Origin of the sequence: Actinoplanes sp. NBRC 101535, from assembly GCF_030269225.1 — a bacterium.
Lineage (GTDB): Bacteria > Actinomycetota > Actinomycetes > Mycobacteriales > Micromonosporaceae > Actinoplanes > Actinoplanes rectilineatus.
Genome location: NZ_BSSY01000002.1, coordinates 743,480 through 800,698, shown reverse-complemented (window position 1 = coordinate 800,698; position 57,219 = coordinate 743,480). Strand labels below are relative to the sequence as shown.

Here is a 57,219-nt window from a genome sequence, read left to right as displayed (position 1 = left end):
GGGGTACGCCGGTGTAGAGCAGACCGTCGGCGACGTTGGCGACGGCGTCCCGCCCGGGTGCCAGGTGGAACTGCTGGAACACGAATCCGATCCGGCCGGCCCGCAGCGCGGACAGTCGCCGGTCGGAGAGGGCGGCGACGTCGTGGCCGTCGATGTGGACGGTGCCCGCCGACGGCCGGTCCAGGGTGCCGATCAGGTGCAGCATGGTCGACTTGCCGGAGCCGGACGGCCCGACGATGGCGATCAGCTCGCCGTGCTCGACGGTCAGGTCGACGTCACGGACCGCGGTCACCCCGCCCGGGTAGGACTTGGTGACGCCGGCCAGGGCGATCACCGGCCCGGTCACGACGGCACCCCGACCTTGGTGCCCTCGCTGAGGCCGTCGCCGCGGATCTCCACCCGGCCGCCGGCGAACAGTCCGGTCTCCACCGCCACGGTCCGGGTGCCGGTGGCGTCGGTGACCTGCACGCCGTACCCGCCCTCGGCGAGCGCGAGCAGCGCGGTGACCGGCACGGTCAGCACGTCCTCCCGCTGGGAGGCGGTGAACGAGACCGTCACCGAGCTCTCGTCCGGCCCGGTGGGCTTTCCGTCGATCGTGATGGTCAGGTCGAGGACGGTGGTGTCGTCCTCGTTCGGGTCGTCCGCGGTCTCGACGCTGGTCGCCACGTCGGTGATCCGCCCGGTCGTCGCGGTCGAGCCGGCCGGGGTCAGGCCGACCTTCGCGCCTTTGCGGGCCAGGCGCTGGTCGTCCATCTCGAGGGTGACCACGGCCAGCCGGCGGACTCCGGTCAGCTGCAGGATCTCGGCGCCGTCCGGCACCCGGGCACCGGGGGTCGCGGTGGCGGAGGCGACCCGGACCGCCCCGGTGCGGTAGACGACCCGGCCCAGCTCGACCGTGCCGGTCTCGGCCAGCCCCCGATCGTCCTGCCAGTCCTCGACGGCCTCGGCGGTCGCCCAGGTGTACTCGTCGTCGACGGTGAACCCGCGGTAGCCCAGCGCCCACAGGTTCTTCTCGAACTGCTTCACGTCGGCGCCCTCGACTCCCGGCCGCAACGCCCGGTACGCGGGCAGCGCCCCGTAGAACAGCAGCACCGGGTCGTCGTCGATCCGGTACAGCGGTCTGCCCCGGGTGATCGTGGACCCGTTGGCCGGCAGCCAGGTGACCGTGCCGGCCAGGTCGGTGGCGAGCGCGACCGGGTCGCCGTACCCGAGGGAGCCGTCGTGATCCTCGGTGTCGACCAGGGTCTCCCGGCGGACGTCCGCCGTGGCCGCCGGGGTGGTTCCGGCCGCCTGGGCGCCGGTGTCCTCCTCGGGCAGGCCGGCCGCGAACACCGCTGCCGCCGCGGCCGATGCCGTCACCACGGCGGTCGCCGCCACGGTGGCCTTCCGGCGGCTCATCCCTGCTCCTGGTTCTGCCGGCCGCCCTGGGGGAGGAATGCCGAACAGGCCTTCTCGGCTTTGTCGAAGATCGGATCGCCGGGGCCGGTGCCGAGTTCGCCGCCGTCGAGTTCCAGGCTGCCGTCGGCGTTCGGGTCGGGGAAGTTCGGCACCCCGTTCTCCCGCATGCACGCGGCCATCTGCCGGACCTTCTCCAGGTCCTCGGCGTTCGGCTTCCGGACGCCGTCCCGGGTGGGTGCGTACTGGCGGCACGCCTCCTCGGCGGCCTGCATGTCCTGGCGGCTGACCCCGTTCGGCACGGTGAGCATCGTCCCGCCGTCCGGGTTCGGGTCGGGGAACCAGGTCATCCCGTTCTCCCGCATGCACCTGGCGTAGGCGAGCGGCGCGTCCGGGTCCGTGCTCGTCGTCGCGGACGGTGTCACCGTGCCGCCCGGTCCGGTGCTCTGCGCGGTGGCCACGTCCGGGCTCTCCGCGGCGCCCTGGGCGCAGCCACCGGTCAGGGCAGCGAGCAGCAGCCCCGCCACCAGCGCCTGTCTGGTCCTCATCGTCGTCTCCTTCACGTCGCTGCGGTCCCCAGCAGTGAAGGCGGGACGGCGTCTCCCGGGCGTCACGGAGAACGGTGACGCCGTGGTGACATCGGAACCCGCCACTATGGAGGCATGCGGATCCTGGTGGTGGAGGACGAGCCGCTGCTCGCGGACGCGGTGGCGCAGGGTCTCCGGAAGGAGGCCCACGCCGTCGACGTGGTCTACGACGGCGGCTCCGCCCTGGAACGGATCGACGTCGTCGACTACGACGTGGTGGTCCTGGACCGGGACGTGCCGGTGGTGCACGGCGACAGGGTGTGCCGGGTGCTCGCCGAACGCAGGGCGGACGTCCGGGTGCTGATGCTGACCGCGGCCGCCGGGATCGACGACCGGGTGTCCGGGCTGGCCCTGGGCGCCGACGACTACCTGCCCAAGCCGTTCGCGTTCCGGGAGTTGTCGGCCCGGGTGTCGGCGCTGGGGCGGCGGGCCCGGCCGGCCGCCCCGCCGGTGCTGCGGCGGGGCGGGATCAGCCTCGATCCGTACCGGCGGGAGGTGCACCGCGACGGACGGTACGTCCCGCTGTCCCGCAAGGAGTTCGCGGTGCTGGCCGAACTGCTGCGGGCCGACGGCGTCGCGGTGTCCGCCGAGACGCTGCTGGAGAAGGCGTGGGACGAGAACGCCGACCCGTTCACCCACACCGTGCGGATGGCGATCCTCAAGTTGCGCCGCAAGCTCGGCGAACCGGCGGTGGTGCTGACCGAACCGGGCGTGGGGTACCGGATCCGATGAGACTCTCCGTCCGCGCCCGCCTCACCCTGGTCTACGGCGGCCTGTTCGTGGTCGCCGGGATGGTGCTGCTGGGTGTGCTCTACGCCCTGCTCAGCAATCAGAAGCCCGGTTCCGCCGCCACCATGGTCCAGGGGTCCGACCCGGCGCCGCCCGGTGGGGACGTGCTGTTCCGGACCATCGTCGAGGACACCCAGGCGACCACCTTGAGCACCCTGCTGCAACAGGGTGGCGTCGCGCTGCTGGTGGTCAGCGCGACGACGATCGCGCTGGGCTGGCTGATCGCCGGCCGGCTGGTGCAGCCGCTGCACCAGATCACCGCGACCGCCCGGCGGATCGCCGAGGCACCGGCCGCCGACCGCGGGCTGCACGAGCGGATCGCCCTGACCGGACCGAACGACGAGGTCAAACAGCTCGCCGACACGTTCGACCTGATGCTGGCCCGGCTGGACCAGTCGTTCGACGGGCAGCGCCGGTTCATCGCCAGCGCGTCGCACGAGTTGCGGACGCCGCTGACCCTGAACCGGACCCTGCTGGAGGTGGCGCTCGCCGAGGAGGGTGCCTCCCCGGAGGTCCGTCAGCTCGGCTCGACGTTGCTGGCCATCAACGACCGGCACGGGCGGCTGATCGACGGCCTGCTCCTGCTGGCCCGCTCCGACCGGGAGGTGACCGACCGGTCGTACGTGGATCTCGCCGACATCGTCGACCACGTCGCGGTGTCGGACACCGTGAAGGTGCTCGCCGACCCCGGCGAGGCGGCCGTCCTGGGCGATCCGGTGCTGCTGGAACGCCTCGTGCAGAACCTGGTGGAGAACGGCGTACGCCACAACGTCGCCGACCGGGGCTGGGTGCGGGTCACCACGCGGACCCGTCCGGACGGCTGGGTGGAGTTGGCGGTCGCGAACTCCGGGCCGGTCGTCCCCCGGTACGAGGTCCCCGGCCTGTTCGAGCCGTTCCACCGGTACGGCCGGGAGCGCCTGGTCTCCCCCGGCGCCGGTCTGGGTCTGTCCATCGTCCGGGCGGTGGCTCGCGCGCACGGCGGTGACGTCCGTGCCGACGCCCGGGACGAGGGTGGCCTGATCGTCACGGTGTTGTTACCGCGCGCCCCCTGATGCACAGGCCCGACTCTATGTAGAGTTCCGACATGGCCCGTCCTCGCATGACGACACCCGTCCTCAAGGTGGCCGCCGCGATGCTCGCCGACATCGACAGCGAGCACTACGGCGTCCAGTTGATGCGCGACACCGGCCTGCCCAGCGGCACCCTCTATCCGGTCCTCGTGCGCCTCGAGCGGGCCGGCTGGGTGCAGTCCCGCTGGGAGCAGATCGACCCGGTCCTCGAGGGGCGGCCGGCCCGGCGCTACTACGTCCTCACCGCCGAGGGCGCGGCGGAGGCCCGGCTGGAGGTCGCCGCGTTCCAGCAGCAGATGACCCGGGCGGCCGGGCAGCCGTTTCCGCAGGCCGGCACCGCATGACCGGCCCGTCACCCGTCGAGCGCACCGCATGACCGGCCCGTCGCCTGTCGAGCGCACCGCATGACCGGCCCGTCGCCCGTCGAGCGCCTGGCGGCCGGCCTGCTCGCCCGGGCGGCACGGCGCTGGCCCGACGATCTCGCCGAGGTGATGCTCGAGTCCTGGATCGCCGAGCTGGCCACCATGCGCGGCACGCCGGGGCGGATGCTCCGTTTCGCCGGCAGCATCCTGGTCGCCCCGCCGGTCGAGGAGGAGGGCGCCGACCCGGTCACCTGGGGTTCCCGCGCCTCGTCCGCCGCCCGCACCGGCACCGCCGCCCTGCTGACCGTGCTGGTCGCCGCGACCCTGTTCAACGGCGTGCACCTGGCGTTGCACCACGGTGGCCCGCTGCTGTCCGCGGCCGGTGAGACCGTGCTCGTGATCGCGCTCCTCACCGTCTCCGCGCTGCTCATGGCGGGTGCGGCGGCCCGCTGGGCACCGCGTCGCCGGGTCCGGGCGACCCTGGCGACCGGCGTCGCGGCGTATGCGTTCCTGCTGGCCGGCAACGAGGTGGCCGTGATGCCGTTCATGGGGTGGCCGGACATCGCCCCGGCCGTCGTCACCTGGACCGCGATCGCCGCCCTGACCACGGTCGCCGCCGGCCGGCTGGCCCGCACCGGACGGCACCGCCTGGCGGGCGCCGTCGCGGTTCTCGGCGGCCTGCTGTCGGTGGTCGCCGGGACCGCCGCGGGCGCCCTGCACGCCGCCGCGGTGCTGGGCATCCCGGCTGTGACCGCTCCGGCCTGGCTTCCCCTGGCCCTGCTTCCCGGCGCCGCCGCCCGGCCCGGCTTCGACGTGCTGCCGGCCAACGCCGCCGCGATGGCCGGCCCGCTGCTGCTCTGCACCGTCTTCCTGACCACGGCCACCGTCCGCGCCGTGCGGTCCGCCGGCTCCGCACGCCCGGTCGCCTCCCGCCGCGCCGGCGCCACGGCACGCGTCCCGCACCGGATCGACCCGGTGATCCGCCGTGCGGACCCGGCGATCATGGCCGGTGCGATCACCGCCGGTGTCGTGCTCCTGCTGGCGGATCTGCTGCCCCGTCTCAGTCCCGCCGCCGAGCACACCGCGTCGCGCCTCGCCGACAACTCCGCCGTCTTCGGCTTCGGGTTCCTCGCCAGCCCGGCCGCCCGGATCGCTCTGGCCTTCGCGCTCGCCCTGCTGGCCGCCCACCACGCCACCCGGCCGTCCCCGGCCTCCTGACACCGTTCGGCCGTCCTTCCCCGGCCCCGTCATGGACCCCTATGTAGAGAGGCAATAATGAGAGCGACGACCCGCTGGGCGCCCGCGCTGACCGTCGCCGTCGTGGCCGGTGCCGTCGCCCTCAGCCGCCCCGAGGCCGGCCGCCTCACCGACCTGCAGGTCTACGCCGGCGCCGTGGACACCCTGCGCCACGGCGGGGACCTCTACGACTACACCCGCAACGGGAACGCGCCCTTCACCTACCCGCCGTTCGCCGCGCTGCTCCTGCTGCCGCTGGCCTGGCTGCCCGCGTTCCCCCTGCACCTGGCCTGGACGGTGGGCGTGGCCGCGGCCGCCATCGCCCTGGCGCTGCTGGTCGACCGTCGCCGCGCCCCGCTGATCGCCACCGCCCTGCTGCTCTCCGCCCCGGTCTCGTCCACCTTCAAGTACGGGCAGATCAGCCTCCTGCTCGCCCTGCTGGTCGCGGCCGACGTCCTGGCCCTGCGCCGCAGCCGCCGGCAGGGCGTCCTGATCGGCCTGGCCGCGGCGGTCAAACTGACCCCGCTGATCTTCATCCCGATGCTCTGGCTGACCGGGCGCCGCCGGGCCGCCGGCATCGCCACCGCCACCTTCCTCACCTGCGCCGCCCTGGCCGCCGCCGTGCTCCCCCAGGAGTCCCTGCGGTACTGGCTCACCGAGATGCACAACGTGCCCCGTCTCGGCGCCATCACCTCGGTGGGCAACCAGTCCCTCGACGGCGCCCTGATGCGCCTGGACGTCCCCCACCACGCGACCGTGGCCCTGCTGCTGGCCGGCGCGGTGGCCGCGGTGGCCCTGCGGCGGACGGCCGGGCCCCGCACCGACGAGCACACCGATCTCCTCCGGTGCCTGATCGTCACCGGAGCGGCCGCCGTCGTCCTCTCCCCGGTGTCCTGGACCCATCACCAGGTCTGGCTGGTCCTGGCCGCCGCCCTGCCCCTGGCGCCCGGGATCCGGATCGGCGTTCTCGCGATCATGCTGCTGCCGGTGACCGCGATCGACTGGCTTCCGCTGCGTGAGTCGCGCCTGCTGCTGGCCGTCGCCCTGGCACTGTTCCTGCCCTGGGCCACGAGGTGGGCGCCGCCCGGGAATACCGGTCGCCAACAGCCGGGCGGACTGCCAGGATCGCGGACATGGTGGCAGCGAGTGGCGTACGCATCGGGTGGGACGCCCTGCCCGGCGACATCCGCGACGGGATCGAGCGGATCATCGGCGGCCCGGTCGTCGAGGCCGTCTCCCAGACCGGCGGGTTCTCCCCCGGCACCGCCGACCGGGTTCGCACCGCGGACGGGCGCCGCGCCTTCGTGAAGGCCGTGGCCGCGTCCCTCAACACCGATTCGGTGCGGATGGCGCGGCGCGAGTTGCGGATCAACGCCGCCATGCCCGCGCACGCGCCGGTGCCCCGTCTGCTCGGCGGCTTCGAGCACGGCGAGTGGGTCGTGATCGTGCTGGAGGACATCGCGGGCTCGCATCCGCGTACCCCCTGGGTGGCTGCCGAGATCGATGCGACGGTGACCGCGCTCGGAGAGCTCGCCCGGGCACTCACGCCGGCGCCGCTGTCCGACCTGCCCACCGCGGCCGACCACCTGACCGCCGACTTCGCCTGCTGGGCGGCGCTGGCCGCCGACCCGCCCGCCGACCTGGACGCGTGGGCCGCGCGGAACGCCGGCTCGCTGCACGCGGCGGCACAGCGCGGCCTCGCGGTGCTGCGGACCGGCGACACCCTGGTCAACATGGATGTCCGGGCCGACAACATCCTGATCCGCGAGGACGGCCGGATCTTCTTCGTCGACTGGCCGTGGGGCGCCACCGCGCCGGCCTGGTTCGACAGGCTGGCGCTGGCGATCAACGTGATCGTGCACGGCGGCGACGCCCGGCGGATCACGGCCGGCATCGATCCGGCGGTGGTGCGCGACATCATCACCGGGTTCACCGGATATTTCCACTACCAGTCCCGGCAGCCACCGCCTCCCGGACTGCCGACGGTCCGCGCCTTCCAGCGGTTTCAGGGTGACGCCCTGCTGCCCTGGGTCCAGCGGGCGTTCAGCGAACGCACACCGTGAAGAAACCCCTCTGAACCACACCCGCCGCCCGCCCGTAACAGTTACCGGATTGACCGGTACGTGGGACCTCAAGCACACCGCACCGGGACCAGCACGCCGGGGGATAGTCTTGCAGCCCTGTGAACTGGGCTTCGGCGTGGCGGCCCAGGCGGGCAACCGAAAAACGGAAACGGAAGATGATGATCGACCAGGCCAAGGTGCGAGTCCTTCTTTTGGAGAGCATCCATCCGGATGCGGTGTCCCGGCTCGAGGAGGACGGTTTCCAGGTCGAGTCCGTCCGCAACGCCCTCGACGAGACCGAGCTGATCGAGCGCATCCGCGGGGTGCAGTTGCTCGGAGTCCGGTCCAAGAGCCAGGTGACGGCGAAGGTCCTGGAGGCCGCCGACAGTCTGGTCGCGATCGGCGCCTTCTGCATCGGGACCGACCAGATCGACCTGCCCGCCGCCTCGGCAGGTGGGGTGGCGGTCTTCAACGCCCCGTTCTCCAACACCCGCTCGGTGGTCGAGCTGGCGATCGCCGAGATCATCTCGCTGACCCGTCGCCTGACCGAGAAGAACACGCTGATGCACAGCGGGGTCTGGGACAAGTCGGCGGACGGCGCGCACGAGATCCGCGGTCGCCGTCTCGGCATCGTGGGCTACGGCAACATCGGCACGCAGCTCTCCGTGCTCGCCGAGAACCTCGGCATGTCGGTCTACTTCTACGACACGGCCGACAAGCTGGCGCTGAGCAACGCACACCGGTGCGCCAGCATGGAGGAGTTGCTCGAGTCCAGCGACATCGTCACGCTGCACGTCGACGGCCGGCCCGGCAACCTGGGCTTCTTCGGCGCGGAGCAGTTCGCCAAGATGCGCCCCGGCAGCCTCTTCCTCAACCTGTCCCGCGGCATCGTGGTCGACCACCTGGCGCTGCGTGACGCGCTGGCGAGCGGCCACCTGGCCGGCGCCGCGGTGGACGTCTTCCCGAGCGAGCCGAAGGGCCGGGGTGACGAGTTCGTCTCCGAGCTGCGCGGCCTGCCGAACGTCATCCTCACCCCGCACATCGGCGGGTCGACCGAGGAGGCACAGTCCGACATCGGCGGCTTCGTGGCCAACAAGCTGGCGAAGTTCGTGACCGAGGGCAACACCACGCTGAGCGTGAACCTGCCCGGTGTCACCCTGCCGGAGATGCCGGGCCTGCACCGCATCATCCACATGCACAAGAACACGCCGGGCGTGCTCGCCCAGGTCAACCGGATCCTCGCCGAGCACGGTGTGAACGTCGAGGGCCAGATGCTCAGCACCCGCGGTGAGTACGGCTATCTGATCACCGACATCGCCGCCGGTTACAGCGACAACGTGCTGGAGCAGCTTCGGGCGATGGAGCAGACGGTCCGCCTGCGCCTGCTGAACTGAGTCTCCCCGTATCGGGACACCACCCTCGCGGGTGGTGTCCCGATCAGGAGTTCTCCACCTTGAGCAGCGTGATCGGTGCGACCGCGTCGATGTCGTACCGGTCACCGTTCGCCCAGTTCTTCGGCGTCAGCGTGGAACCGGGTGCCAGATCCCGCAGGGTCCGCGAACCGGCCGTCACGGTGCCGGCGCCGCCATTGACCTTGACCCGCACCGGACTGTTCTCCGGTGCCCGCACGATCAGCTCCTCCATCCCACCGGTGATCGTCACCGGCACGGTCCCGGCCGCCTGAGCGAGAGTGATCTCGGCCCGCCGGGTCCCGCCCACGATCTCGATCCCGGTCATCCGGCCCTCGCTGAGGTCCACGATGCGTTCCGCGGCGTACCCGGAGAACCGCAACGTCCAGCGCACCTTGGCGGCCAGCAGCACCTCCATCTGCCCGCCGGCGCCGTTGCCGTCGCGGGCCAGGTCGACGGCGAGCCGGTCACCCTGGATCGCCGCGCTGGGCCGCATGCCGGTGCCCTCCGGTGTACTGATCCGGTAGAGGTCCTCGCCCAGGTCGGCGATCTTCAGGTTGACCCGGTCGGTGGCGGCGAGCAGTTCGAACGTGGCGATGGTCCGGCCCTCGATCGGGCCGGTGACGGTCTGCTGGGCGGCCTGCGGCTGCTCCCCGCCACTGCCGAGCATGCCGCCCAGGTCGGTGTCCGCGCCGTTGTAGTAGACGAACCCGGTGACCCCGAGGACCGCCAGGGCGATCAGACCGAGAACGGTCATGCCGGCGGTGACCAGCCGTGACTGCCGGGGACGGTCCGGGACCGGGCGCGGCGACTCGAGCACCTCCGGGCCCGGTGCCCCGGCGAAGAACGCCTCGGGACCCGAGGCGAACGCGGCCTCGCTCAGATCGTCCCTGGATGCGGGCGACACCGCCGGGAACGACCCCGATGCCGGTGAGAACGACGCGAACGACGGCGCCGGCGACGACGGCACCGGATCCGTGTCGGGCACCGGCGGCTGCCGGATGATCGGCAGCGTTCCCGAGTCCTCCGGGGAGCGCCGCCGGCTCGACGACGCCGGCCGGGTTCCCCCGATCGGCCCGTCGCTGAAGCCGAACGAGGCCCGTCCCGGACCGGCCGGTGTGGCCGGCCCGAACTCAGGTGCGGCCGGCCCGAACCCGGACGTGGCCGACCCGGACCCGGATGTGGCCGACCCGGGCTCAGGGGCGGGCGGCGTCGCGGCGAAGTCGAGGTCCTCGAAGTTGATCCGTGCGGAGCGCACCGGTGAACCGGTGGCGCCGACCGGCGATCCGGTCGCGGTCACGACCGGCAGATCCCGCGACCCGGCGGTGAGCGACGGTGAAGTGCCGGTGGTGTCCGGCGCCCCCGCACCGAACCAGTTCTCCCCGGTCGGCTCCCCCGACTCCCGGGCCTGTGGACGACGATATGGCAGCCCCCGGTCGGTCATGCGATCGTCCGTCGATCCGGTCCCGGCCGGCTCGGACGACCCGCCGACGTCGGCGGTACGGTCCACGATTTTCCTCCCTGCACACCCTCGGGTATCCCCCCTGAAAGAAGTACGGAAGGAACCGCCGAACGGATGAGTGACCGCAGGGTTTACCGCGGGTCAGGGCGGACGAGCCCGCGCCTGGTCGCGATCGCCACCGCCTCGAGTTGGCTGTGCGCGCCGAGTTTGGCGAGGACGGCCTTCTGATAGCCCCGGCACGTGTGCACGCTGATGCCGAGCCGGCGGGCGACCGCCCGGGCGTCCAGTCCGGAGGCCATGAGCTGCAGAACCTCGTCCTCACGGGCGGTCAGGCCGCCTCCGCGGGGGCCCGCGGCCGGCGTGGTGCTGCGCAGCAGACGGGCCAGGATGTCGGTGGAGACGGTCATACTGCCGCGATGGGCGGTACGCAACGCGTTCAGCACGTCACCCAGAGCACCGTTCTTGGACAGGAATCCGGCGGCACCGGCGGTGGTGGCACGGCGCACCAGCGCCTGCTCCTCGCTGGACGTGAGGATCACCACACGCGAGTCGGGCTGGCGCACCCGGATCAGTTCGGCGATCGCGATGCCGTCCGCATCGGACAGTTCCGGGTCCATCACGATCACGTTCGGCAGCAGTTCGGCGGCGAGGCGCAACGCCTCCGCCCCGGTGCGGGCGTGGCCCACCCACCGCAGATCGGGCTGCCCGGCCAGCGCGTGACCGAGCAGCTCGGCGAAGGTCTGGTGACCGTCGACGACGAGCACGCTGATCGTCGCGTCGTTCCCCATGTGACCCCTTTCCCGCCGGCTACCGGTAAAGACCGATGCGCAGTCTAAGGATTACCCGACACCCACCCTGCCCTACCAACAGGCTGCCGTCGCACCGGCGGGCACGGCCACCGCGGTACGCCCGACGCCGGGTTGCCGCCGAGCGGGTGCCATCACCCGTCTTTCGGCCGAGTGCCCCCCTCGCTTTGGGGCTTGCCGCCGGAACCGCCACGTCGCAGAGTCTCGATCATGTTCGACATCCAGCTCTTCGGCCACCTCGAGGTCCGCACCCGCGGCATCCGCCTGACCGGCGGTGACTTCGGCGGTGACCGCCCCCGTCACCTGCTCGCGTTGCTGGCGCTGCGCGGCGACCGGTCGCTGGTGGAGCTGGGTGACCTGCTCGGGGTGCCGCCGACGACGGTCGAGGACGACCTGCGGGTGCTGCGCGACCGTCTGGAGCCGGGCGTCGAGGGCCGGGATTCGGTGATCAGCCACCGGCAGGACCGGTACGGCCTGGTCGCCGATCAGGTCCGGGTGGACGCCGCCCGGTTCGACGAGCTGCTCGCCGCCGCCGCGAACCGTCCGGCCGCCCGTGCGGGCCGCCCACTGGCCGCGGCCTCCTTCCTGGCCTCCCGCCCACTGCTGGAGGACGAGGACGCCGGCTGGGCGGCCGAGGCACGGGCCGCGTACCGCGCGAAGTTGACCTCAGCCGCTCCCGCCTGACACGGACCACGGATCCCGGACAATCGCCGGGTGTACTCGACTGCTCTGCGCCCCGTACCCCTCGCTCCGGAGATCTCCCTGCACCTGGCCGATCCCTCGGTCGGCCTGTTCGATCTGACCGGTGGCGAGTTCCGCAGTGACGAGCCGCCGCCGTTCTGGGCCTTCGCCTGGGCCGGCGGGCAGGCACTCGCCCGCTATCTGTTGGACCACCCGGACGAGGTGGCCGGCCGCCGGGTGCTCGACGTCGCCACCGGTTCCGGGGTGGCCGCTGTCGCCGCCGCGCGGGCCGGGGCGGCCGCGGTGGCCGTCACCGACATCAACCCGGACGCGGTGGCCGCCGCGCACCGCAACGCCGCCGCCAACGACGTCACCATTTCCGACATTTCTAATATGCCGGATGTGATACTCGCCGGCGACGTCTTCTACAGCCCGGCCGTCGCCCCGGAGATGACCGCGTTCCTCCGGGCCGCCCGCCGCGACCGCAACGCCACCGTCCTGGTCGGCGATCCGGGCCGCGGCTTCTTCCCCGGGCACCTCTTCACCCGGGTCGCCGACTACGAGGTCCCCGTCCCGAAGGCTCTCGAGGACACTCCCACCCTGCTCACCACCATCTGGCGGATGCGCTGAAACCCGGATGCGTTCCCCACGCAACAACTTGTATCGTGCAAGCATCTAACGGACAGGACCATGACGTGGAGCAGGACACCACCCGGCTGGCTGACGAGATCGTGCGGTTCATCCGAATGGGCACGCGATTCCGGGGCATGCTCAAGACAGGAGACCTCGGCGCCGAGTTCTCCGCGTTGATGCTGCTGTTGCCGTTGCGTTCCCTGGGTCCGATGCGGGTCACCGATCTCGCCGAGATCAAGCAGGCCGACCCGTCCACGATCAGCCGTCAGGTCGCCCAGTTGGTGAAAGCGGGCCTGGCACGCCGCGAGGCCGACCCGGAGGACGGCCGCGCCTCACGGCTGGCCGTGACCGCGTCCGGCGAGGACGCCTGCCGACGCCTCGACCAGGCACGGATCGAGCTGCTCGGCCGGGCGCTCGCCGACTGGCCGGCGGATCGGATCGCCGCTTTCACCGTTCTTTTCGAAGAGTTCAACAACTCGGTCGAGGCGCTGGTGCGCACCGACCCAGCCGCAGCCCCACGGGAGATCGTGTGAGCCACTCCAGTCCACCGGCCGCCGAGCCGGTGGAATTCACCCACCGCCAGATTCTGACGATCCTCGGCGGTCTGATGATGGGCATGTTCCTGGCCGCCCTCGATCAGACGATCATGGCGACCGCGACCCGGACCATCGCCGACGACCTGCACGGTTTCGACCTGCAGGCGTGGGCCACCACCGCTTTCCTGATCACGTCGACGATCTCCACGCCGCTCTACGGCAAACTCTCCGACATCTACGGCCGCCGGCCGTTCTTCCTCTTCGCCATCGGCATCTTCGTGATCGGCTCGTTCCTCTGCGGCCTCTCCGAGAACATGTGGCAGCTCGCCGCGTTCCGGGCGATCCAGGGCATCGGCGCCGGCGGTCTGATGTCGCTCGCGCTGGCCATCATCGGCGACATCGTGCCGCCCCGCGAGCGGGCCAAGTACCAGGGCTTCTTCCTCGCCGTCTTCGGCACCGCCAGCGTGCTCGGCCCGATCCTGGGCGGCTTCTTCGCCGGCGCCGACAAGATCCTCTGGGTGGACGGCTGGCGCTGGGTGTTCTACCTGAACGTGCCGATCGGCCTGCTCGCGATGGCCGTGGTCGCCAAGGTCCTGCACCTGCCGCACCACCGGGTCGACCACCGCATCGACTGGCCGGGCGCGCTCACCCTGATCCTCTGCCTGGTGCCGATCCTCACCGTCGCCGAGCAGGGCCGCGACTGGGGCTGGGACTCGACCCGGTCGATCGCCTGCTTCGTGATCGGCGCGATCGGCCTGGTCGGCTTCATCCTGGCCGAACGGGCGTACAAGGACGAGGCCCTGCTCCCGCTGCGCCTCTTCGGCAACCGGACGATCGCGGTCGGCGCCACCTCCAGCACGATCCTGGGCATGGCCATGTTCGGCGGCCTGATGACCGTCCCGCTCTACCTGCAGATCGTGAAGGGCTCGACCGCCACGATGGCCGGCCTGCAGATGATCCCGCTGGTGATGGGCATCATGACCGGCTCGATCGTCTCCGGTCAGCTGATCTCCCGGACCGGCCGCTACCGGATCTTCCCGATCATCGGCAGCAGCCTGATGGTGGTCGCGCTCTTCCTGTTCTCCACGATCGGCGCGGACACCCCGCTCTGGCGGGTCATGCTGATCATGGCGTTGATGGGCCTCGGCCTGGGCGGCAACATGCAGCCGATGATCACCGCCGTGCAGAACGCGGTCTCCCCGCGCGAGATCGGCGTGGCCACCGGCGCGGTCACCTTCTTCCGCTCGATGGGCGGCACGCTCGGCACCGCGGTCTTCCTGTCCGTGCTGTTCAACGTCCTGCCGGGCAACATCGCCGACGCCTACAGGCAGGCCGCCACCGACCCCGCCTTCCAGCAGGCCGCCGCCGACCCCGAGCAGCAGGCGCTGCTCGCCCAGGCCCAGAACAGCGGCGCGCTCAGCGACACCTCGTTCATCACCAAGCTCTCCGACGTGGTCGCCCACCCGTTCAAGGTCGGCTTCTCGGACAGCGTGCACCTGGTCTACCTGATCGCCTTCAGCATCATGCTGCTCGGCCTGATCGTGGTCTTCTTCCTGCCGGAGATCGCGCTCGCCAAGGGTTCGGCCCAGCAGCAGCGCGCCGCCGCCGCGAAACAGGCGGAGAAGGACACCGGCGCCTCCGGGCCCGCGCCTGCCGACCCCGAGGGGGTCAAGGCAGGTTCCGACGGCTGAGCTCCTTCTGGGGGTACGGGAGAAGCACACTCCCGTACCCCGCCGCGCCGGCCCGGGTCCCCGGTCCGGCGCAGTAGCGTGGCGCCATGGCTGTTGTGAAGATCAACGCGATTGAGGTCCCGGAGGGCGCCGGCCCCCAGCTCGAGGAGCGGTTCGCCGCCCGCCGGCGGGCCGTGGAGGGCTCCCCCGGCTTCCTCGGGTTCGAGCTGCTGCGCCCGGTGGCCGGCGAGACCCGCTACTTCGTCTACACCCGCTGGGAGACCGAGGAGGCCTTCCAGGAGTGGTCGAACGGCCGGGCCAAGGCCGCCCACGCCGGCAGTGACCGCAGCCCGGTGGCCACCGGTGCCTCCCTGCTGGAGTTCGAGGTCGTCGAGCACGTCGAGAAGCCGGCCTGACCCGGCACCACCGTGGTGGGTTCAGGCACGCACCGGGCCCGGACTCACCACACCCCTCGACAGGTTCACGCGGAGAATCACCGGCACGTCTCCACACCGCCCCGGGAGCGGGTCGAGGGGGTCAGTCGGTGGCTTTGCGGGCGGCGGCGGCCACCAGGCGCTCGGCGACGATGCGCCGGTCCAGTCCGAGTCGCTGGGAGCTCTCCTGCAGGACGGCGTAGGCCTCCTGCACGCTGCACCCCCGCTGGGCGATGATCACGCCGACGGCGCGGTCCACCTCGGCGCCCTCGGTCAGGGCCTCCCGGCGGCGCAACTCGCCGAGGAGCAGCTCGGCCTGTCCGGCCACTGCCATCGCGGTCACCAGCAGGTCCGGTCCGACGTCGCCGTCCCGGTCCAGGTAGACGCTGAACGCCCCGACCGCGGTCCGCCGCACGTCCAGCGGGATCACCGCGGCCGCCCGAACGCCCTCGGAGCGGGCCGCGCCGGTGAGCTCCGGCCACCGCTCGTCGGCGGCCAGGTCGGTGCTGATCACCAGGGAGCGGGTCCGGGCCGCCTCGAGCCCGGGACCTGCGCTTCCGGCGTACTGCAGAAGATCGAAGCTCTCCCCCGCCCGGCCGGCGCCGGTCTGGGTGAGCGGGCCACCCTCGCCGATCAGCACCACCGAGCAGCGGACCACGCCGGGCAGGGCGCTCGCGCCGAAGGCGGCCAGCCGGTCCAGAGCGTGCGTGAGGGTGTCCGCGCCGAGCAGCCGGACCGTCAACTCGTTCAGCAGGCCGGCCAGCTCGACCGGGTGCGGCCCACCCGCCGTGGACGGGGCTGGGCGGGAGGACTTGCTCCGGCGTGGCAGAGCGGCGAATCGACGGGCCGGACCGAGGAAGGAGGATGCCGCGGCGAGGCGGGCGCGCCGGGCCGGCCGGGCGCCGCGCTGGGCGGCCGGGACGCGACGTTGCGGGGCAGACACCCGACGGATACTGCCACGTCGATCCGGAAAGATGTCGGCGACGTGCCCCGAACGGGCGGTCTTGTCCGTTTAACCCCGTCTCACCGATGGAAGCTTGCCGGAAACCCGACACGAAGCCGGACGAAACCGGGCGTGAAACCCGGACACATCCGGGCGGGTGACCAGACCGACCAGGAGGCCGCGCCGGGCGGGTGACCAGACCGGCCAGGAGGCCGCGCCGGGCGGGTGGGTGGGTGGCCAGACGGAACCGGGCCGCGGTGCCGGGCGGTAGACCGGCAGCGCCGCCCCGGATGATCCGGGGCGGCGCCGAAGGTAGATGCCGGTGTGCAGGTCGCCTCGCGGCGAAAGGCTCAACACGGCTCCAGCCGAACTGGTATTCCGTGCAGGCGAAGGGTGAGGCCCGGGGACACTGGGCACACCGGCATCTGTTCACAACTGTCGGTAGGCCACCGGGATTCCGGCAGTCATCGTGACGTGAATCACATCAGCACCATGGTGATCGTCTCCGGGCCGGACCGAGCGGACGGACACCGGGGACACGCCGGTACGCTCGGGTGCATGAAAGGGCTGTGGACCCCGGCCTGGCTGGCCCGTCACCTGCTCGCGGTGATCCTGACGGTGGGCTGCCTGCTTCTCGGCTGGTGGCAGTTCAGCCGCGCCTCCTCGGGCAATGCGGTCTCCTGGGGCTACATGCTCCAGTGGCCGGCCTTCGGCGGATTCGTGATCTTCATCTGGTGGCGTGAGGTGCAGCTCGCCCGCCACAAGGTCAGCGGCGTGGTCGAGGAGCCGGTGGCGGAGACGCCCACGCCGGCCACCGCCGACCGCACGCCCGGCGCGCCGGTCACGCTGGGACGCCCGGTCCGGGTCGCCGCCCGGACGGCCACTCCCGCGGCCGACGATCCCGAGCTGACCGCGTACAACGACTATCTCGCCTGGTTGGCGGCCCACCCCGGCGCCCGCCCGGCCGACTATCCCGGTCGCATCCCCCAATAGCCGTTTCACCGGCAGATATCGAGAAGGAGCCGTTCGCCGTGCAGGGAGCCCTCACCCGTTACCGGACCATTGCCTGGATCGTCGGCGTCGTCCTGATTCTTCTCGTGGTGATCGGCATGCCGCTGAAGTACATCGGCGGCAACCCGGTCGTCGTCGAGACGGTCGGCCCGTTCCACGGCTTCCTCTACATGGTCTACCTGGTGCTGACCTTCGATCTGGCGCGCCGGGCGAAGTGGGCCTTCCCCCGCATGATCCTGGTGATGCTGGCCGGCACGATTCCGTTCTTCTCGTTCTGGGCCGAGCGCCGGGTCACCAAGAGCTGGATCGTTCACTCGCTGGAACCGGCACTGAGCGAATAGTGTTACCGGCGGGCGGCTTTAACGCTTAGCGGTGATCAAATGACTGCGCGTTATCAGGATTAACCACACAAGTCCGGCTAATGGTAGAAACCCGGCCCCCGGGCCTTGATTTCTTTTCCCGCCTCGATAAGTTAATGCGGTTGGTCCGGTCCGCAGCCACAAACCCTCGGTGGCACCGGCCAGCGCCGCCGAATCACGTGCGGCTCCCGGCGCCCTCCCCGTGGGCGCCGTTTGCCGTGAAAAGCGAGCCGGGGAACCACTACGTGGGGTGAATCCGCGCAAGCGGTAGGGCTACTTCTTCCAGCCCGAATCCGTCAGCTAACCCGGTAGGCGGCCAAGCGGAAGAAAGGCCCCTTACCAGTGCCACACCCCCGAACCGGGCTCCGGGCGCTCGTGGTCGCGTTGACCGCGTTCGCCGTCGCCGCGTCCGGCGCCACGGCCGCACAGGCGGCTCCCTCCGCGTCTGAGCTCAAGAAGAAGATCAAGACGGCCGAGGAGAAGCTCGAGGACGTCACCGAGTCGTACAACGCGATGCGGATCGACCTCAAGGACACCAAGGCGGAGGCGAAGAAGCTCAAGGAGTCGCTGAAGCCCACGGAGGTCGCGCTGGCCTCGGCGACCGCCAAGGTTCAGACGATCGCCTCCACGTCCTACATCCAGGGCCGGGTCGGCGCGGTCAACGTGCTGCTCGGCGGCGGCAAGGACGACATGCTCGAGAAGATGGCCTATCTCGAGCAGATCTCCCAGGCGAACCAGGCGGACATCAACGCGTTCACCCAGACCACGCAGACGTACGCCGAGAAGCAGACGGCCCTCAAGGCCACCGAGACCAAGCAGGCCGCTCAGGTCAAGGAACTGGCCGACCGCAAGGAGAAGATCGAGGGCGACCTCGAGGACCTCTACGACATGCGCGAGACGGTCTACGGCTCCCCCACCGAGGGCGGCAGCGGCGGCTACACCGGCACGATCCCGACCATCGCGGGTTCGGCCGGCACCGCGGTCACCTTCGCGTTCAACCAGATCGGCAAGCCGTACGGCTTCGGTGACGCCGGTCCGGACTCGTACGACTGCTCCGGTCTCACCTCGGCCGCGTGGGCCAAGGCCGGCAAGTCGCTGCCGCACAACGCGGCCGCGCAATACAGCGCCACCGCCCGGATCAGCAAGGCCGATCTGAAGCCCGGTGACCTGGTCTTCTACCGGTCCAACGCGCACGTCGCGATCTACGTCGGCGGCGGCATGATCATCGACGCGCCGTCGGCGGGCCGGGACGTGCTGCACCGCACGATCAACATCATGACCCCGAACGGCTACGGCCGGGTCAAGTAACACCCGCGTACGACAGAAGGCCGGTACCCCTCGCGGGGTACCGGCCTTCTTCGTCGTGGTGGCGGTGTCGTCAGGTGGTCTGCCGCTCTCAGTCCGGCCGGCTCACTCCGCCGCCGCGCGGCCGAGCCGGCTCACGGGGAGCCGGCCGGCCGGTCTCAGGCGGCCTGCAGGCCCTCGGCCCGGGCCAGCTCACGCAGCCGGCCGAGCGCCTGGATCTCCAGCTGACGGATCCGCTCGCGGCTCAGCGAGAAGCGCGAGGCGACCTCGGTCAGCGAGTGCTCCCGGCCGTCCTCGAGCCCGTAGCGGGCCCGCATGATGCCGGCGGAGCGGTCGTCCAGGTGGTTGAGAAGGCCCTCGATGCGCTGGCGCTCCAGGGCGCTCAGCACGATCTCCTCGGGCGACGGGGCATCGCTGTCGGCGACCAGGTCGCCGAGGTTGGTGTCGCCGTCGTCGCCGACCGGGGTGTCCAGCGAGACGGTGTCCTGAGCCCAGCGGGTGAGCTCGTTGACGCGCTCGACGGTCACGCCCAGGGCCGCGGCGATCTGCTCGGGCTCCGGGTCGCCGCCGAGCTCACGGACGAGCTGACGGGTGACGTTACGCATCCGGTTGACGTCTTCGACCAGGTGCACGGGGAGGCGGACGGTCCGCTCCTGCTGGGCGATGGCCCGGGAGATCGCCTGGCGGACCCACCAGGTGGCGTACGTCGAGAACTTGTAACCACGCTCGTAGTCGAACTTCTCGACGGCCCGCACCAGGCCGGTGTTGCCCTCCTGGATGAGGTCGAGCATCGGCATGCCGGACCGCACGTAACGCCGGGCGATCGACACGACCAGGCGGAGGTTGGCTCGGATGAACAGGTCTTTCGCGCGCTGGCCCTCGGTCACGAGCCGTTCCAGCTCTTCCCGGCTCACGCCGCGCCGCGTCTCGCCGCTCTCGAGCAGGTGCTCGGCGAAGAGTCCCGCCTCGATGGCCTTGGAGAGTTCGACCTCTCGTGCGGCGTCCAACAGCGGCGTCCGGGAGATCTCGTGCAGGTAGACTCCGACGAGGTCGCGTTCTTCGGCGACCTGGTCGGTACGCATCACGGTGTTCTTCTCCACGTTGCCCACGGTCCCCTCATTGCCGTCACTAACCCTGTTACGGGCATTACCTGCGTCCATCAGCCCTCTCCCGTAACGTCCGCAGCTCGTGCATTGCGGTTGCTGACATCTACGTAACAAATTGCTGCTCGCACTGATTCCGGCTGGTGGATCGAAAGTGTCACGAATGCCTGGGTGTCACCTGAGAACCCCGTGCGCGGTAGCTGAGTGCGATCGTTGGATGTCCATCACGTCGATAGCCGGATACCCCTCGCGCGACTCATAACACCATCGGCCTCCAGTCGTCACAGCGACGGGCATCACCTTGGGCCTCGCGACGTCCGTCACCCCGGAGTACGGGATTAACGCCTCCGGGGTTCATGTGCAGCATCGGCCGAGCCTCGACGAGCTTGAAACAATCAGCCGCCGGAAAGATCTCCCACCGGTGGCGGACCGGACCATCGGCCACAATGCGCCACGCCGCGCCGCAGTTCACTCGCCCACTCGGGTGACATCCCCGAAGCCGGAGACATTCCCAGGTGACGGCCGGTTCGACCCCATCCGTGAGGAAGAGCACACACCCGTACGGGTGACCACGACCGGTCAGAGCACCTCGGCGAGCTGCCAGCTGAGGGCGGCGAAACCGGCGAGCAGCGGGGCCGCGGCCAGCAGCAGGGTCCGGGCGCGGACCAGCGGGAACCGCTGCGGCGGCACCGTCACCGGGACCGGCGCCACCCGGGCGTGGGCGGCCAGCGCGGCCCGGATCGCGGCGTTGACCTGGTCCGGGGTGCCGTTCGCGTCGATCACCACGAAACCACGGTGCTCCGGCAGCGAGCGGTACGCCGCCACCGCCGCCCGCAGATAGGCCATCGTCTCGTGGTCGTACCCCCGGCGCTCGATCCGCTCGTAGGCGACCTCGGGGTCGACGGACAGGTAGAACGTCAGGTCCGGGGCGGGGAACAGCCGGTACGCCAGACGCGCCCGCCGCTCCGCCCGCGGGTGGGCGCCCCGGGCCCGCAGACTCGCGAACTGGCAGGCGGCGTACCGGTCGAGCACCGTGATCCGGCCCGGACTGACCATCCGGACCAGCAGGGTGCGCAGGATGGCGAACCAGCGCAGCACCGACTCGACACCGAGCATCGCCCGCCGGCCGATCAGGTCCTCCGCGTCGGCCCGGCCATGGGCGTCGGCCTTGCCGAGGACCGCGGCGAGACGGCCGACCCAGCGCCGTCCCCCGGCGTTGCGGCGGTACTCGGCGGGCAGCCCGGTGGCGGCGAGCTCGTCGGCGAGACGGTGCGCCTGGGTGGTCTTGCCGGAGCCGTCGATGCCGACGAGGGCGATGGAGCGTACGCCGGCGTGTACCGGGGGTGACTGCGCGAGGAGAGCCATACCAACTGACGGTAGCCCGGGTGTGCACGTTGCGTTCCCCGTCACCGTGCCCCTCCCACGTACCAGAATGGCCCGCGGGGGTTCAAGGTGTCGCCACTCCGGGTAGTCGTTCACAGATCGGTTCGGGACAGGAGGTCGCCATGCCACACCGTGTGGACGAAGGATTGGCCGTCACTTTGAAGCGCGTCGCTTCGACGCTCAAGGGTGCGGACATACCCTTCGCCTTGGGCGGGAGTTTCGCCGTCTACGCCCGCGGCGGGTACTCCAGTGATCACGACGTGGACTTCCTGATCCGGGAGCAGGACAAGGACCGGGCGTTGCAGGAGCTCGCCGCGGTCGGTTTCGAGACCGAGCAGCCGCCGGAGGACTGGCTGGTCAAGGTCTACGACGAGGGCCGGATGGCCGACCTGATCTACCGCCCGGTGGAGTCGCCGGTCACCGACGAGACGCTTCAGGACACCGAGCAGATCTCGGTCGAGGCGATCTACATGCCGGTGCTCTCCGCCACCCGGTTGATGGTGCACAAGCTGCTCAGTTACAGCCAGCACTACTGCGATTTCGCCACCGGGCTTCCGGTCGCCCGTTCCCTGCGTGAGCAGATCGACTGGGAGAGGGTCCGCAGCGAGACCAGCGCGTCGCCGTACGCCGAGGCCTTCTTCGTGCTTCTCGACCGCCTCGACGTCGTGCCCCATCCGGACCAGCCAGCACTGAGGGTAGGGGGTTGAGATGACCAGTCAGATCGATCTGGAGGCCGAGATCCAGCGGCTGCTCACCGAGCACGACCGGATCGCCGAGCAGGGGATCACCGTGCACCGCCGGGAGAACGCGGTGGTGCTGGGCGGCGAGGTGGAGAGCGCGCAGCGCCGCGACGAGATCTGCCGCCAGATCACCGCGCGGTACCCGGAGATCGAGATCACCTGTGACATCGGCATCACCCGGGCACAGGCACCGAGCGAGGTGGAGGAGATTTCATGATCAGGATCGCCGCCGTGGGGGACGTCCACGTCGACAAGGACGTGGTGGGCCGGTACCGGCCGGCCCTGGAGGAGCTCCCGGACCGCGCCGACGCGTTGCTGGTCGCCGGCGACCTGACCCGGCACGGCACGGTCGAGGAGGCCCGCTGCTTCGCCGAGGAGTTCGGCGGCCTGTCGGTGCCGGTGGTCGTGGTGCTCGGCAACCACGATCATCAGAGCGACCTGCAGGACGACGTGACGAGCGTGCTGACCGACACCGGCATCACCGTGCTGGAGTGCTCGGCGACCGTCCTCGAGATCAACGGACACCGGCTCGGCATCGCCGGCGCCAAGGGGTTCGGCGGCGGATTCGCCGGCGCCTGCGCGAGCAACTTCGGCGAACGCGAGATGAAGGACTTCGTCGGTCACACCGAGGAGATCGCCGGCCGGCTCGGCGAGGCGCTGCGCTCGGTCGAGGCGGACGCCCTGGTGGCGCTGACCCACTACGCCCCGATTCCGGAGACCCTGGCCGGCGAGCCGCTGGAGATCTACGCCTTCCTCGGCTGCTATCAGCTCGGACAGGCGATCGACACGGCGCCGACCTCACTCGCCCTGCACGGGCACGCGCACCACGGTTCGGAACGCGGCCGGACGCCCGGCGGGGTGCCGGTCCGCAACGTCGCGCACCCGGTGATCAAACAGGCCTACAACGTGTACCAGTTGCTGTCGGAGAGTGTCGACGCCGATCTGGTGTCCGTATAGGTTTCCGGATTCCGGCGCCCGGGTAATCGATCGACATGGACCTACTGCTCTGGATTCTCGCCGTAATCCTCGTGGTCGCCGGCATCCTCGCGCTGTTCCGGCGGCAGATCCTCTGGGGGGTCGTGCTGATCATCGTCGGCCTGCTCGTCGGTCCCGGCGGCGTCAGCATCTTCACCTGATCGGCGCTTTGCTCGAGCGCCGGCGAACCATCCCGACGACCCGGGGAACCGGGGTCGCCGCCGACCCGTCCGATGCGGACGGGACGACGGTGGCCCCGGTTCTCTTTGGGGTCCACCGCACACCGGGTGCGTTGTCCGGCCGCTGATTTCTGACTCAATCCCCGCGAACGTACGACGAAAATTCGCGAGGTTGACAGTGACCAACGTCCACCACTTCGCCTACGGAGCCTTCAACCCGGTCGCCGCGTACCTGCTGGCGTTCCTCGGGTCGCTCCTCGGGCTGCTCTGCACCGGCCGGGCCCGGGAGGCGCGCAGTCGCGGGCGTCGGAACCGGTGGCTGGTCATCGCCGCGTTCGCCATCGGTGGCGGCGGCATCTGGCTGATGCACTTCTCCGCCATGCTCGGCTTCGAGGTGCCGGACAGCCCGGTGCGCTACGACCTGCCGCTCACCCTGATCAGCCTGGTCCTCTCGGTGCTGACCGTCGGGATAGGGCTGCTGGTGGTCGGGCACGGCGAACGGAGCACCACCAAGACCCTGGCCGCCGGGCTGCTCACCGGCGGCGGCGTCATCGCCATGCACTACACCGGCATGGAGGGGATGCGGCTGCCCGGCACGGTCCACTACTCGCCGGTCCTGGTGGTCGCCTCGGCACTGATCGCGGTGGCGGCCAGCACGGTGGCGCTGTGGTGCGCGACCTCGGTGAGCGGCTGGTTGCGGGTCACCGCCGCGGCCGCGGTGATGGCGGTCGCGGTCTGCGGCATGCACTACACCGGCATGGCCGCCATGTCGATCGAGCTGGACCCGGCGTCGCCCGCGGTCGGCGGGATCCGGCCCTTCACCATGATCGTGCCGATCACCCTGATCACCGCGGCGGTGATCGTCGGCGTGGCGCTGAGCGCCCTGCAGGCGATGACCGACGAGGAGTTCAGCGACGGCGCCGGAACCCTGGCGCTCGGGGCCGGCAGCGCCGCATCCGGCAAGCCGGCCGAACCCTGGACGCTGAAGCAGAACACCATGACCGACATCCGGCTCTCCCCCGCCGCCCGGGCCGTCGCGACCGGGCGCAGCAGCGCGCCCCGGCCGTCCCCGGCACCGCGGGCCACCCCCCGCCCGGCACCCGCCGCGCCACCGGGCGCGTCCGGCACCTGACGCGTCCCCCGGTCCGGCCGGAGATCCGGTATATCTGATGCGCATGGCGCCCCGCATCCTCCTGTCCATGCCCCTGCACGCGATCACCGAGGTGTACGGCGAGGAGGGTCTGCGGAACCGGCTCGCCCTCGAACTGGAGTCCTTCCCCGACGACCACCGCAAACAGTTGGAGGAGGCCCTCGCCCTGGCGAGCGCGCTGCACGCCGACGACCGGCGGGTCCGCGAGCCCTACATGAACCATCTGCTGCGGGTCGCCATCCGGATCATCAAGTACTACGGGATCCGTGACCCCGACGTGCTGGTCGCGGCGTTACTGCACGACGCCGTCGAGGACCACCCCGCCGAACTGGGGGGTGTCGACGCCGGTACGCCGTACCCCCGAGCCAGTGAGACGGCGCTGGCGGAGATCGCCCGGCGTTTCAACCCACGGGTTGCCGATCTGGTCCGGTCGGTGACCAATCCGGAGTACGACCCGGATCGCGACCGCCACGAGCAGTACCGGGAGCACGTCGCCGAGAAGCTGGAACGGGATCCGTGGGCCCGGATCATCAAGATCTCGGACTTCACCGACAACGGGGTGGGTGTGATCCACACGACCCTCGACAAGGCCTACCGGTCGGCCCAGAAGTACCGCCCGCTGGTTCCGAAGCTCCGTGAGCTGGTCGGCCGTCCGGACACTCCGCTCTCCACCCAGGCCAAGGAACACATCCTCGATCAGCTCGACCTCGCCGAGGAGCGCTTCGCGGCCATCCTGGACTGATCGGCCGGAACCGCCGCCTACGCTGGGCTGCATGCCCTCCACTGACGCCTGGTGGCGCGACGCCGTCATCTACCAGATCTACCCCCGCTCCTTCGCCGACGGCGACGGCGACGGCATGGGCGACCTGCCCGGCATCACCGCCCGCCTGCCGCAGCTGCGCCGGCTCGGCGTCGACGCGGTCTGGCTGTCACCGTTCTATCCCAGCCCGCAGCACGACGCCGGGTACGACGTGGCCGACTACCGTGGCGTCGACCCGCGGTTCGGCAGTCTCGGCGACGCCGACAAGATGATCACCACCGCGCACGAGCTGGGCCTGCGGGTGATCGTCGACCTGGTGCCCAACCACACCTCGAGCGAGCACGTCTGGTTCCAGGCGGCACTGAAGGCCGGCGCGGGCAGCCCGGAACGGGATCGCTACATCTTCCGCGAGGGCAAGGGCGACGCCGGTGAGCTGCCGCCCAACTCGTGGCAGAGCGTCTTCGGCGGCCCGGCCTGGGAACGGCTCCCCGACGGCCAGTGGTACCTGCACCTGTTCGACGTCTCCCAGCCCGACCTGAACTGGGACCACCCCGAGGTCCGCGCCGAGTTCCTGGACATCCTGCGGTTCTGGCTGGACCGGGGTGTGGACGGGTTCCGGGTCGACGTCGCGCACGGGCTGATCAAGGACGCCGAGCTGACCGACTGGACCGCCCCCTCGGTGATCCTGGGCGGACTGGCGCCGGCCGGCCCGCCGCCGCCCATGTGGGACCAGGAGGGCGTGCACGAGATCTACCGCGAGTGGCGGGCCGTGCTCGACGGGTACGACGGCGGCCGCATCCTGGTCGCCGAGGCCTGGGTGCAGCCCGAGGAACGCCTCGCCCGGTACGTGCGACCGGACGAGATGCACCAGGCGTTCAACTTCCCCTACCTGGACGCGCCGTGGAAGCCGGCCGAGCTGCGCGAGGTGATCGACTCGTCGCTGGCCGCCAACGCCACGGTCGGCGCCACCACCACGTGGGTGCTCTCCAACCACGACGTGGTGCGGCACGCCTCACGGCTCGGTTTCCCGGCCGGTGAGCCCCGCAAGCCGGGCATCGGCATCGGCGACCCGCAGCCGGACATCGCCCTCGGCCTGCGCCGGGCCCGTGCCGCCACGCTGCTGATGCTGGGCCTGCCCGGATCGGCCTACCTCTACCAGGGCGAGGAGCTGGGGCTTCCGGAGCACACCGAGCTGCCCGACGAGTACCGCGAGGACCCGGCCTGGGAACGGTCCGGGCACGCCGAGCGGGGCCGCGACGGCTGCCGGGTGCCGATCCCGTGGGAGGCCGACGCCCCGTCGTACGGGTTCGGCCCGGCGGACGCCTCGTGGCTGCCACAGCCGGCCGTCTGGGCCGAGTACGCGCTGGACCGCCAGGTGGACGTGCCCGGATCGACGTACGAGCTGTACCGCTCGGCGCTGGAGACCCGCCGCGGGCACGGCCTGGGCACCGGCTCGCTGACCTGGCTGGACGCCGGCGGGCAGACCCTGTCGTTCCGCAACGGCGACGTCGTCGTACTGGCCAACTTCGGCGACGCGCCGGCCGCGCTACCGTCCGGTGCCCGGGTCCTGCTGAGCAGCGAACCCCTCGACGCCGACGGGCGGGTGCCCACCGACGTCACCGTCTGGGCCCTGCTCTGACGTCTGCGACGCTGCCTGCAGCAGGGCGGTGTGCGTGTCGGCCATGTCCGCCGCCACCGTCCTGCTGGCCAGCCAGTACATGATCCCGGTCGGGATGAAGAAGACCTGGAAGGCGGCCAGCCCGACCGCGTAGTTCAGCGGCGGCGGGAACGCCCCGGACAGCCCCCGGAACGCCACGCCGACCAGCACGTTGCCGCCGGCCCGGCCCACCCCGTTGATCAGGTTGCCGAGGCTGTAGACCGTTCCCCGATGCTGCGGCGGGTTCACGTCGGCGATCATCGCGAACCAGTTCGGCGAGTTCGCCGACGTCAGCATCAACGCGAAGACCGCGGTGACCAGGGACAGCCCGACGGTCGGCTCGGTGACCACGTTCACCAGCACGCCCCGGACCACCGCACCGGTGCCGGCCCCGTCCGCCACGGTGATCTCCATCGGCACGAAGAACAGGACCACGTAGAAGGGCACGGCCGCGAGGACACCCACGGCCGCAACCAGGGCACGCCCTCGTGGGGTACGCCGTTGCAGACGGTCCCCGACCATGCCACCGACGATCGACAGCGCCGCCCCCAGCTGGAACAGCGTGGCGAACACGCTGCCGATCAGCACCGCGGTGCCGGCGGAGTAACCCTGGTCCTCGGCGCGGGCCCGGAACAGGATCGGCAGCCACACCAGCGACCCGAAGGCGATCTGCGCGGTGCCGCCCTGCAGGATCAGCCACACGTTCGTCCGGCGCCGCAGGATCACCGGCAGGTCCTGGTGGTGGATCCGCTCGTCGTAGTCCACACCGGCCAGTTCGGGCTGGCTGTCGCCGCGCGGCACGTTGTACGTCAGCAGGTAGGCCACCATCGCCACCAGACCGGCCACCGCGGTGATCAGGAACGGCCGCCGCCAGTCCGCGTGCCCGAGCAGGCCGCCGACGAGCGTCCCGGCGAGCGTGCCGACACCCTGCGACAGCCCCCAGAAGCTCATCACCAGGCCGCGCCGCTTCGGCGAGATGAGGTCGCTGACCACGGCGAAACTGACCGACGCCACCGCGCCGAGCCCGAACGCCGCGACGATCTGGGCGGCGAGGAAGGCGGGGTAGGACCCGGCGAGGCCACTGCCACCGGTGCCGAGAACCCAGATCAGGGTGCCCGCCACGAGGACCGGCTTGCGGTCGGTGCGATCCCCGAGGTACGCGAAACCGATCGCGGCCACCGCGCTGATCAGGAACATGACCGTCGTGGCCAGCGCGATGTGCGCCTCGGTGACCGCCAGCTCGGCGCCGATGCTGCCGTAGAGCGGCGGCACGATCCCGATGGCGACGTTGTCGAGGGCGGCCAGCACGACGAACACGACCACGCTGTACGCGCGGTGCACGGTCCCGCCCCTGTCCATCACGCGCTAGAGGCTATCCGCTTCCCTGGTCAGGGGCGCGGGTAGGAGCCGCGGCGGCGGGAGGGCACGGGTGACCACGTCGCGGGTGCGGACCGGACGGCCGGACAGTGGGCGAGGTCGATGTGAACGGATGACGGCGCCACCCCCGCAAGGGCGACGCCGTCATCGTCGGAAACGGCCGGTCAGCGAACCCGGTCGATCACCGCGTTCTGGGCGGCCGCGTACTGCTCACGGATGAGCGGGACGGGCGCGTCCTCGTACACCTCGGGGGTCTCGGCCGACCACGCGGGCGGCGTGTCCCCACCCAGCGCGACCCAGGCGGCCTGCCGGGCCGCACCGTCGGCGACATACTCGCCGGGCGGCGGGACCAGGACCGGCTTGCCGAAGAGCGCGGGTGCGATGCGGCGGACCGCCTCGCTGCGCGCGCCACCGCCGACCAGCACGATCCGGTTGGCCACCGCCCCCTGGACGACCAATGCGTCCAGGCCGTCGGCGAGGGCGCAGAGCATGCCCTCCACGGCGGCCCGGGCCAGGTGGGCCGGGTCCGAGGTCTTGAGCGTGAGTCCGTGGATCGCACCGGTGGCGTCCGGCCGGTTGGGCGTGCGTTCGCCCTCCAGGTAGGGCACCAGGACCAGGCCGTCGGCGCCCGCCGGAGCGGACAGCGCCAGCGTCGACAGCTCGTCGTGCGAGACGCCGAGCAGCTTGGCCGCCGCGTCGAGCACCCGGGCCGCGTTCAGCGTCACCACGATCGGCAGGAACCGGCCGGTGGTGTCGGCGAACCCGGCCACCGTGCCGCTGCCGTCGACCGGCGCGACCGCCGAGGAGGCGAAGACCGTGCCGGACGTGCCGATCGAGACGATCAGGTCGCCGGGCACCGCTCCGGTGCCGAGCGCCGCCGCCGCGTTGTCACCCGCGCCGGGCCCCAGCGGGGCGCCGTTCGGAAGACGCCCGGCGATGCCGGTCGGTGCCAGCACCTCGGGTACGCGGATGCGCCGCCCGAATCCGAGTTCGAGCAGGTCGAGACGGTACTCGTTGGTCTTGGCCGACCAGTAGAGCGTCCCGCTGGCGTCACTGCGGTCGGTCTTGATGTCCGCGATGTCGGTGGACCCGGAGAGTTTCCAGGTCAGCCAGTCGTGCGGCAGGCAGACCAGGGCGACGCGGGCGGCGTTCTCCGGCTCGTTGCGGGCCAGCCAGCGCAGCTTGGTCAGCGTGAAGCTGGCGACCGGCACGATGCCGACCGCTTCCGCCCACTTGTCGCCGCCGCCGAGCTCCTCGATCAGGTCGGCGGCCGCGCCGGCGCTGCGGGTGTCGTTCCACAGCAGCGCCGGGCGGACCACGTCACCGTTCTCGTCCAGCACGACCATGCCATGCTGCTGGCCGGCGACCGAGGCGGCGACGACGTCGTCCAGACCGCCCGCCTCCTCGATCGCCTGCTGCAGCGCGGCCCACCAGGCGTCCGGATGCACCTCGGTGCCATCCGGGTGGCTCGCCCGTCCCTGCCGGACCAGCTTGCCGGTCTCGGCGTCGCGGATCACGACCTTGCAGGACTGGGTGGAGCTGTCGATCCCGGCAACAAGCGCCATGTTTAGCGAGCTCCGAGCAGGTGGTCGATCGCGAGCTGGTTGAGCTTGACGAAGCCGAAGCCCTTGGCACCGACGGCGTCGGCGTCGTAGTCCTCGAACGCGGTGCGGTCGGCCAGCAGGTCCGAGTAGCTCTCGCCCGGGTTCAGGGTCGGGGTCTTGAGCTCGGCGACCTTGCTGGCGGCGAGCGCCTCCTGCACCTCGGGGTCGGCGCGGAACGCCTTGGCCCGCTCCTTGAGCAGCAGGTACATCCGGATGTTGGCCGCGGCCGACTCCCAGACGCCGTCGAAGTCCTCGGTGCGCGACGGCTTGTAGTCGAAGTGACGCGGGCCGTCGTAGACCGGGCCGCCGTCCGGGCCGTTCTCCAGGAGGTCGACCAGGGAGAACGCGTTGAGCAGGTCACCGTGGCCGAAGACCAGGTCCTGGTCGAACTTCGGGCCGTGCTGGCCGTTCAGGTCGATGTGGAAGAGCTTCTTGTGCCACAGCGCCTGGGCGATGCCCTGGGTGAAGTTGAGGTTCGACATCTGCTCGTGGCCCGTCTCCGGGTTGATGCCGAACAGCTCGGGACGCTCCAGCTCCTGCACGAACGCGATGGCGTGGCCGGCGGTCGGGAGCAGGATGTCGCCGCGGGGCTCGTTCGGCTTGGGCTCGATGGCGAAGCGCAGGCCGTAGCCCTTGTCCTCGGAGTACTGCGCGAGGAGGTTGAGGGCCTCACGGTAGCGGTCGAGGGCGGCGCCGACGTCCTTGGCCGAGTCGTACTCGGCGCCCTCGCGGCCGCCCCACAGCACCAGGGTCTTGGCGCCCAGCTCGGCACCGAGGTCCATCTGGCGCAGCACCTTGCGGATCGCGTAGCGCCGCACGGAACGGTCGTTGCTGGTGAAGCCGCCGTCCTTGAACACCGGGTGGGTGAACAGGTTGGTGGTCACCATCGGGACGATGAGACCGGTCTCGTCGAGGGCCTTCTTGAACCCGGCGATGATGCCGTCGCGGGTCTGCGCGTCGGCGCCGAAGGGCACGAGGTCGTCGTCGTGGAAGGTGATGCCGTACGCGCCGACCTCGGCGAGCTTGTGCACGGCCTCCACCGGGTCGAGGGCGGGACGCGTGGCGTCACCGAACGCGTCACGGGCCTGCCAGCCGACGGTCCAGAGACCGAAGGAGAACTTGTCATCACGTGTGGCCTGCAGCGACACGGTTACCTCCGGGAAACGCAGTGGATTTGTTTATTGGTTGAATTATTTGGCGGGGATGTGGCACTGTCAAGGGCGTGAGGGCCCGCCTGTCCACTCGTTCCAGCGCCCCCGTCCGGCAGTCGAGCGTTCGAGCCCATAATCTCGCGCTGGTCCTGCACACCGTGGCAAACAACGCAGATCGGCCGTCCCGGGCCGCCGTCGCCGCCACCACCGGCCTGACCAGGGCCACCGTCTCGGCGCTGGTCGACGATCTGATCGCGGGCGGGCTGCTGACCGAGGTCGGCCCGGCGCCGCGCACCGGCGCCGGACGCCCCGCGGTGGGCCTCGTCCTCGGCGACACCCCGGCCGCCCTCGGTCTGGAGATCAACGTCGACTACCTGGCCGCCTGCGTGGTCGACCTGACCGGCGCGGTCCGGCAACGCTTCGTCGAACGCGCCGACCAGCGGCCCGCCGACCCCGGCCAGGCGCTCACCGCGCTCGGCGGGCTCGCCGCCCGGGCCCGGGCCGGCGCCGAGGCCGACGGCCTGATCCTGGCCGGCGCCGCGCTCGCCGTGCCCGGCCTGGTCACCGAGGACGGACTGGTCCGGGTCGCCCCCAACCTCGGCTGGCAGGACGTCGACGCCCCGGCGCTGCTGCGCGGCGCCCCGGCACTGGCCGACCTGCCGATCGCGGTGGACAACGAGGCCAACCTGGCAGCCCTCGGCGAGCTGCGGGTGACCGGCGGCGACCCCACCTTCCTGTACGTCTCCGGCGAGGTCGGCATCGGCGCGGGCCTGGTCCTCGGCGGCGAGCTGTACCGCGGGGTACGCGGCTGGAGCGGCGAGATCGGGCACCTCACCGTCTTCCCGGACGGCCGGCTCTGCCGGTGCGGCGCCCGCGGCTGCCTCGAGCAGTACGCGGGACAGGAGGCACTCGCCGACGACGAACAGCTGGCCGCGTCCGCCCTCGGCATCGCCCTGGCCGCGGTGGTCAACCTGCTGGACGTACCGGTGATCGTGCTCGGTGGCGCCTACGCACCGGTCTTCGAGCGTCTCCGCGACGGGATCGGGACCGAACTGCGGCAGCGGGTGCTCACCGCGGGCCTCGCCCCGGCCGAACTGCGCCCGGCGGCCCTCGGAGCGGACGCGGCCATGCGCGGGGCGGCGGACGCCATCATCCGAGGGGTACGCGACGATCCGGCCGACTGGCTCCGCAGAGCGGGATGACGCCTTTTTCGCCGAAGCTGGGCGCGTTCACTCGTACCCCTTAAGAAACGAAAGCAAACCGCCGGGAGTGACCCGGCACAAAAACGGCCGCCGCCCGTGAGGGCGACGGCCGTCAATGCACGGTGTGACCATTCTCTAGTTCGCGCCGGTACGGCTGCCGATCGCCTCGAAGAAGATGTCACCGATCTTGGCGGGGTCCTCGGCGATGAAGACGCCGGAGCCGGGCACCACCTTCTGGATCGTCTCGAGCTCGGCCTTGTTGACCTCGTTGCCGATGCCGATGAGCACCAGGCGGATCGGCTTCTTCGGATCCTGGATCTTCTCGAGCTCGGCGAGGAGCTTCTTCTGCGTGATCCCCGCGTTCGAGTCCTCACCGTCGGTGAAGAGGATGACCGAGTTGGCCTTGCCCGCCTGCCACTGCTGCTTCACGTAGGAGTACGAGGCGAGGATGGTGTCGTAGAGGCCGGTCCCGCCGTCCTTCACCGGGGTCAGCTGGTCGATCGAGGCGTTGAGCTCGGCCCGGCCCGAGGTCAGGGGCTGGATCGGCTCCAGTTCCTTGTACGCCTTCTTGCCGTCCAGCTCGGTGGAGAAGCGCCAGACACCGACCGCCCACTTGTCGCTGAACAGCCCGAGGCCGAACCGTGCCGCGGCCTGCGTGACCTTCGCACGGGTCGCGCCACCGGCGGTCGGCACCGCGGTGGTCATCGAGCCGGAGACGTCGAAGACCGCCAGCACCCGGCCGGGCCGCGTGGTCGCCACCCAACTACCGATCACGCGACTGAGCGCGGCCGCGTCGGTGCCCGCACCGGCCGTGCCGCCCACGTCGCCGCCGGCCGCCGAGGCGGCGACCGCCGGGGAGGCCTGGGGTGCGCCGATCGGGGCCTGGAAGGTCGAGCCGTAGGTGCCGTCCGGCGCCCGCAGGCCCGCCGAGCCCAGCCTCTCCTTGAACACACCGTCGCTGAGCTGCGCCAACAGACCGTCCGCCGCCTCCGACTTCTGCGCCTCGGTGACCTGTGGCATCACCGCGTACGGGTAGTCGAGCGGGGCCGGGCTCGGCTCGAGGTAGGCCGCGGTGAGCCGCACCGGGGGACGCTTGGCGTTGTACGCCACCACGTCCTCCTCGGACAGCGGCGCCGCGTTCAGGCTGGTGGCGAGGTCGTCCGCGGTGTTCGAGTTCGGGAAGCGCTGCAGCAGGTCCTCCCGCAGGGCCGAGCTGTTCTGCGCCAGCGCGGTCAGTGCCTGGGCCTTCTTGCGCAGGCCGGCCTGGTCGGTGCCGGCGACCTGACTGAGCACGAGAAGGCTGGTCAGGCCGGACGCGTCCTTGGCCGGGTCGACGATGCCGACCGACAGGCTCTTGTCCGTGCCGAACTGCGCCAGCAGGGTGTCCCAGGTCATCTTCTTGTCGGGCAGGCCGAACTGCTCGGCGACCGGCTCGGGCAGGGCCAGCACGACCGGGCTCTGCGCAATCGAGGAGATCTTGGGCGGGATGAAGCCGGCGGCCTCCTTCTGCAGGCGGAGCAGCCAGGTCGAGGAGTCCGGGATCCACACGTCCGGGATCTGCACCGCGTCGGGCGCGACCCCGAGACCGGCGAGGGTCACGTTGTGCTCGCGGGAGACCGCCCCGGCGATGCTCGCCGGGTTCTCCTGGGTGACTTCGACCGCGACACAGGTGCCGGAGACCTCGGCGCCACTTCGAACCCATTGCTGCGCCGCCTGCTCGACGGCAGGGGCTATCTCGGGAGCGGCGGCGACGGTCAGCTTCACCGCTCCGGTGCAACCGGTTGCGGCGAACTGCTGATAGCCGAGCCAAGTCCCGGCAATTACGACGACTATCGCCATCGCACCCCCGACGACGCCGGCTCCCTTTGCTTTGAAATTTCTCCGATGGCGGCCAGACACGCGATCCATAGTGCGCATCTCCGAAGCTGAATGCCATATACGTTCGGCCGAAAATTACTCGGATTGGCGTTTTCCTATCCGAATAACACGCTCCGTGATCATCTTGTCTCGGTACGTGTCGGCCGCCGCCGGATTTCGCCCGCAAAGATCACGCACGGGCGCGGAGTCGGATGTCGCCTATGACCTGATCATCGGAGAGTGCCACCGGAGCAGACAGGTCGGACTGGGCTCACCGACCGGTTCGCCCTGCAATCCGGGGATACCGGTCTCCGGATCGACACGAAAGACGGTCACATTGTGTGATCTTTGATTGGCTACGTAGAGGTGATCTCCAAGAAGGGCCATGTGCCGCGGCCAGACGCCCCCGGTGGGCACCTCGGCGATCAGCGTGGCGGCCGCCCCGTCCCAGGCGAAGGCCGAGACGGTGTCCGGACCGCGGTTGGCGACATAGACGAACCGGCCGTCCCGCCCGATCAGGATCTCGGACGGATAGACCTGACCCCGCGAGGTGCTGGCCTCGACCGAACCACGGCGCTCCAGGGTCGGGCCACCGGCCGGGGCGTACCAGCCGACCGTGCCGGACAACTCGCCGGCGAGCAGCAGACCGCCATCCGCGACCCGGGTCAGGTGCCGGGGACCGGTGCCGGGCTCGGCCACCACGGCCTCGACCGGCGAACCCAGCCGTCCGGACACCGGGTCCAGCCGCGACCGCCACACCCGGTCCGAGCCGAGGTCGGAGATCAGCACATCGGCGCTGTTCGGATCCGGGACCACCTGATGGGCGTGCGGGCCGGCCTGCCGCTCGGCGTCCGGCCCGGAACCGCTCAGGGTCAGCAGGTCGCTGCGCTCCCCCGGGACACCGTCGGCGCCCAACGGGAACACCGCGACCGAGCCGGTGGCGTAGTTGGCCACCACCAGGTGCCGGCCGTCGCCGGTGACCGCCAGATGGGCGGGGTCGGAGCCGCCGGTGGACCGGGTGACCAGCGGGACCAGTGAGCAGTCGGGGGCGACCGCGAACGCGGTGATCGTGCCCTGGTCGAGTTCGTTGACGGCGTACAGGACGGGGTGGCCGGGGTGCCGGGCCAGGAACGAGGGGGACGGGGTCCGGGCGGCCAGGCCCAGGCGGGTCAGCTCCCCGGTGGACGGGTCACGGCGGGCCAGCGTGATGCCGTCGCCCTCGCCTCCCTTGTCACCGGTGTAACAGCCGACGAAGACGTACTCATCGTTCGATCCCATGCCCCGATCCTTACCACACCCGCATGGCATGTCTGGCATCTTGACCGGTACAGAGAGCCGTGGTTACTGTACCGGTACAGAAGGGAGTCGGTCATGGAACTGCCCACCGCGTACCTCTCCAGCCTCCGCGACATGAACCGTGAGGTGCTCAGCGCCCGGCCCGACGCGCCGGTCGTCCCGCACGTCGAACGCACCGCCCGCGCCCCGCGCATCCGCCTGTCCCTGTCCCGCGTCCTGCACCGCGCCGCCATCGCCGTCGCACCCTGAACCTTCCTCCACACGGTCGTGCGGCCGTCTCCCCCACCGTCCGGCGGGCGACGGCCGCACGACCCGGAGCTACGGTGAACGAATGCCCCGGGTGACACTGCAGACCATCGCCGATCAGGTCGGCGTCAGCCGGATGACCGTGTCCAACGCCTTCTCCCGGCCCGACCAGCTCTCCCCCGCCCTGCGCGAACGGATCCTCGCCACCGCACAGGACCTCGGCTACGTCGGCCCCGACCCGACCGCCCGCGCCCTCGCCAAAGGCACCACCGGCGCGGTCGGCATCCTGCTCACCGACTCGCTGCGCTACGCCTTCAACGACCTGGTCGCCGGGGTCTTCCTGACCGCCATCGCGGAGGAGCTCACCCCCACCGGCCTGGCCATCACCCTGCTCACCTCCACCGGCTCCGGCGACCTGATCCCGGCCCGGGACGTGGCGATCGACGGCGCGCTGGTCTACTCGTGCGACCCCACCTCCGAAGCGGTCTCCTGGCTGCGGCGGCGCAACCTGCCGATGGTCTTCGTCGACCAGGTGCCCGCCGACGACGTGCCCAGCGTCAACATCGCCGACAGGGAAGGCGCCCGGGCCGCCGCACGGCACCTGCTCGACCTGGGCCACCGGCGCATCGCCATCGTCACCAACGGGCAGAACGGGCCGTACGGGTTCGTCAGCGCCGCCGACCCGCACGCCGAGGGCTACGCCTCCCGCGAGCGACGCCTCGGCTGGCTCGACGAACTCCGGCCGGCCGGCATCGACCCGGTCATCGTCCGGCACCCCCTGGAGGCGACCGAGGACCTCCGGCGGGACGCCCGGACCCTGCTTGGCGGGGCGGACCGGCCGACGGCGGTGCTGTGCTTCTCGGACGTCACCGCGGTCGCGGTCCGGCAGGCCGCGGACGACCTCGGGCTGCGCGTGCCGGACGACCTGTCGCTGGTCGGCTTCGACGACGGGCCGCTGGCCACCCAGCTGCAGCCCGCCCTCACCACCGTGCGGCAGGACGTCGCGGAGAAGGGACGGGTGGCAGCCGCCGCCTTGATCGAGGCGATCCGTCAGGGACGCAACGATCCGGCCCCACAGGTACGCCTGCCGACAACCCTGGTGATCAGGGAAAGCACCGCGCCGCCGCGATGACCTCCGGCACCAGCGATCATGTTTACCTTTCGCTATACTCGGCGGGGTTGCGGCCGATGAATGGAACATCTTCCTCGTCGATGAGGTCCGCGACTGGATCGACGATCTCGACGCTGCTGCACACGAGCGCGTGGTGCAGGTGCTCGACCTGCTGGCCGAGGTCGGGCCGGGACTCGGCAGGCCGCTGGTCGACACGATTCACGGCTCGACGATCGCCAGCCTCAAGGAACTTCGCCCCGGTACCGTACGCATCCTGTTCGCATTCGACCCTTGGCGCTGCAGCATCCTGCTCGTCGCCGGCGACAAGGCTGGACGTTGGAACGAGTGGTACACCGAAGCCATCCCCCTGGCCGAGCAGCGCTATGAGGTCTACTTGAAAGAACGCAGCGAGGAGGACGGCACGCCATGAGCAGCTACACGCGGTGGAGCGACATCCGCGCCGAGCATGTCGAGCGGGCCGGCGGCGAGCAAGCGGTCGAGACCGGCAAGCAGGAGCTGCTCGCCACCGTCGTCGGACACCGGCTCGCCGAGATCCGCCGCTCCCGCAACCTCACCCAGCAGCAGGTCGCGGACCGTATGGGCGTCACCAAGGGCCGCGTGTCCCAGATCGAGCAGGGCAAGATCTCCGGTCAGGACGTGCTCGCTCGTTATGCCGCGGCTCTCGGCGGCCAACTGCACCAGGCGATCTATTTCGATGACGGCAACATCGCCGCCATCGCCTGACTTCACGGATCCGGCATCGACCGCAGGATCTCAGCGATCAGCAGCTCCTCGTCTGCCCGGGAACACCGCCTCGGCCGGCTCATCCTGCGGGTCAGCGGGCTGCCGTGAGGGAGCGTGCGGCCTCGAGGATTGCCGGGTCCAGGAGGAGTGGGACGGGACACTCGATCAGGTCGAGCCACTCCGGTCTACGCGCGGTACCGGCGTTGACCCGCCGCCGGGTGACCTCGCCGCCGCGGATCAAGGGATAGCGGTCCGTCAGGCGCAGAGTTTCCAGTACTCCGGTCAGCGGGCCTTCGACGTCGATGTCCAGCAGCGCGACAGTGGTGCCGGCGAACAACGCGGGGGCCCCGACGTCGAGCATGCGCGCGTTCGTACCCCAGAGGTGGAAGGCTTTCCGGGGTTGGCCGTAGTGCAGGCGCCATCCGTCACCGGCGATCCAGACCGGCCACCTCGTCCGGTAGTGATCGCTGACAGCGTCGGCCCATTCTGCTGCGATTCCGAGGTCGGACAGGCAGGAGACGTGACAGAAGCCGGGAAGAACGTCGTCGCGGGCGACGGCGTAGGGCTCGACAAGCCAGTCGTGGCCGGGGAGTCCGAGCACCACCCGGTCGCAGAGCGAGCAGACACGAGGGAACCGCGCGTGGTGCACGCTCACTCCGGGAACTCTCTCAGGATCTCGGTGACGAACAGGGGCTCCTCGTCCCGCATGGTCCTGATCAGGGGCACGTGGGGACGGACGAGATCCCGGCAGGTCTCGCCGAGGTCGCGCTCCCCGTGATGGCTCTCCCCGGAGACGGCCGAGAGCAGGATGTCGAGCATCGTCCGTCGCGTCACCCCGGTGCTGGACGGCAACGCGGCCAGGATCATCCGCGTCACCGGGACGATCGCCGAGAACAGCAACCCGCCCACCTCGATGTCGTCGAGCAGACCCGCACCCTCCGGGTTCCGGCCCGCCAAGAGACGATCAAAATCTTCGGGTACGTGCCGCGGCCCACGCCCACACACACAGTTCAGGGTCCGCCAGTCGCCGGCCGGCAGCACCCGCGTCTCGTCCACTCCCCACGACGCGATCTCGCCGCCCCCGTCGACGGCCACCAGCCGGGTGCCGGTCTCGTCGAAGCCGAGCGCCCGGATGTGACCGCCGAGCACGGCGTAGTCCGCGACCGGTGACCAGTCGCCGGTGTCCCACAGCCGGACGCTCCGGTCCTGGCCGCCGGTGGCCAGCCGCCGTCCGTCCGGGCTGAACGCGACGGCCAACACCCCGTCCAGGTGCTGCCCGAAGGTGTGGGTCTGCCCGGTCCGCAGTTCGTGGGTGTGGAGGTTCCCGTCGCCGTCCCCGAAAACAAGGTGCTCACCGGAGGGGGAGAACGCCAGCGCACCCACCCAGCGCGGGCATCGGCCGAGATCCGTGATCAGCTCCCCCGACGCGACGTCTCCGATCACCACCCGGCCGTACTGCCCGCCCGCGGCGACGAGACGCGCGTCACTGTCGAGGGCGACGGTCCGGATCGCGTTCCACGGCATGACGTCCCGGCAGTCGATCACGGTCGTCGCGTCAGGGCCGGTGACGTACAGTTTGCCGTCCTTGCCCGCGACCGCAAGGTGCGCTTTTATCGCATTTTTCACCATTTCGATGGCTCGCGCCGATGCGGGAAAGGCCTGAGGCCAGCCGGACACCGTGCCGTAGGCCCACGCCGTCACCACCTCACCGGCGGGTGTGACAACCACCGGCCCGGCGGATGATTCACCCCGGTCCTCGTCGGCGAGCACCGCCCCGGTCGCGACGTCCCGGACCAGACACCGCCGCCCGTTCTCCACCACGGCCACCACGGACCCATGGGCGCCGATGGCCGCGTGGTCCACGAACGGCACTCCGTCCAACGGATCAGCCCGCCAGGAATCGGGTCAGACGTGCCCGATGGTCTCCGATCCAGTCGCCTTCGAGGGCGATCGGGATCCGCACGGTGACCATCGAGAGGGATTCGTCGTCGACTTCGACGTCCGGGCAGTCGCGGGCGCCGTCCAGAAAGACGCGAATCGTCGGGCCGTTGTGCCTCGCCATCCAGGCGATGTCCTCGCCGGCCGCCAGCCTGTCCAGCGCCGCCGCCCATTCCTCGAACTTCGAGGGAAACAACATCAACAGGGTACGCCCGGAGACGAACATGCTACGGACAGCGATCTCCGCTTCCCAGAGCGTGGGGCTCTCCGCCGCCAGAACGGTCACGACGACCTCGTTCTCGTCGTCGGACAGACGGATCAGTTCATAGGGAAACATCGGAGATCACCAGGCAGATTTCTGTTGCTTCCGCCCAGTCGTCGGCGAAGACGGCCACCGTCACCGGGTCCGTGCTGACCGGGTAGCGGTAGGCGAAGTCGTCCCCGACCACATCACCGACCTCGACCAGGAGTTCCGGGGCAGTCAGCTCCCCGGAGAACATCCGCACGAACCCGTCCGGGGCGTCCCGCCTCGTGATGGAGACGGCGAGCCGCCCGATGTCGTGGTGCACGACGGACACAAGTAGACATCCGTCGGTGGCGGCGGTCATGGCGTGGTCGATGTCCAGCTCAGGGGTCGGGCTCCCGGACCCCACCCCTTCGATCCGCAGCACGCCCCAGGGCACCCCGCACTCGAAGGAGTCCACGTCACCGATCACGCACCGACCCTAGCCGCAGGAAGGCCGGCCAGTTCGGCGCGATCTGCTCGATGTTGTCCTCGGTCGGCGGTTCGCCCTCGTCCGCTTCCTCCTCGTGGTCCCAGAACCAGACGGTCCCGCGTCCGCATCTCGCAGAGAAAGCGCGAAGAGATTCCCGTAGACGTCAGCTCCCCGAAGTTCTCGATGAACTCCCGCAGCACAGGCCGAACCTCGTAGCCTCCGGCTTCTAACCTGCGGCAGGCGTCCGCCACATCCAGGTCGGTCACCCGCACACCGATCAGTGACGGAATGCCACGCAGCGACGACGCGAAATCGGCGCGCACTTTCCGGACACTTCCGATCAGGACGGATACCGGTCCGGCTCGAACCCGCCGAGCCGAGGCAACTTGATCGACCCGTCCAGCAACTCGACCAGGATGATCAGCCGCTGCCCCATGAGCAGGCGGTCGTAGGAGGCGAGTTGCAGGATGTCCAGGAAGTCGACCGCCCATTTCGCGTCGGCGGAAAATGCCTGGTCGAAGCCTCGAATAACAAAGAGCAGTCCGAGGCCTCGGCCAACCTCCAAGTCTTGGAGCATCCCGTGCAGGGAGTTCAAATTCCCCGGCCCGTACTCGTAATGCGAGTACATCGGGATCGCACCGATGAGGCTGTTCGAGAAGGACACCAGCGACACACCGTCATACACGGATTCAGCGACCGAGTACCCAAGCTCGGACAGCCGCTCGACGAACCTCGCCAGGGTCTCGGGATCAGCACAGACCGAGACGCCACCCGCGCGGATCAGCTCATAGTCGAACTGCCCGCAGATAGCCTCCGCAAAACTGAACGCCGACATCGCGTCTCTACTCCTTCATCCGCCATACCGTCATCAGCGGTGCAGAACAGATGCTGCCACAGCTCGAGGGCGGTTTCCAGGGCACGCCGCAGCAAGTAGGAAGGCACTGTTTTCGCTGACAGAAACGGTTGGCTGGCGAACAGGGATCAGAGATCGGCGAACCGCAGTCGCGCATTCCTTTTCGCCGGATCCCTTCAGAGAGTTCAGCTAACCAAATCTCTCGCGAAATCCATCAAGTCAGGATCCCGCTCCACTAACCTCTGCTCGAACTTCTCCCAACCCTGCTCCGCAACGATTCTTGCCTCGTCGGCAGCAATGGGAATCAGCCACACGATGGCGACCGATTTTCCATCCTCCACCACGACCGACTTGAAGTCACCGTCATAGTAGACCGGCAACGCCGCATAAAGATGAGTGAATCTTTCTCCCAAAACGAGACCATCGGGCAATTTCACCACATCTCCACGCAGTACAACTTCGCGAGAATCGACGCATTTCGACCAAATGAATTCGAACACCCCCAGCAGAGAGTCACGCACGGTCTCATTCGAACTGCGTACAGCAGAAATAAATTCGATGAAGAAGTGCCTGCTGTGACCGCGTTCATGCAAGGGCAACTTACTCAGCCCCAGCGTGGAATAGCCGGCGACGCCAGCAAAGACGCCGCCGGCGAAGCAGCCCACATTGAAGGTCGGAAGACCCTCCTGAGGCGACCCGGACCAGCTCATTTCAAGCCGCCCCAGGCGACCCTCAAGATGATCTACAAGTAAAGGCACCCGCTCACACTACACCGTCCTGACGGTTGCCAGCACCCCGGTTACACGGAATGCATTCAATCCGAATATCCTGATTATAAAGATCCAACGCCTTCGCGCGATCGTTCGGATACCAGCGGTTTGTGTGAGCAATGGGATAATGCCCCAAGTCGCCCGTCTTCTGATCACCGGACGGATTCTGGAAGACTTCACCAACACAGTTCGGACCCTGCCTCGGGCACATAATTCCACCTGTAGGACCGGGCGTACCGCTCTTCCAGGCCTTGTCCACCGTATCCGAACGGAAACTTCCTCGGCTTGAGTTGAAGCCGGTTGCATTGGTTCCGCGCATGAGGCCCTGATCATTAAGTTCCCCAGCCACCAGTCCATTCGGATTCGGAAGGAAGTGACCTCTCGAATCGGTAGGACTAAACCCTTCTTCACATCTACATCCCGTACCGTGACCTGCATCTTGATTGCCACAGTTGTGGACAAGAACGGGTTCGTCACCAGCAAGTACGTAGTACGTATGGACGACGGCGACCGTAAGGTCGCGCATCTCCTTGCTGTCCTCGTAGTTACGGACGCTCTGAACGGTGACGGTTCCCTCGCCGATGACCTTGAGCTGGTCGCCCGGCTCCAGATTCTCAGCGTCGGTCCAGGCCTGATCCGTCTCGTTCCAGAACGGGTGGTTTTGAGTGGTGTTGAGGACCGTGGACTTACCGTCCTGGTCGACGACCGTCAGGTCCGTGAACTCGTGGTCGGTGTTCAAGTGCAACTGAGTGACCTGCTGCGACGTCGACTCACCCGACTCCGGGTCAGTGGCGACGACTTCGTCGCCCACGTTGACGTCCTCGATCGGGCGCTCTGAACCGTCGGCCATCAGAACCGGCGTATCGGGATCGAAGCTGTGCTTGGGCTTCCTGGTGTTCGGGCAGGAGGCGCCGCCGGTGAAGTTCAGGCCGAGGCTGATCGTGCCGGTGGCCATTTGCAGGCCGCCGCCGGAGCTGCCGCCCTTTTTGCCTCCGCCGGTCAGGGCGCTCATGCCGGGGACCATGCCCATGACCGCGGCCTTGGGGTTCACCCGGCCGGTCGTCACCGCCTGGGTCACGACGTCCTCGACGCCGTTTTCGACGGCCTCGGTGGCTACGCGGCCCATCAGGCCGGTGCCGACCTTGCCGGCTACCAGGGTGCCGACCTTGCCTGCGATGGCGCCGCCGGCGCCGCCGGCCAGGCCGGAGAGGGCGCCGGTGCCGAGGGAGCCGAGGGCGTCGCCGATGGAGTGGATGTCGCCCTGGGCGGCGTCCTTCGCCAGGTTGATCAGGGCGCCGGCGCCGACCATGCAGGCCACCGCGCCCACGCCGGCCGTGACGGCCGTGCAGGCCAGGCCGGCCACCACGCCGAGGCCGATGGCGGCCACCTCGAGGATGGTGTCCTTGTGTTTGACGACGAACTTGGCGGTGGCTTTCGCCGCGTCCTTGATCGCCGCGACCGGGTTCTTGACCACCCGCTTGGCGACGGCCTTGACCAGCTTGCCGGCTGCCTTGGCCTTCTTGACGACGGCCTTGGTTATCTTGGCGGCCTTCTTGACGGCTGCCTTGACGAACTTCTTCGTCGCCGCCTTGACCTTCTTGATGGCCTTGTGGACGTACCGCTTGGCTTTCGAGACCGCCTTGGCGACCCGTTTGACCGTCTTGTGGACGGCCTTGACCACCTTCTTCGCCGCCTTGTACGTGCTCTTCACGACGGTCTTGGCGGCGTGGTACGTGCTCCGCGCGTAGCTGTAGGCGGAGGCCGTGTACGAGGAGACGTAGCTGGTGGCCCGGGACACCGTCGACGAGACGGAACGCACCGCGCTCTTGATCATCGAGCTGAAGCCCCAGTGACCGGTGGGGTCCATGGTGGTCAGCGGGTTGGCGTCGCCGTACTGGTAGCGGTTGGCGGCGACCGAGTTGCCGACCGGGCTGTTGGAGGCGGTGTCGCGGGTGTCGAACTGGCCGGTGTCGACGTTGTACCAGCGGGCCATCATGTTGACCCGGCTCGTCGTCGTGTCGGTCCACTCCGACTGATAGCCCAGGCTGCCGATCATGCCGCCGGCACTGCCGACGACCTTGCCCAGCGGGTCGTACACCACCGAGGCGTCCAGGGACGCGCCGGTCGCGGTGAACTGCCCGACCAGGTCACTGTGCAGATCGGTCCAGGCGTACCGGGTGCCGGCCTCACCGGACTCGGCGAGCACCTCGTTGGCCGCGCCCCGAACGTACGTGGACTGGCCGTCCGCGGCGAGGTCGTTGTCGCTGCCCGTGTACGAGAAGCCGTCCTTGACAACCCGGCCGAGGGCGTCGTACTCGTACTTCTGGACGGTTCCGCCGGATGCGGCGGCCTGGGAGGCGACCTGGCCGAACGCGTCGGTCTTCGTCTCGGCCGAACCGGCGTACCGCAGCGAACCACGAGCCGTGTACGTGTACGTGGATCCGTCACCGGTCAGGAGGCGGTTCCGGGCGTCGTAGGTGAAGAGGTGGTCGCCGTTCTGGAGCCGGTTACCCGACTTGTCGTACGCGTAAGCGGTGGTCTTCGACCCGTCGTTCCACGAGGTCAGACGGTCCGCCAGGTCGTACGTGTACGTGTTGCTGATCGCCGCCGCGCCGCCGAAGCCGGTGGTCTTCTTCGAGACCATGCTGTCGTTGGCGTTCCATCCGTACTCGATCTTCGCCAGCGAGGCACCCGATGCCGACGTCAATTCGTCGCCGGTCAGACGCTGCTGCGCGTCATAGGTGAACGACCGCTTGTTACCCGTCCCGTACTGGACCTTGGTAACGGCGTTGAGGTTGTTGTAGGTGTACGTCTGGTCGACGTTCTTGTCGGCGTTCGACGTCTTCGACAGTCGGCCGGCGGTGTCATAGTCGAACTTCGTCGTCCCGGCCGCGTCGACGCGGGACTTCAGCGACCCGTCGCCGGTGTAGGTGAAGGCCGAGTCGCCCGAGGTTCCCTTGATCGACCGGGGCATACCGCGGTCGTCATAGGTGATCTCGTTCGAACCCCGTACCCCGGAGAATTCCTTGATCCGCCCACCGGCGTCGTACTGGAACTCACGGTCGACCGTGTCGGCCTCCGCGCCCGCGCCCTTCTGGCCGGTGAGCTGGCCCAGGATGTCGTAGCTGTTGGTGACGGTCACGCCGCCCGGCTGGATCTGCTTGACCGCCCGGCCGCCCGCGTCGTACACGGTCGTGAAGGTGCGGTCGGCCAGTGCCGGGTGGGCCGCCGTCTCCGGCTCGATCTGCGCGTCGCGCAGACCCCAGGAGTTGTACGAGGACCAGAACGCGTTCTTCCGTCCGTCGGTGAACCGCGTCTGGTTGCCCTCCAGGTCGTACCCGAAGGACGTCTCGATCGCATCCGAGCCGTTGATCGGCTGCCGTTCCGCCACCAGCAGGCCGGTCGCGTCGTACTCGTAGGTGCTCCGGGTGCCCCGGGCGTCGGTGACGGCGATCGTGTTGCCGGCCGCGTCGTACTCGGTGCTGGTGCCGCTCAGCCGCGCGCCGGCGGCGGAGTAGGAGGCCGCGGCGACCGGCTGGCCGACCGCGTCGTACGTGGTGGTGCTGTAGCTGTTGTCGGCGAGGATCGTCTTGACGACCTGGCCCAGCCCGTCGTACTCGACCTTGGTGACGTTGTTCGCGGCGTCCTTGACCGACACCGGCTCGCCGAGGGCGTTGTACTCGGTGGTCTGGCGGATGCCGTCCGGCGAGACCACACCGGTCTGCCGGCCGTACTGGTCGTACTCGTTGGTCGTGGTGTAGGTCTTGCCGTCCTGCCGGACCAGATCGCTGCTGGTCACCTGGCGACCCAGGTAGTCCCAGGTCATCGAGGAGACGGCGCCGGTCGGGTCGGTGGTGGAGAGCAGATCACCGACCTTGTCGTACGTGTAGGTCGTCTCCCTGCCGTCCGCCGCGACGGTCTTGGACATCCGGTCGAGCTGGTCGTACTCGAAGCGGGTGACGTTGCCCATCGGGTCGGTGATCGTCTTCGCCTCACCGGATGCGGTGTAGGTGTAGATCGTCTCCGGGGTGATCGGCGCCGAGCCGTCCCGCGGTGTGTAGGTCGGCGCCCGTTGCAGCGTCGGCCGGCCGTCCGCGTCGTAGTACGTCACGGACCAGTTGCCGAGGGCGTCCTTGGTGTCGGTGACTTCGCCGTACGTGTTGTACCCGGTCCAGGAGACCGCGTTCGCGAGGGACGCGCCCTTCTCCAGGGACTCGGCCATCGCGGCGGGTGCGGTCGTCTTCTCCGCGCCGCCGTTCTGGTCGTACGTGGTGTAGCTGGTGTGGCCGTTCGGGTCGGTCACCGAGGTGACGTCGTCGTTCTCGTCGTACGTGTAGCTGGTCCGGCTGGTCCGGTTGTCCGCCGCGGTCAGCGTGCCCGCGGCGAGCGCGGTGACCTCGGTGGCGCTCAGCGCCCGCTGGTAGAGCTGGACGTCGCTGAGCCCACCGGCGAGGAAGTCGCCCTTCGCGCCGTTCCAGTCCGCGGCGCCCAGGATGATCGAGCTGTTCGCACCGAACGCCTTACCGGTGTCGGTGCCCTCGGCCTTGCCGTTAACGTACAGGCGCAGCATGCCGGCCGTCGCGTCGTAGGTGCCGGCCAGGTGGGTCCACTGCCCGGCCACCGGGGCGGTGGTGGACTTGGCGACGTTGATGGCCGACGTGTTCGCGGCGTCCGCGCCGACCGTGGCGAACCGCCAGGCCTTCTGACCCTCGTCGTAGGAGAGGTCGAACGGCGACTGCTGGTCACCACCACCACCGGACACCATCCGCTGGGTCCAGCCGGTGGAGTACAGGTTCACCCAGGCGGAGACGGTGAAGTCGCGCCGGGTGTCGACGACCGGTCCGGTGGTCGTGATCGATGTCTCGTCGCTGAAGTATGCGGAACCGCCGCGCTCGGTGCTCCAGTAAACACCGTCCCTGGTGGTCAGCGTGCTGTTGCCGGCGCTGTCCGCGAGCCGCGTGCCGGTGCCCTCGTTCAGCTTCCAGCGCGCGACCGGACCCTGATCCTTCGAGGGGTACGAGGTCTGCGCGAGCACTCGGCCGGCCTTGTCATACAGGGCCTCGATCTTGGAGAGGACCGTGCCGGAGGCGTCCTTCTGCTCGACCCGGACGACCTTGTCGTCGACGTCGTAGGTGTTGACGGTGGTGCGGTTTAGGCCACCGGGGTCGGACGTCGTGGAGGTCTCCCGCCCGGCAGCGTCCCAGGTGTGCGCGACGACGGTCCGGCCGTTGTTGGTGACCTCGGTGAGGATGTTGCCGTCGGCGTCGTAGGAGTTGTCCTCCAGGACGAAGGACTCGTCGCCGTTCGACCGGACGGTCTTCGCCGGAAGCCCGTTGTCGGTGTACGTGTAGGTGGTGACCCACTTCATCGCGTCGATCTCGGTGGAGAGACGTCCGGCGTTGTCGTAGGTGTTCTCCTCGACCAGGTGCTTCTCCGGCGACGAGGGGTTGTTCGGGTCACCGGTGTAGTCGTGCAGCCACGTCTTGACGACGTTGCCGGCCGCGTCGTACTCGCTTGAGGTGACCGTGCCGTCCGGGCTGGTCTGCAGGGTCATCCGGCCCGAGGAGTCGTACGCGAAGGTGGTGGTCGCCCCGCCCGGCGTGGTGGAGGTGATCTCCTGGCCGTACCCGTTGTATCCGTGCTTCTCGACCCGCGGGTCGTCACCGCCGGTGGTGTCCTCCTCGCGCTCCTCCAGGACGTTGCCGTCCGCGTCGAAGACCGTGGTGGCGAGCTGGGTGTGCACCGCACCGGTGACCCGGTTGGTGATCGGCGGGTCGAGCTGGGTGACCAGCCGGTCCATCCGGTCGTAGGTGTTGGTGGTGACGACCCCGTCCGGGTACGCGCTGCTGACCTCGGTCTGGGTCACGGCCCGGCCGAGCGCGTCGTAGACGAAGCGGGTGATCGCCCCGTTCGGTTCGGTCACCTGGGCGACGTCACCGGACTTGAAGTAGGTGACCGACTGCCGTGCGCCGCCCGCCGTCACCATGGTGAGCGGCAGGCCGGCGGGCGGGGTGCCCCCGTCGGCGGCAACGGTGGTCGCGTCGGTGTACGTGGTCCGGGTGACCCGTCCGAGCGCGTCGGTCACCGCCGTCTGGTTGCCCTTGGCGTCGTACTCGTTGGTGGTCAGGTAGGTGTTGTCGGTGGCCGACGACGAACGACCGTCCCGGGTGGTGAGCAGCAGGTCGTTCTTCGGGTTCGGGGTGAGCGTCTTGGTAGTGGCGTCCGGGAAGTACGAGAAGTACACCGACGAGCACTTCTTGGCGTTCTGGTCCTGACAGGTGATCGACTGGATCGTGTTGCCCCGGACGTCCTGCAACGTCTGGGTCAGCACACCGTTCGGGTCGTACACCATGTTGGAGAAGCCACCGACGTCGTACCCGTACTGCGTGGTCTTGCCCCGCTCGTCGGTCTGCGCGACCATCCGGTTGCCGTTGACCAGGTCGAAGTGCGAGATCTGGGTGGCCTTCGCCGGGGTGGTGACGGTGACCTGGGAGACCGGCATGGCGATCGCCTTGGCCGTCCCGGAGATCATCGTCATGGCCACCGGCACGGTCTGCTTGACCGTCTCGACGTGGTCGACGATCTGCGCCTCGGTCAGCGTGCTGTCGTAGACGGCGGCCTCGGCGATCGCGCCCGGCCACCAGCCGATGTCCGCGGTGCCGTGCGACGGCCAGCCGCCCGACCAGCGGCCGGTGCCGATGTACGCGTGCTCGGCGCCGTACGCCACCAGTGCACCCGACTTGGTGTCGACCTTGGCACCGTCGAGGTACAGGGTCTGCGAGTTGGTGGTGGCGGCCAGTGCGACGTGGTGCCACTTGCCGTCGTTCACCGTCTTGGTGGTGACCGCCTGGTTGGCCGTCGAGCCGGTCCAGAACCCGCCGCGCAGCTTGCCGTCGATGCCGACGTACAGCGCCGGGGTCCAGCCGCTGGTGGTGGCCTCGTCGGTCGGCTGGATCTGCGAGGCGTAGAGGACACCGCCCTTGGTGGAACCGGACGGCATCTTGAACCACATCTCGACGCTGTGCGGTCCGGTGCCGGGGATGTCCTCGGTCGGCAGCTCGATGTACGACGAGGTCCCGTTGAACTGGGCGGCGGTGGTGTCCGCGAACGGTCCACTGCCGGTGGTGCCACCGAGCGTCACGTCGTTGTAGACGGCGGTCCCGCCGGCCACCTCGTTGACCGCCTCGGCGGCGTCGGTCTCGGTGAACCGCCAGTAGTCCCGCGGCTTGGCGCCGAGCACCGCACCCGCGTACACCAGGCTGCTGCCGACGACGCTCGGATCGCTGAGGACCCAGTCGCCGCCGTTCTCGTCGGTCACCTTCGCGACCCGGCCGGAGACCGTGTCGTACGCGACCTTCGCGGTGACCCCGCCACTCGGACGGACCACACCGGTCAGCACCGGCTGCGCGGTGGTCCCGGACTGGGCGAGGGACGCTGCCATCCCGGCGGTGACGGTCTGGTTGAAGAACGCCACGTCGGAGATCTGGCCGGTGAAGTAGGTGGCCTTGGCCGGAGTGACACTGGTGTTGGCGTGGTCCGGCCAGCTGTTGCCGACGTACCCCGCACCGACGTTGATGTTGGCGAACGAGCCGTTGGCGAACGAGGCGATCGTGCCGGTCAGCGCCGCACCGGTGGCGGCGCCGTCCAGGTACAGCCGCTGGCTGTCGCCGTCGCCGGCCAGCACCAGGTGGTGCCACTTGTTGTCGGTGACCGCGATCGTCGAGGTGATCGGCGTGGCCGCGCCCATCCAGAACTCGCCGCGCAGCTTCCCGTTCTTGTCGATGTACAGCGCGGGCGTGTAGTTGCTGGTGGTGGTGCCCTTGCTCATCGGGTCGGCGTTGTAGCTCAGCAGCACACCGCCGGCGGTGGCCGTCTTGAACCACATGCTGACCGACTGGTACTGACCGTCACCGATCAGGTTCGCGGGCAGCTGGGCGTACGAGCTGGTGCCGTTGAACGTGGCCACCGTGCCGGTGCTGCCGGCCAGCGGTCCACCGGCGGTACCGAGGGTGACCGCGTTGTACCGGGCCGAGTCCTTGCCGGCGTTCGCCAGCACCCGGCTCTGCGCCACGGTCTTGCCGGCCGCCTCGTTCAGCGGCCAGTACGCGGTCGGGTCGTTGTTCAGGACCGTGTTGCCGTGCTGCGAGGTGGCGGCGTACTCGTACTTCCAGCACTTGGTGTAGTCGTTCGGCTGGCACACCTCGGTGAGCTGGTCACCGGTGTACGAGTACTTCCAGGTGTTCGCACTGTCCGGGTTCGCCGCGTCCACCCGGTCGGTGGCGATGGTGGCCACCCGCGGGGCGGTCCCACCCACCGGCGTCGACCAGGCGACGGTCAGCTTCCGGCCGGAGGCGCTGGTCAGCATGGACGGGTTGCCGTCCGTGCCGTACCCGATGGTCAGCGAACGACCGTTCGCGTCGGTGACCGCGGTGAGCCGGAAGACACCCGAGCCGGCCGACCGCCCGAAGGTGTAGACCGTGGCGTCCTTGTCGGTCAGCGTGTACCCGGTGACCGTGGTGCCGCTCTTCGTCTCGACGAAGGTGGAGAAGCGACCGGACGGCGGAACGTACGTGCCGGTCGAGGTACGGCCGAACGCCACCTCGGAACCGGTCGGGTAGGTCACGCGTACCGATTGAATGGTGTTCGCGGCATCGACCACCTGCGACGCCTTGGCGTCGAGAATGCTCGCCCAACCCACGCCGAAGGCGGTGTTCCGCCGGGTGTCCAGGCTGTTGTAACTCCGCTCGATCGCCAGCGACGGGCCCACCGTCGCCACGTTCGCGTCGGTCGCCGACGTCGTGTAGTTACCGATGCTGGAGTCGAAACCCTTGCCGCCGTTCTGCGCCAGGTTTCCGGTCACCACCGGCTGCGGAACATTCGTCGAGAACGCGTACGCCGGCGTGTAAGAACCGTAGCCGACCTGGTCATAGGGCCGGACCGTGTACAGGTAGGTGCTGTTCCAGGACAGCTTGCCCGCCGGAACCGTCCAGGCGCCGGTCACCGCCGGCGAGGTGACGATCGTCTTGCCGTCGGTGTCCAGCACCGTGAAGACGTAGGTCAGACCCTTGTTCGGCCACTTGTCCGCATCCGAACCCTTGGCCAGCAGCTCCGGGGTGAGCGTCGACAGCACCGCGTTGTTCGCCGGGTACCGCACGTTGACCTGCGGGAGCACGTTGTTGCTGTAGGTCAGCTCCAGCACCGGCTTGTACGTACCGGAGCTGTGGTTCGCCGAGGTGAACCGCTTCCAGGCGTAGCTGTCGGTCTCCGACGCGGTCAGCGCCAGACCGTAGTTGGCCTCACCCTTCGACCAGCCGTCGATGACAGCGGCGTCCAAGTTCACCGTGACCCACTTGCCGACGCTGCGGTTCGCGGCCGAGTTGGTGCAGGCCGCGCCCGGGTCGGTGACGGTCAGCGTGCCGATCGCCGCCGAGTAGGACGGCGACTGGCTGACCGACGTCTTCGTGGCCAGGTCCGCGACCGTCCACTTCTCGGTGCTCTCCCGCACCTGGAACACCCGGTCGGTGTCACAGCTGTACGCCCAGGTCAGGTAGAGCTTCAGCTTGGCCGCGGTGATCCGCTTGCCCTTGAAACCGTCGGTGGCGAAGTCGTCGAAGTGGATGAACGAACGCGCCTTCGTGGTGCCACCGTTGTACGTACCGACCGGCAGGTTGTCGCCGTTGTTGTCGGTGCTCGAGTCGTTGTCGATCATCACGTCACCGGTGGTGCCGGTGGTCTGCGTCGGGTCGACCCGTACCGGATAGACGCGCGCCGGGTCGTTCAGCCAGGCCCGGTCCGCCTCGACCTTCAGGGCGGAACCGCCCTGGTATTCGATGATCTCGAAGGCGACGGCGGTCGACTCGGCCGGCGAACCCGACTTCGGGTCGACCAGCGAGTCCTTCATCGAACCGCGCGGGAACCAGGCGACCGCCTTGCCGTCCTTGTTCAGCAGCTCGATGCCACCGTCGGCAGCAGCCCGCGGGGTCAGCCCCTTCAAGGTCAGCGGGAAGATCCAGGAGTTCGCGGCCTGCGGCGACTGCAGGACCATCGTCTCCTTGATGCCGGAGTCGAAGGTCTCCAGTTCGAGGTCGGTCTGCGGCAGGATGCCGGGGTAGGTGGCGACGTTGCCGTCGACCCGCGCGGTGACCGGGGCGGCACCGACCAGGGAGTATCCGACGCTCTCGCCGGTGGGGAGTTCGAGGTTGGAGAGAAGGGTCCCGGTCTCGGCCTCGGCCTCGGCCTCGGGGGTCTCGCTCGGGCTCGGAGCCGCGCTGGGGCTTTCGCTCGGGCTCGCACTGGGGGCCGGCGTCACCGCCTCGGGGATCTCGACCGCCGTGGCGACCGACGTCTCCAGGCTGTTCGCGGCGGCGTGCAGACGGCCGTCCGACTGGCGCTCCAGGTCGACGTCGATCGGCTTCCACTCGCCGTCGCCGTCCTGGAAGTTCACCGGGCGCGGGTACGTCTTCGTGGTGACCGAACCGTCGGCGTTGTCGAAGACCTCGGACCGCTGCGTGGACAGGCTCTCGTCCTGCTCACTGGTCTTCTCGTCGAAACCCTCGACGATCTCGCCGGTGGTCTTCTTCGGCTTGTTCGGGTCGTACGGTTCGTACGCGTCGAGCGCGTTCTTAACCGGCGTCGCCGCCCGCCCGGCGCCACCCGGCTCCTTGGTGTCGTCATAGGTGGCGTCCCGCCCCTCGGCGGAACCCTCCTGCTGCTCCGGTGCCGGCGGCGGCCCGGCCAGCAGCGGCCTCGCCTCCAGCAGCGACAGAAGCCAGGAGACCGGAAGCTCCGGTTTCTCCACGGCGCCGACGGGTGCACCCACCGTCAACGCAAGAACGATCGCGGACAACACCGCGATCCGATTCGTACCCCGGCGCATCGCCGAATCCCCCCGCCAACATCAACAGCGGGGAGCAGTGTGCACGATCAGGTGACGCTACGAAAGATCTTGAATACTTAAATGGATGGGCGACGAACCCTCGGTGACCGATAGCGGATCTTCGACAGCCGGAGAGTGATCACCGTGACCACTCCCGGCCACCATCCCACTACTCTCACGCACCACGTTGGACAATGCCGCCACCTGCGACGATCCCCTTACCCTCCGGAGAACCTCCGGGCCAGGACGCCGCCCCGACGATCCGGAAACCCGTTCGAGGTGAGAGGTCGGTCACATCGAATACGTGGCCCCGAGGACGTTCCCACTGGTAAACACTCAGCCCACCCCAAAACGACCTTGGGCGATGACAGGTTCCTCACAGCCGAACCGCGCATGCTCGAGGGTTTCACTCGGTTGCCGAACGCAACTCCTCGGCAACCAGATCGTGAACGCGGGCCGTCACCTGCGCGGCATCGGTCTCGTCGACCCGGACCACGTTGGACAGGGCCCGGTCCTGCGACGACCCGATCGCGACGAACCTCGTTCGGGGGAACTGGCCGGCGAACCGGACCACCGCGTCTGCCGGGGCCGCGCCCGCGGCGAGAACCAGATCACAGTCGCCCTGCACCAGAGTCGCCAGGAACGTCGAGGCGTTCTCGCTGGTCTGCGGGCCGTCCACCTCCAGGTAGCTGACCTTGCCGCTGGTCTCCGTGGAGGCTTGCTGCATGCCCGCCCACACCGGCACGACCGCCTCGTCCACCACGCCCGCAGCCGGGGTGAGCAGGCACGCCGACGCCTCGGTGTAGACGCGGGACCGCGGATCCGGCCGCTCGGTGCCCGGCCAGAGTGCCCAGGTCAGCACCCCGGCGGCCACCAGCACACCGGCGGCGCCGGCCGCCCACCACACCGGCCGACCCGGAAGCCGTCGGCCGGAACCCCCGCCCGTCGTCGCCGAACCGTGTAACCGCTTGTCAACCCGTCCACCCAGCACGGCGCAGAGCGTACCCACGCCGTCAAGCCGAGGGTGGTGGCGTGGACCCCCGTCGCTCCACGCCACCACCGGTCCGGGTGGATCAGCCGGCCACCGTCTCGTAGACGACGTCCGGTGCGGCGATCACGTTCGACGGGATCCTCGGCGCGGCCGCCTCGCCGTACCGGTCGTAGGTGACCCGGTAGGTGACGGTCTTCTTCAGCCGGATGGTGACGGCCGCCGTCCGCAGCCGACCCTGGTCGTCCACGGTGGCCTCGAACGGGGCCGACTTCGCCGCGTCGCCCAGCGCCGCCAGCTGCTTCTCGTCGATGATCTCCGCCTCCATCGAGCGGCTCAGGTCGGTGGTGCCGGCGAAGTGGCCCGGGCTGGTCTCGGCCAGGCCGGCCGACGCCTCCACCAGGGTGCTGACGAAACCCGGATCGGTCTCACCCCGGTAGGTCACGTCCTCGGCGATCTCCGGGCTGAGCCGGGTGCGGTCCAGCTCCATCCACTTCTTCGGGAACTTCGGCAGGTCCACGCCGTCCGGCACGTCGGTGAAGGCGATCTTCACCCAGGAACGGTCGGCGGTGAGCACAGCCTTGGTGGTCAACCGGATGCCGCCAGCATCGGCGATCTTCTCGCTGTACTCGACACTGGCGATGCCGCCGGCGATGTCCAGCACGCCCCGCTGCGGCATGGCGGTGCCTCTCACCGCGTACCGGAAGATCGGGGTCTTGTCGTGGGGGACGGCAGCGAGCAGCGATTCGGCCGGGGTCGGCAGTTTCGCCGCCTTCTCGACGACCTCGCCGACGGTGCCGCATCCGGTGAGGACGGTGCCGGTGAGGGCCGCCGAGGCGAGCAGAGCGATGCGTACGGTCCGAATGTTCATCGGTCCACGTCTCTTTCCAACGGGGTGAACGGTGCCTGACGCATCGAAGACTCGACGCCCCCGCTGCCATCGCTCTGCGGCTATGCTGCGGCAGACTGCCGTTCCGCTGCCATGTCACGTCAGTGCTGGTCACAGGGGGTGGATGGGCTGGTGAGTGACGGCCCGCGATTCGAGATCCTGGGCCCGGTGCGGGCCTTCCGCGGCCCGGTGGCCCTCGATCTGGGGCCGGCGAAACAGCGCGCGGTGCTCGCCGTCCTGTTGCTGGAGCCGGGCCGTCCGGTGCCGGTCCGCCGGATCGTCGACGCGGTCTGGGGCGACGGCCCGCCGGAGAACGGCACCAACGTCGTGCAGAAATACGTCGCCGGGTTGCGCCGGGCACTGGAACCGGACCGGGAACTGCTCGCCCTGACCGACGGCGGTTATCTGCTACGGGTTCCGGAGGGCGCCCTGGACCTGGACGCGTTCCGGTCCGCGCTGACCCTGGCCGCCCAACAGCACCGGGCAGGCCGGCTCACGGACGCCGCCGGGCTGGTCAGGGGTGCCCTGGACATGTGGCACGGCGAGCCGCTCGGCGGTCTCACCGGGCCGGTCTTCGAGTCGGCGCGGATCCGTCTCGCCGAGGAACGGGCCACGGCCGGGGAACTCTGGTCCACGATCGAGCTGGATCGCGGCAACGCGTCCGCCGTCGTCGCCGGGCTGAACCGGATGATCCAGGAGTTTCCGCTGCACGAGGGTCTGCGGGTGCAGTTGATGATCGCGCTGGAGCGCAGTGGCCGACAGGCCGAGGCGCTGGCCGCGTTCCGTGACGCCCGGGAGTTCTTCCTGGACGAGCTGGGTGCCGAACCCGGCGCGCGGATGCAGGCGGAACACCGCCGGATCCTGCGCACCGAGGCGTTCACCCCGGCCGAGGAGAGGCCCGGCACGCCGCTCGGGGAGACCGATCAGCCGGAGAGAGGCCGGCCCTGGCTGGAGATGGCCGCCGCCGCCCTGGCCCCGATCGTGCTCTGCGCCCTCGGATCCTGGATCTATTTCGGGTACGCCGCCGCGCAGCGCCGCAGCCTGCGGGAACTTCTGTTCGCCGCCGGCTACCTGGCCGGATCGGTGACCGTCCTGGTGCTGCTCCTGATCGACCCCAGCCCGGTGGACAGCAGCGACCTCAGCCGCGCCGAGGAGATCGGACTGCTGCTGGTCCCGGTGCTGTCCCTGACCGCCTCGGCACACGGCGTCGTCCTCGCCGCGCACCCCGGCGACAACCATCAGGCGCGGGCCCGGCGGGAACTGGCCCGGCACTTCGCCGCCACCGACCCGGCCGGTGCGCGGCAGGCCGGCATCGGGCGGCCCGACCTGCTGCGGCCGTTCGACGACGGCGGGCTGGTCGACCTCAATCACGCGCCGGTGCAGGAGATCGCCCGGATGCCCGGGGTCGGGCCGGGGCCGGCGCGCCGGATCGTCGCCGGGCGGCCGTACACACGGCCGGAGGAACTCGCCGATCGCGGACTGCTGCCGCGGCGGGTGCTGCACCGGATCCGGCGGTGGCTGATCTGCGTACCGCCGGATCCGTCCGGGCGAGGTGTCTAGACATGTTTCGAGGTCAGGGCGCCGAAGCCCGTCCGCATGGTGACTTCAGCCGCGCCGTGCACCCCCAGTCACCACACCCGACGTGGAACGTGGTGACTTCAGCCGCGCCGGGCATCCCCAGTCACCACACGGACGCTGACCACGAAACGTGTCTAGCGGCTGGCGGCCGACGCGTACTGACGGCGGGCGACGTACTCCACCAGTTCGATCAGCACGTTGCGGGCGGCGGCCTGGTCACGGGCGTCGAAGAGCACGACCGGCACACCCGGGTCCAGGTCGAGCGCCCGGGCCACCGCGTCCGGCGAGAAGCGGTTCATCGCGTCGAAGCAGTTCACCGCCACCACGAACGGCGTGCCCCGCTGCTCGAAGTAGTCGATCGACGGGAAGCAGTCGGCCAGCCGGCGGGTGTCGGCGAGCACCACCGCGCCGAGCGCGCCCTGTGACAGCTCGTCCCAGAGGAACCAGAAGCGGTCCTGCCCGGGTGTGCCGAACAGGTACAGCTGGAGGTCGTCGGTGATGGTGATCCGGCCGAAGTCCATGGTGACCGTGGTGGTGGTCTTGCCCTCGACGCCGGAGACGTCGTCGGCACCGTCGGCGGCGGTGAGGACCTCCTCGGTCTGGAGTGGCCGTATCTCACTCACCGACCCGACCATGGTGGTCTTTCCGGCGCCGAAACCCCCCGCGATGAGGATCTTCAGAGCGACGGGGATGCGCGACGAGCCGCCGTTGCGGTCAGAGCGCACGGAGTCCATTGACAACCGCCTTGAGTACGTCGACGTCGTGCGGCTGGGTGGCCGCCGGGGGTTCGTACAGCGAGATGAGACCCGCTGAGCGTAGATCACCGAGAAACACCCGGACCACGCCGATGGAGAGGTCCAGCTGGGACGCCAGTTCGACGACCGAGATCGGCTCCCAGGCGGCGGCCACGATGGCGTGGTGCTCGGGTTGCAGGGACGGACTGCCGGCCGGCAGGTCCGGTACCGTGGCGACGACGAAGGCGACCAGGTCGAACTCCCCGTCCGAGGGGGCGACCCGGCCCTGCGTCATCGCATACGGGCGGACCACCGGGCCCGCGTCGTTGTCCAGCCAGTCGTGTGGGGTCACACGCGGCTGCTCAGAGAGCATCGGACGGTGCGAAGACCGTCCGCTCCGGAGCGCTCATCGTCTGTCCCACCCGTGTGACAAGCATGGCCATCTCGTACGCGATCAGGCCGAGGTCGGCGTCGGCCGAGGCGAGCACCGCCAGGCACGCTCCGGATCCGGCGGCCGTGACGAAGAGGAAGGCCTCCTCCATCTCCACCACGGTCTGCCGGACCTGACCTGCCCGGAAGTGCCGGCTCGCG

53 protein-coding genes and 1 riboswitch (2 of these 54 only partly in view) are annotated in these 57,219 nt (G+C 69.8%); of the genes, 28 read left to right on the top strand and 25 right to left on the bottom strand.

The features are described 5' to 3' along the window. The 3 genes in view from QSK32_RS08715 to QSK32_RS08705 are tightly spaced (at most 8 nt apart) and all read right to left on the bottom strand, a layout consistent with a single transcriptional unit that may run on beyond the window. A protein-coding gene (locus QSK32_RS08715; protein WP_211275474.1) for an ABC transporter ATP-binding protein crosses the window boundary here: on the bottom strand, positions 1-334 show its 5' portion. It extends 317 nt beyond the left edge of the window; the window shows 334 of its 651 coding nt (coding positions 1-334); it begins with the start codon at positions 332-334; its stop codon lies beyond the left edge, outside the window. 8 nt (positions 335-342) lie between these two features. Beyond that, positions 343-1,398 (bottom strand): peptidoglycan-binding protein, encoded by a 1,056-nt coding sequence (locus QSK32_RS08710; RefSeq protein WP_285471605.1) that lies wholly within the window; start codon positions 1,396-1,398, stop codon positions 343-345. Beyond that, positions 1,395-1,943: a hypothetical protein gene (locus QSK32_RS08705; RefSeq protein ID WP_045745217.1), complete on the bottom strand. Its 549-nt coding sequence runs from the start codon at positions 1,941-1,943 to the stop codon at positions 1,395-1,397. The genes QSK32_RS08710 and QSK32_RS08705 overlap by 4 nt, the downstream gene beginning before the upstream one ends. A 114-nt stretch (positions 1,944-2,057) precedes the next feature. On the opposite strand from QSK32_RS08705, the gene QSK32_RS08700 reads away from it, so the two are divergent. From QSK32_RS08700 to serA, 7 genes are all read left to right on the top strand, one after another. Then, positions 2,058-2,714 carry a response regulator transcription factor gene (locus QSK32_RS08700; RefSeq protein ID WP_285471604.1) on the top strand — a complete coding sequence of 219 codons (657 nt, stop codon included), beginning with the start codon at positions 2,058-2,060 and terminating at the stop codon, positions 2,712-2,714. Further along, complete coding sequence (locus QSK32_RS08695) at positions 2,711-3,823, top strand: sensor histidine kinase (protein ID WP_285471603.1); 1,113 nt, start codon at positions 2,711-2,713, stop codon at positions 3,821-3,823. Before QSK32_RS08700 ends, QSK32_RS08695 begins: the two co-directional genes overlap by 4 nt. A gap of 32 nt (positions 3,824-3,855) precedes the next feature. Next, on the top strand, positions 3,856-4,185 hold the full coding sequence (locus tag QSK32_RS08690; protein WP_045745198.1) for a PadR family transcriptional regulator: 330 nt from the start codon (positions 3,856-3,858) through the stop codon (positions 4,183-4,185). A gap of 60 nt (positions 4,186-4,245) precedes the next feature. Further along, positions 4,246-5,421, top strand: a complete 1,176-nt coding sequence (locus QSK32_RS08685) for a hypothetical protein (RefSeq protein ID WP_285471602.1) — start codon at positions 4,246-4,248, stop codon at positions 5,419-5,421. A gap of 57 nt (positions 5,422-5,478) precedes the next feature. Then, positions 5,479-6,747: a glycosyltransferase 87 family protein gene (locus QSK32_RS08680; protein WP_285471601.1), complete on the top strand. Its 1,269-nt coding sequence runs from the start codon at positions 5,479-5,481 to the stop codon at positions 6,745-6,747. Continuing rightward, positions 6,636-7,502: an aminoglycoside phosphotransferase family protein gene (locus QSK32_RS08675; RefSeq protein WP_285471648.1), complete on the top strand. Its 867-nt coding sequence runs from the start codon at positions 6,636-6,638 to the stop codon at positions 7,500-7,502. The genes QSK32_RS08680 and QSK32_RS08675 overlap by 112 nt, the downstream gene beginning before the upstream one ends. A gap of 176 nt (positions 7,503-7,678) precedes the next feature. Then, positions 7,679-8,896 (top strand): phosphoglycerate dehydrogenase, encoded by a 1,218-nt coding sequence (gene serA, locus QSK32_RS08670; RefSeq protein WP_083449336.1) that lies wholly within the window; start codon positions 7,679-7,681, stop codon positions 8,894-8,896. Positions 8,897-8,939: 43 nt separating this feature from the next. Here serA and QSK32_RS08665 read toward each other — a convergent pair whose 3' ends face one another. Beyond that, positions 8,940-10,421 carry a hypothetical protein gene (locus QSK32_RS08665; RefSeq protein ID WP_285471600.1) on the bottom strand — a complete coding sequence of 494 codons (1,482 nt, stop codon included), beginning with the start codon at positions 10,419-10,421 and terminating at the stop codon, positions 8,940-8,942. Positions 10,422-10,504: 83 nt separating this feature from the next. After that, positions 10,505-11,161 (bottom strand): response regulator, encoded by a 657-nt coding sequence (locus tag QSK32_RS08660; protein ID WP_045745202.1) that lies wholly within the window; start codon positions 11,159-11,161, stop codon positions 10,505-10,507. Between the two features lie 228 nt (positions 11,162-11,389). Between QSK32_RS08660 and QSK32_RS08655 the strand changes: the two genes are divergently transcribed. The 5 genes from QSK32_RS08655 to QSK32_RS08635 all read left to right on the top strand — a co-directional run bounded on the left by QSK32_RS08655 (position 11,390) and on the right by QSK32_RS08635 (position 15,115). Beyond that, positions 11,390-11,863, top strand: a complete 474-nt coding sequence (locus QSK32_RS08655; RefSeq protein WP_285471599.1) for a hypothetical protein — start codon at positions 11,390-11,392, stop codon at positions 11,861-11,863. A 30-nt stretch (positions 11,864-11,893) separates the two neighbouring features. Next, on the top strand, positions 11,894-12,490 hold the full coding sequence (locus QSK32_RS08650; RefSeq protein WP_285471598.1) for a class I SAM-dependent methyltransferase: 597 nt from the start codon (positions 11,894-11,896) through the stop codon (positions 12,488-12,490). Between the two features lie 65 nt (positions 12,491-12,555). Then, entirely contained in the window at positions 12,556-13,026 is a 471-nt protein-coding gene (locus tag QSK32_RS08645) for a MarR family winged helix-turn-helix transcriptional regulator (RefSeq protein ID WP_045745204.1), read from the top strand. Then, complete coding sequence (locus QSK32_RS08640) at positions 13,023-14,720, top strand: MDR family MFS transporter (RefSeq protein WP_285471597.1); 1,698 nt, start codon at positions 13,023-13,025, stop codon at positions 14,718-14,720. Before QSK32_RS08645 ends, QSK32_RS08640 begins: the two co-directional genes overlap by 4 nt. Positions 14,721-14,806: 86 nt before the next feature. Continuing rightward, the gene (locus QSK32_RS08635) at positions 14,807-15,115 is read left to right on the top strand and encodes an antibiotic biosynthesis monooxygenase family protein (protein ID WP_045745206.1); all 309 of its coding nucleotides are present in this window, start codon (positions 14,807-14,809) and stop codon (positions 15,113-15,115) included. Between the two features lie 121 nt (positions 15,116-15,236). Here QSK32_RS08635 and QSK32_RS08630 read toward each other — a convergent pair whose 3' ends face one another. Next, positions 15,237-16,076 carry a GAF and ANTAR domain-containing protein gene (locus QSK32_RS08630; protein ID WP_045745207.1) on the bottom strand — a complete coding sequence of 280 codons (840 nt, stop codon included), beginning with the start codon at positions 16,074-16,076 and terminating at the stop codon, positions 15,237-15,239. Positions 16,077-16,634: 558 nt separating this feature from the next. On the opposite strand from QSK32_RS08630, the gene QSK32_RS08625 reads away from it, so the two are divergent. The 3 genes from QSK32_RS08625 (at position 16,635) to QSK32_RS08615 (ending at position 18,754) form a co-directional block, all read left to right on the top strand. Further along, positions 16,635-17,069, top strand: coding sequence for a hypothetical protein (locus QSK32_RS08625; protein WP_045742393.1), 435 nt, complete (start codon positions 16,635-16,637; stop codon positions 17,067-17,069). Between the two features lie 38 nt (positions 17,070-17,107). Then, complete coding sequence (locus QSK32_RS08620) at positions 17,108-17,428, top strand: DUF3817 domain-containing protein (RefSeq protein WP_045742364.1); 321 nt, start codon at positions 17,108-17,110, stop codon at positions 17,426-17,428. A gap of 215 nt (positions 17,429-17,643) precedes the next feature. After that, a riboswitch (cyclic di-AMP (ydaO/yuaA leader) is annotated at positions 17,644-17,776 on the top strand. Positions 17,777-17,788: 12 nt separating this feature from the next. After that, positions 17,789-18,754 carry a C40 family peptidase gene (locus tag QSK32_RS08615; protein WP_045742363.1) on the top strand — a complete coding sequence of 322 codons (966 nt, stop codon included), beginning with the start codon at positions 17,789-17,791 and terminating at the stop codon, positions 18,752-18,754. A 155-nt stretch (positions 18,755-18,909) separates the two neighbouring features. Here the strand turns inward: QSK32_RS08615 and QSK32_RS08610 are convergent, their stop codons facing one another. Both QSK32_RS08610 and QSK32_RS08605 read right to left on the bottom strand, forming a co-directional pair. Continuing rightward, entirely contained in the window at positions 18,910-19,911 is a 1,002-nt protein-coding gene (locus QSK32_RS08610) for a sigma-70 family RNA polymerase sigma factor (protein WP_045742362.1), read from the bottom strand. A 522-nt stretch (positions 19,912-20,433) separates the two neighbouring features. Further along, a complete protein-coding gene (locus tag QSK32_RS08605) occupies positions 20,434-21,219 on the bottom strand; it encodes a dTMP kinase (RefSeq protein ID WP_285471596.1) in 786 nt (261 codons plus the stop codon). Positions 21,220-21,359: 140 nt separating this feature from the next. Between QSK32_RS08605 and QSK32_RS08600 the strand changes: the two genes are divergently transcribed. The 7 genes from QSK32_RS08600 (at position 21,360) to QSK32_RS08570 (ending at position 26,680) form a co-directional block, all read left to right on the top strand. Then, entirely contained in the window at positions 21,360-21,944 is a 585-nt protein-coding gene (locus QSK32_RS08600) for a nucleotidyltransferase domain-containing protein (protein WP_045742360.1), read from the top strand. Between the two features lies 1 nt (position 21,945). Continuing rightward, on the top strand, positions 21,946-22,194 hold the full coding sequence (locus tag QSK32_RS08595; protein ID WP_045742359.1) for a hypothetical protein: 249 nt from the start codon (positions 21,946-21,948) through the stop codon (positions 22,192-22,194). After that, a complete protein-coding gene (locus tag QSK32_RS08590; protein ID WP_045742358.1) occupies positions 22,191-22,934 on the top strand; it encodes a metallophosphoesterase family protein in 744 nt (247 codons plus the stop codon). The genes QSK32_RS08595 and QSK32_RS08590 overlap by 4 nt, the downstream gene beginning before the upstream one ends. Positions 22,935-22,969: 35 nt before the next feature. Beyond that, on the top strand, positions 22,970-23,113 hold the full coding sequence (locus QSK32_RS08585) for a GPGG-motif small membrane protein (protein WP_014688232.1): 144 nt from the start codon (positions 22,970-22,972) through the stop codon (positions 23,111-23,113). A 196-nt stretch (positions 23,114-23,309) separates the two neighbouring features. Further along, on the top strand, positions 23,310-24,263 hold the full coding sequence (locus QSK32_RS08580; RefSeq protein ID WP_045742357.1) for an MHYT domain-containing protein: 954 nt from the start codon (positions 23,310-23,312) through the stop codon (positions 24,261-24,263). A gap of 43 nt (positions 24,264-24,306) precedes the next feature. Further along, positions 24,307-25,023 (top strand): HD domain-containing protein, encoded by a 717-nt coding sequence (locus tag QSK32_RS08575; protein ID WP_285471647.1) that lies wholly within the window; start codon positions 24,307-24,309, stop codon positions 25,021-25,023. 31 nt (positions 25,024-25,054) lie between these two features. Next, the gene (locus QSK32_RS08570; protein WP_045742355.1) at positions 25,055-26,680 is read left to right on the top strand and encodes a glycoside hydrolase family 13 protein; all 1,626 of its coding nucleotides are present in this window, start codon (positions 25,055-25,057) and stop codon (positions 26,678-26,680) included. On the opposite strand, the gene QSK32_RS08565 is transcribed toward QSK32_RS08570, so the two are convergent. From QSK32_RS08565 to xylA, 3 genes are all read right to left on the bottom strand, one after another. Then, positions 26,588-28,057 (bottom strand): MFS transporter, encoded by a 1,470-nt coding sequence (locus QSK32_RS08565; RefSeq protein ID WP_285471646.1) that lies wholly within the window; start codon positions 28,055-28,057, stop codon positions 26,588-26,590. The genes QSK32_RS08570 and QSK32_RS08565 overlap by 93 nt on opposite strands. Positions 28,058-28,239: 182 nt before the next feature. Beyond that, positions 28,240-29,640, bottom strand: a complete 1,401-nt coding sequence (xylB, locus tag QSK32_RS08560) for a xylulokinase (protein ID WP_285471595.1) — start codon at positions 29,638-29,640, stop codon at positions 28,240-28,242. 2 nt (positions 29,641-29,642) lie between these two features. Further along, positions 29,643-30,827: a xylose isomerase gene (gene xylA, locus QSK32_RS08555; protein ID WP_045742352.1), complete on the bottom strand. Its 1,185-nt coding sequence runs from the start codon at positions 30,825-30,827 to the stop codon at positions 29,643-29,645. A 74-nt stretch (positions 30,828-30,901) separates the two neighbouring features. Here xylA and QSK32_RS08550 point away from each other — a divergent pair, with 74 nt between their 5' ends. Next, complete coding sequence (locus QSK32_RS08550) at positions 30,902-32,032, top strand: ROK family transcriptional regulator (RefSeq protein WP_045742351.1); 1,131 nt, start codon at positions 30,902-30,904, stop codon at positions 32,030-32,032. A 135-nt stretch (positions 32,033-32,167) separates the two neighbouring features. On the opposite strand, the gene QSK32_RS08545 is transcribed toward QSK32_RS08550, so the two are convergent. Together QSK32_RS08545 and QSK32_RS08540 are read right to left on the bottom strand one after the other, a co-directional pair. After that, entirely contained in the window at positions 32,168-33,871 is a 1,704-nt protein-coding gene (locus QSK32_RS08545; protein ID WP_285471594.1) for a substrate-binding and VWA domain-containing protein, read from the bottom strand. 237 nt (positions 33,872-34,108) lie between these two features. Next, positions 34,109-35,167, bottom strand: coding sequence for a lactonase family protein (locus QSK32_RS08540; RefSeq protein ID WP_285471593.1), 1,059 nt, complete (start codon positions 35,165-35,167; stop codon positions 34,109-34,111). Between the two features lie 93 nt (positions 35,168-35,260). Here QSK32_RS08540 and QSK32_RS08535 point away from each other — a divergent pair, with 93 nt between their 5' ends. The 4 genes from QSK32_RS08535 to QSK32_RS08520 all read left to right on the top strand — a co-directional run bounded on the left by QSK32_RS08535 (position 35,261) and on the right by QSK32_RS08520 (position 37,286). Further along, positions 35,261-35,434: a hypothetical protein gene (locus QSK32_RS08535; RefSeq protein WP_157410998.1), complete on the top strand. Its 174-nt coding sequence runs from the start codon at positions 35,261-35,263 to the stop codon at positions 35,432-35,434. Positions 35,435-35,516: 82 nt separating this feature from the next. Then, a complete protein-coding gene (locus tag QSK32_RS08530) occupies positions 35,517-36,563 on the top strand; it encodes a LacI family DNA-binding transcriptional regulator (RefSeq protein WP_045742348.1) in 1,047 nt (348 codons plus the stop codon). A gap of 34 nt (positions 36,564-36,597) precedes the next feature. After that, positions 36,598-36,972, top strand: a complete 375-nt coding sequence (locus QSK32_RS08525) for a type II toxin-antitoxin system RelE/ParE family toxin (RefSeq protein WP_285471645.1) — start codon at positions 36,598-36,600, stop codon at positions 36,970-36,972. Continuing rightward, positions 36,969-37,286: a helix-turn-helix domain-containing protein gene (locus tag QSK32_RS08520; protein WP_045742346.1), complete on the top strand. Its 318-nt coding sequence runs from the start codon at positions 36,969-36,971 to the stop codon at positions 37,284-37,286. Before QSK32_RS08525 ends, QSK32_RS08520 begins: the two co-directional genes overlap by 4 nt. Positions 37,287-37,377: 91 nt before the next feature. Here the strand turns inward: QSK32_RS08520 and QSK32_RS08515 are convergent, their stop codons facing one another. The 9 genes from QSK32_RS08515 to QSK32_RS08475 form a co-directional block, all read right to left on the bottom strand. Continuing rightward, positions 37,378-37,941 carry a hypothetical protein gene (locus QSK32_RS08515; protein WP_285471592.1) on the bottom strand — a complete coding sequence of 188 codons (564 nt, stop codon included), beginning with the start codon at positions 37,939-37,941 and terminating at the stop codon, positions 37,378-37,380. After that, positions 37,938-39,149, bottom strand: a complete 1,212-nt coding sequence (locus tag QSK32_RS08510) for a WD40 repeat domain-containing protein (protein ID WP_285471591.1) — start codon at positions 39,147-39,149, stop codon at positions 37,938-37,940. The genes QSK32_RS08515 and QSK32_RS08510 overlap by 4 nt, the downstream gene beginning before the upstream one ends. 22 nt (positions 39,150-39,171) lie before the next feature. Continuing rightward, entirely contained in the window at positions 39,172-39,561 is a 390-nt protein-coding gene (locus QSK32_RS08505) for a DUF5959 family protein (RefSeq protein ID WP_045742343.1), read from the bottom strand. Continuing rightward, positions 39,548-39,940 carry a hypothetical protein gene (locus QSK32_RS08500; RefSeq protein WP_157410994.1) on the bottom strand — a complete coding sequence of 131 codons (393 nt, stop codon included), beginning with the start codon at positions 39,938-39,940 and terminating at the stop codon, positions 39,548-39,550. Before QSK32_RS08500 ends, QSK32_RS08505 begins: the two co-directional genes overlap by 14 nt. 340 nt (positions 39,941-40,280) lie before the next feature. After that, positions 40,281-40,775: a hypothetical protein gene (locus QSK32_RS08495; RefSeq protein ID WP_045742341.1), complete on the bottom strand. Its 495-nt coding sequence runs from the start codon at positions 40,773-40,775 to the stop codon at positions 40,281-40,283. A gap of 203 nt (positions 40,776-40,978) precedes the next feature. After that, positions 40,979-41,551 carry a suppressor of fused domain protein gene (locus QSK32_RS08490; RefSeq protein WP_157410993.1) on the bottom strand — a complete coding sequence of 191 codons (573 nt, stop codon included), beginning with the start codon at positions 41,549-41,551 and terminating at the stop codon, positions 40,979-40,981. 4 nt (positions 41,552-41,555) lie between these two features. Then, positions 41,556-52,439 (bottom strand): LamG-like jellyroll fold domain-containing protein, encoded by a 10,884-nt coding sequence (locus QSK32_RS08485; protein ID WP_285471590.1) that lies wholly within the window; start codon positions 52,437-52,439, stop codon positions 41,556-41,558. Between the two features lie 406 nt (positions 52,440-52,845). Further along, positions 52,846-53,346: a type 1 periplasmic-binding domain-containing protein gene (locus QSK32_RS08480; RefSeq protein WP_052720464.1), complete on the bottom strand. Its 501-nt coding sequence runs from the start codon at positions 53,344-53,346 to the stop codon at positions 52,846-52,848. 166 nt (positions 53,347-53,512) lie between these two features. Next, positions 53,513-54,298, bottom strand: a complete 786-nt coding sequence (locus QSK32_RS08475) for a hypothetical protein (protein ID WP_285471589.1) — start codon at positions 54,296-54,298, stop codon at positions 53,513-53,515. A 150-nt stretch (positions 54,299-54,448) separates the two neighbouring features. On the opposite strand from QSK32_RS08475, the gene QSK32_RS08470 reads away from it, so the two are divergent. Further along, positions 54,449-55,876: an AfsR/SARP family transcriptional regulator gene (locus QSK32_RS08470; protein WP_285471588.1), complete on the top strand. Its 1,428-nt coding sequence runs from the start codon at positions 54,449-54,451 to the stop codon at positions 55,874-55,876. Between the two features lie 152 nt (positions 55,877-56,028). Here the strand turns inward: QSK32_RS08470 and QSK32_RS08465 are convergent, their stop codons facing one another. The 3 genes in view from QSK32_RS08465 to QSK32_RS08455 are tightly spaced (each overlapping or abutting the next) and all read right to left on the bottom strand, a layout consistent with a single transcriptional unit that may run on beyond the window. Next, the gene (locus tag QSK32_RS08465; protein WP_045742337.1) at positions 56,029-56,628 is read right to left on the bottom strand and encodes a GTP-binding protein; all 600 of its coding nucleotides are present in this window, start codon (positions 56,626-56,628) and stop codon (positions 56,029-56,031) included. Then, complete coding sequence (locus QSK32_RS08460; RefSeq protein WP_045742336.1) at positions 56,609-57,001, bottom strand: DUF742 domain-containing protein; 393 nt, start codon at positions 56,999-57,001, stop codon at positions 56,609-56,611. The genes QSK32_RS08465 and QSK32_RS08460 overlap by 20 nt, the downstream gene beginning before the upstream one ends. After that, positions 56,991-57,219: the 3' portion of a roadblock/LC7 domain-containing protein gene (locus tag QSK32_RS08455; protein ID WP_045742335.1), read on the bottom strand. It continues 194 nt past the right edge of the window; the window shows 229 of its 423 coding nt (coding positions 195-423); its start codon lies off the right edge, out of view — the gene reads right to left on this strand; the stop codon is at positions 56,991-56,993. Before QSK32_RS08455 ends, QSK32_RS08460 begins: the two co-directional genes overlap by 11 nt.

Bases quoted from the DNA above. Each gene is read 5' to 3' on its own strand.
- QSK32_RS08710 (WP_285471605.1), bottom strand. From the start codon at position 1,398: ATGAGCCGCCGGAAGGCCACCGTGGCGGCGACCGCCGTGGTGACGGCA.
- QSK32_RS08705 (WP_045745217.1), bottom strand. From the start codon at position 1,943: ATGAGGACCAGACAGGCGCTGGTGGCGGGGCTGCTGCTCGCTGCCCTG.
- QSK32_RS08700 (WP_285471604.1), top strand. From the start codon at position 2,058: ATGCGGATCCTGGTGGTGGAGGACGAGCCGCTGCTCGCGGACGCGGTG.
- QSK32_RS08695 (WP_285471603.1), top strand. From the start codon at position 2,711: ATGAGACTCTCCGTCCGCGCCCGCCTCACCCTGGTCTACGGCGGCCTG.
- QSK32_RS08690 (WP_045745198.1), top strand. From the start codon at position 3,856: ATGGCCCGTCCTCGCATGACGACACCCGTCCTCAAGGTGGCCGCCGCG.
- QSK32_RS08685 (WP_285471602.1), top strand. From the start codon at position 4,246: ATGACCGGCCCGTCGCCCGTCGAGCGCCTGGCGGCCGGCCTGCTCGCC.
- QSK32_RS08680 (WP_285471601.1), top strand. From the start codon at position 5,479: ATGAGAGCGACGACCCGCTGGGCGCCCGCGCTGACCGTCGCCGTCGTG.
- serA (WP_083449336.1), top strand. From the start codon at position 7,679: ATGATGATCGACCAGGCCAAGGTGCGAGTCCTTCTTTTGGAGAGCATC.
- QSK32_RS08660 (WP_045745202.1), bottom strand. From the start codon at position 11,161: ATGGGGAACGACGCGACGATCAGCGTGCTCGTCGTCGACGGTCACCAG.
- QSK32_RS08655 (WP_285471599.1), top strand. From the start codon at position 11,390: ATGTTCGACATCCAGCTCTTCGGCCACCTCGAGGTCCGCACCCGCGGC.
- QSK32_RS08635 (WP_045745206.1), top strand. From the start codon at position 14,807: ATGGCTGTTGTGAAGATCAACGCGATTGAGGTCCCGGAGGGCGCCGGC.
- QSK32_RS08625 (WP_045742393.1), top strand. From the start codon at position 16,635: ATGAAAGGGCTGTGGACCCCGGCCTGGCTGGCCCGTCACCTGCTCGCG.
- QSK32_RS08610 (WP_045742362.1), bottom strand. From the start codon at position 19,911: ATGGACGCAGGTAATGCCCGTAACAGGGTTAGTGACGGCAATGAGGGG.
- QSK32_RS08605 (WP_285471596.1), bottom strand. From the start codon at position 21,219: ATGGCTCTCCTCGCGCAGTCACCCCCGGTACACGCCGGCGTACGCTCC.
- QSK32_RS08600 (WP_045742360.1), top strand. From the start codon at position 21,360: ATGCCACACCGTGTGGACGAAGGATTGGCCGTCACTTTGAAGCGCGTC.
- QSK32_RS08595 (WP_045742359.1), top strand. From the start codon at position 21,946: ATGACCAGTCAGATCGATCTGGAGGCCGAGATCCAGCGGCTGCTCACC.
- QSK32_RS08590 (WP_045742358.1), top strand. From the start codon at position 22,191: ATGATCAGGATCGCCGCCGTGGGGGACGTCCACGTCGACAAGGACGTG.
- QSK32_RS08585 (WP_014688232.1), top strand. From the start codon at position 22,970: ATGGACCTACTGCTCTGGATTCTCGCCGTAATCCTCGTGGTCGCCGGC.
- QSK32_RS08575 (WP_285471647.1), top strand. From the start codon at position 24,307: ATGGCGCCCCGCATCCTCCTGTCCATGCCCCTGCACGCGATCACCGAG.
- QSK32_RS08570 (WP_045742355.1), top strand. From the start codon at position 25,055: ATGCCCTCCACTGACGCCTGGTGGCGCGACGCCGTCATCTACCAGATC.
- QSK32_RS08565 (WP_285471646.1), bottom strand. From the start codon at position 28,057: ATGGACAGGGGCGGGACCGTGCACCGCGCGTACAGCGTGGTCGTGTTC.
- xylB (WP_285471595.1), bottom strand. From the start codon at position 29,640: ATGGCGCTTGTTGCCGGGATCGACAGCTCCACCCAGTCCTGCAAGGTC.
- QSK32_RS08545 (WP_285471594.1), bottom strand. From the start codon at position 33,871: ATGGCGATAGTCGTCGTAATTGCCGGGACTTGGCTCGGCTATCAGCAG.
- QSK32_RS08540 (WP_285471593.1), bottom strand. From the start codon at position 35,167: ATGGGATCGAACGATGAGTACGTCTTCGTCGGCTGTTACACCGGTGAC.
- QSK32_RS08535 (WP_157410998.1), top strand. From the start codon at position 35,261: ATGGAACTGCCCACCGCGTACCTCTCCAGCCTCCGCGACATGAACCGT.
- QSK32_RS08530 (WP_045742348.1), top strand. From the start codon at position 35,517: ATGCCCCGGGTGACACTGCAGACCATCGCCGATCAGGTCGGCGTCAGC.
- QSK32_RS08520 (WP_045742346.1), top strand. From the start codon at position 36,969: ATGAGCAGCTACACGCGGTGGAGCGACATCCGCGCCGAGCATGTCGAG.
- QSK32_RS08505 (WP_045742343.1), bottom strand. From the start codon at position 39,561: ATGTTTCCCTATGAACTGATCCGTCTGTCCGACGACGAGAACGAGGTC.
- QSK32_RS08495 (WP_045742341.1), bottom strand. From the start codon at position 40,775: ATGTCGGCGTTCAGTTTTGCGGAGGCTATCTGCGGGCAGTTCGACTAT.
- QSK32_RS08485 (WP_285471590.1), bottom strand. From the start codon at position 52,439: ATGCGCCGGGGTACGAATCGGATCGCGGTGTTGTCCGCGATCGTTCTT.
- QSK32_RS08475 (WP_285471589.1), bottom strand. From the start codon at position 54,298: ATGAACATTCGGACCGTACGCATCGCTCTGCTCGCCTCGGCGGCCCTC.
- QSK32_RS08465 (WP_045742337.1), bottom strand. From the start codon at position 56,628: ATGGACTCCGTGCGCTCTGACCGCAACGGCGGCTCGTCGCGCATCCCC.
- QSK32_RS08460 (WP_045742336.1), bottom strand. From the start codon at position 57,001: ATGCTCTCTGAGCAGCCGCGTGTGACCCCACACGACTGGCTGGACAAC.